Origin of the sequence: Thiomonas sp., from assembly GCF_034007205.1 — a bacterium.
GTDB lineage: Bacteria > Pseudomonadota > Gammaproteobacteria > Burkholderiales > Burkholderiaceae_C > Thiomonas.
In genome coordinates, this window is sequence record NZ_JAVERI010000012.1 from 56405 (window position 1) to 104899 (window position 48495).

The 48495-nt window shown below is 65.6% G+C and carries 45 protein-coding genes, 2 tRNA genes and 1 pseudogene (1 of these 48 running past the window's edge); 20 read left to right on the forward strand and 28 right to left on the reverse strand.

The window, feature by feature from the left end; all coding sequences use genetic code 11:
- The 3 genes in view from RBR52_RS11000 to RBR52_RS11010 are tightly spaced (at most 58 nt apart) and all read left to right on the forward strand, a layout consistent with a single transcriptional unit that may run on beyond the window.
- Positions 1–45, forward strand: the 3' portion of a protein-coding gene (locus RBR52_RS11000; RefSeq protein WP_320377304.1) for an acyl-CoA dehydrogenase. Its footprint begins 1740 nt before the window's first position; only the last 45 of its 1785 coding nucleotides appear in the window; the start codon falls outside the window, past its left edge; its stop codon occupies positions 43–45.
- Position 46: 1 nt separating this feature from the next.
- Positions 47–1009 (forward strand): nitronate monooxygenase family protein, encoded by a 963-nt coding sequence (locus RBR52_RS11005; RefSeq protein WP_320377305.1) that lies wholly within the window; start codon positions 47–49, stop codon positions 1007–1009.
- 58 nt (positions 1010–1067) lie between these two features.
- Positions 1068–1430 (forward strand): DUF962 domain-containing protein, encoded by a 363-nt coding sequence (locus tag RBR52_RS11010; RefSeq protein WP_320377306.1) that lies wholly within the window; start codon positions 1068–1070, stop codon positions 1428–1430.
- Here RBR52_RS11010 and RBR52_RS11015 read toward each other — a convergent pair.
- On the reverse strand, positions 1375–2640 hold the full coding sequence (locus tag RBR52_RS11015; RefSeq protein ID WP_320377308.1) for a YihY family inner membrane protein: 1266 nt from the start codon (positions 2638–2640) through the stop codon (positions 1375–1377). The two genes, RBR52_RS11010 and RBR52_RS11015, sit on opposite strands and share 56 nt — an antisense overlap.
- Before the next feature lie 17 nt (positions 2641–2657).
- On the opposite strand from RBR52_RS11015, the gene wrbA reads away from it, so the two are divergent.
- Genes wrbA through RBR52_RS11030 form a run of 3 tightly spaced genes read left to right on the forward strand, consistent with a single transcriptional unit; the run spans position 2658 to position 5074 of the window.
- Entirely contained in the window at positions 2658–3254 is a 597-nt protein-coding gene (gene wrbA / locus RBR52_RS11020) for an NAD(P)H:quinone oxidoreductase (RefSeq protein ID WP_320377309.1), read from the forward strand.
- 13 nt (positions 3255–3267) lie between these two features.
- Positions 3268–3657: a DUF2069 domain-containing protein gene (locus RBR52_RS11025; protein ID WP_320377310.1), complete on the forward strand. Its 390-nt coding sequence runs from the start codon at positions 3268–3270 to the stop codon at positions 3655–3657.
- Positions 3644–5074: an FAD-binding oxidoreductase gene (locus RBR52_RS11030; RefSeq protein WP_320377311.1), complete on the forward strand. Its 1431-nt coding sequence runs from the start codon at positions 3644–3646 to the stop codon at positions 5072–5074. Before RBR52_RS11025 ends, RBR52_RS11030 begins: the two co-directional genes overlap by 14 nt.
- On the opposite strand, the gene RBR52_RS11035 is transcribed toward RBR52_RS11030, so the two are convergent.
- From RBR52_RS11035 to earP, 13 genes are all read right to left on the reverse strand, one after another.
- On the reverse strand, positions 5016–5954 hold the full coding sequence (locus RBR52_RS11035) for an ion transporter (protein WP_320377312.1): 939 nt from the start codon (positions 5952–5954) through the stop codon (positions 5016–5018). The two genes, RBR52_RS11030 and RBR52_RS11035, sit on opposite strands and share 59 nt — an antisense overlap.
- Before the next feature lie 143 nt (positions 5955–6097).
- Positions 6098–7606 carry a phosphoheptose isomerase gene (locus tag RBR52_RS11040; protein WP_320377313.1) on the reverse strand — a complete coding sequence of 503 codons (1509 nt, stop codon included), beginning with the start codon at positions 7604–7606 and terminating at the stop codon, positions 6098–6100.
- 52 nt (positions 7607–7658) lie between these two features.
- The gene (locus RBR52_RS11045; protein ID WP_320377314.1) at positions 7659–10142 is read right to left on the reverse strand and encodes a glycogen/starch/alpha-glucan phosphorylase; all 2484 of its coding nucleotides are present in this window, start codon (positions 10140–10142) and stop codon (positions 7659–7661) included.
- Positions 10139–11620, reverse strand: coding sequence for a glycogen synthase GlgA (gene glgA, locus RBR52_RS11050; protein WP_320377350.1), 1482 nt, complete (start codon positions 11618–11620; stop codon positions 10139–10141). Before glgA ends, RBR52_RS11045 begins: the two co-directional genes overlap by 4 nt.
- An 85-nt stretch (positions 11621–11705) precedes the next feature.
- Positions 11706–13034 (reverse strand): glucose-1-phosphate adenylyltransferase, encoded by a 1329-nt coding sequence (glgC, locus tag RBR52_RS11055; RefSeq protein ID WP_413818318.1) that lies wholly within the window; start codon positions 13032–13034, stop codon positions 11706–11708.
- 50 nt (positions 13035–13084) lie between these two features.
- Positions 13085–14716, reverse strand: coding sequence for an alpha-D-glucose phosphate-specific phosphoglucomutase (locus RBR52_RS11060; protein WP_320377315.1), 1632 nt, complete (start codon positions 14714–14716; stop codon positions 13085–13087).
- Between the two features lie 8 nt (positions 14717–14724).
- Positions 14725–16881 carry a glycogen debranching protein GlgX gene (glgX, locus tag RBR52_RS11065; RefSeq protein WP_320377316.1) on the reverse strand — a complete coding sequence of 719 codons (2157 nt, stop codon included), beginning with the start codon at positions 16879–16881 and terminating at the stop codon, positions 14725–14727.
- 3 nt (positions 16882–16884) lie between these two features.
- The gene (glgB, locus tag RBR52_RS11070) at positions 16885–19080 is read right to left on the reverse strand and encodes a 1,4-alpha-glucan branching protein GlgB (protein WP_320377317.1); all 2196 of its coding nucleotides are present in this window, start codon (positions 19078–19080) and stop codon (positions 16885–16887) included.
- Between the two features lie 14 nt (positions 19081–19094).
- Positions 19095–20606 carry a 4-alpha-glucanotransferase gene (malQ, locus tag RBR52_RS11075; RefSeq protein WP_320377318.1) on the reverse strand — a complete coding sequence of 504 codons (1512 nt, stop codon included), beginning with the start codon at positions 20604–20606 and terminating at the stop codon, positions 19095–19097.
- A 114-nt stretch (positions 20607–20720) separates the two neighbouring features.
- Positions 20721–21416 (reverse strand): 6-phosphogluconolactonase, encoded by a 696-nt coding sequence (pgl, locus tag RBR52_RS11080; RefSeq protein WP_320377319.1) that lies wholly within the window; start codon positions 21414–21416, stop codon positions 20721–20723.
- Complete coding sequence (gene zwf / locus RBR52_RS11085) at positions 21417–22877, reverse strand: glucose-6-phosphate dehydrogenase (RefSeq protein WP_320377320.1); 1461 nt, start codon at positions 22875–22877, stop codon at positions 21417–21419.
- 221 nt (positions 22878–23098) lie between these two features.
- Positions 23099–23653: an elongation factor P gene (gene efp, locus RBR52_RS11090; RefSeq protein ID WP_320377321.1), complete on the reverse strand. Its 555-nt coding sequence runs from the start codon at positions 23651–23653 to the stop codon at positions 23099–23101.
- A 35-nt stretch (positions 23654–23688) separates the two neighbouring features.
- Entirely contained in the window at positions 23689–24855 is a 1167-nt protein-coding gene (gene earP, locus RBR52_RS11095; RefSeq protein WP_320377322.1) for an elongation factor P maturation arginine rhamnosyltransferase EarP, read from the reverse strand.
- Between earP and RBR52_RS11100 the strand changes: the two genes are divergently transcribed.
- Positions 24854–25546 carry a uracil-DNA glycosylase gene (locus RBR52_RS11100; protein WP_320377323.1) on the forward strand — a complete coding sequence of 231 codons (693 nt, stop codon included), beginning with the start codon at positions 24854–24856 and terminating at the stop codon, positions 25544–25546. The genes earP and RBR52_RS11100 overlap by 2 nt on opposite strands.
- A gap of 6 nt (positions 25547–25552) precedes the next feature.
- Positions 25553–27505 carry an excinuclease ABC subunit UvrC gene (gene uvrC / locus RBR52_RS11105; RefSeq protein ID WP_320377324.1) on the forward strand — a complete coding sequence of 651 codons (1953 nt, stop codon included), beginning with the start codon at positions 25553–25555 and terminating at the stop codon, positions 27503–27505.
- A 56-nt stretch (positions 27506–27561) separates the two neighbouring features.
- Here uvrC and RBR52_RS11110 read toward each other — a convergent pair whose 3' ends face one another.
- Positions 27562–28035 (reverse strand): hypothetical protein, encoded by a 474-nt coding sequence (locus tag RBR52_RS11110; protein WP_320377325.1) that lies wholly within the window; start codon positions 28033–28035, stop codon positions 27562–27564.
- A 493-nt stretch (positions 28036–28528) separates the two neighbouring features.
- On the opposite strand from RBR52_RS11110, the gene RBR52_RS11115 reads away from it, so the two are divergent.
- Genes RBR52_RS11115 through RBR52_RS11125 form a run of 3 tightly spaced genes read left to right on the forward strand, consistent with a single transcriptional unit; the run spans position 28529 to position 31610 of the window.
- Positions 28529–30010 (forward strand): c-type cytochrome, encoded by a 1482-nt coding sequence (locus RBR52_RS11115; protein ID WP_320377326.1) that lies wholly within the window; start codon positions 28529–28531, stop codon positions 30008–30010.
- Positions 30011–30014: 4 nt separating this feature from the next.
- Complete coding sequence (locus tag RBR52_RS11120) at positions 30015–31259, forward strand: hypothetical protein (RefSeq protein WP_320377327.1); 1245 nt, start codon at positions 30015–30017, stop codon at positions 31257–31259.
- 30 nt (positions 31260–31289) lie between these two features.
- Positions 31290–31610: a cytochrome c gene (locus RBR52_RS11125; RefSeq protein WP_320377328.1), complete on the forward strand. Its 321-nt coding sequence runs from the start codon at positions 31290–31292 to the stop codon at positions 31608–31610.
- Here RBR52_RS11125 and RBR52_RS11130 read toward each other — a convergent pair.
- The 9 genes and pseudogenes from RBR52_RS11130 to RBR52_RS11170 all read right to left on the reverse strand — a co-directional run.
- Positions 31591–32094: pseudogene (locus RBR52_RS11130) on the reverse strand (TolC family protein); the annotation flags it as partial. The gene RBR52_RS11125 and the pseudogene RBR52_RS11130 sit on opposite strands and share 20 nt — an antisense overlap.
- Positions 32095–32122: 28 nt before the next feature.
- A complete protein-coding gene (locus tag RBR52_RS11135; protein WP_320377329.1) occupies positions 32123–32446 on the reverse strand; it encodes a DUF1971 domain-containing protein in 324 nt (107 codons plus the stop codon).
- Between the two features lie 23 nt (positions 32447–32469).
- Positions 32470–33177, reverse strand: a complete 708-nt coding sequence (locus RBR52_RS11140) for an ABC transporter ATP-binding protein (protein ID WP_320377330.1) — start codon at positions 33175–33177, stop codon at positions 32470–32472.
- Position 33178: 1 nt separating this feature from the next.
- Positions 33179–34393 (reverse strand): ABC transporter permease, encoded by a 1215-nt coding sequence (locus RBR52_RS11145; RefSeq protein ID WP_320377332.1) that lies wholly within the window; start codon positions 34391–34393, stop codon positions 33179–33181.
- A complete protein-coding gene (locus tag RBR52_RS11150; protein ID WP_320377333.1) occupies positions 34390–35538 on the reverse strand; it encodes an efflux RND transporter periplasmic adaptor subunit in 1149 nt (382 codons plus the stop codon). The genes RBR52_RS11145 and RBR52_RS11150 overlap by 4 nt, the downstream gene beginning before the upstream one ends.
- Entirely contained in the window at positions 35535–36143 is a 609-nt protein-coding gene (locus RBR52_RS11155; RefSeq protein ID WP_320377334.1) for a TetR/AcrR family transcriptional regulator, read from the reverse strand. The genes RBR52_RS11150 and RBR52_RS11155 overlap by 4 nt, the downstream gene beginning before the upstream one ends.
- Positions 36144–36257: 114 nt before the next feature.
- Positions 36258–36950, reverse strand: a complete 693-nt coding sequence (locus RBR52_RS11160) for a DUF2202 domain-containing protein (RefSeq protein WP_320377335.1) — start codon at positions 36948–36950, stop codon at positions 36258–36260.
- Positions 36951–36966: 16 nt separating this feature from the next.
- Entirely contained in the window at positions 36967–37245 is a 279-nt protein-coding gene (locus tag RBR52_RS11165; RefSeq protein ID WP_320377336.1) for a hypothetical protein, read from the reverse strand.
- 30 nt (positions 37246–37275) lie between these two features.
- Positions 37276–37743: a hypothetical protein gene (locus RBR52_RS11170; protein WP_320377337.1), complete on the reverse strand. Its 468-nt coding sequence runs from the start codon at positions 37741–37743 to the stop codon at positions 37276–37278.
- 124 nt (positions 37744–37867) lie between these two features.
- Between RBR52_RS11170 and RBR52_RS11175 the strand changes: the two genes are divergently transcribed.
- Complete coding sequence (locus RBR52_RS11175; RefSeq protein ID WP_320377338.1) at positions 37868–38605, forward strand: response regulator; 738 nt, start codon at positions 37868–37870, stop codon at positions 38603–38605.
- Positions 38606–38631: 26 nt separating this feature from the next.
- Complete coding sequence (locus RBR52_RS11180; protein WP_320377339.1) at positions 38632–40002, forward strand: ATP-binding protein; 1371 nt, start codon at positions 38632–38634, stop codon at positions 40000–40002.
- Here RBR52_RS11180 and RBR52_RS11185 read toward each other — a convergent pair.
- A complete protein-coding gene (locus RBR52_RS11185; protein WP_320377340.1) occupies positions 39994–40128 on the reverse strand; it encodes a hypothetical protein in 135 nt (44 codons plus the stop codon). The two genes, RBR52_RS11180 and RBR52_RS11185, sit on opposite strands and share 9 nt — an antisense overlap.
- 159 nt (positions 40129–40287) lie before the next feature.
- Here RBR52_RS11185 and pgsA point away from each other — a divergent pair, with 159 nt between their 5' ends.
- From pgsA to RBR52_RS11220, 7 genes are all read left to right on the forward strand, one after another.
- Positions 40288–40866, forward strand: coding sequence for a CDP-diacylglycerol--glycerol-3-phosphate 3-phosphatidyltransferase (pgsA, locus tag RBR52_RS11190; RefSeq protein WP_320377341.1), 579 nt, complete (start codon positions 40288–40290; stop codon positions 40864–40866).
- Positions 40863–41765, forward strand: coding sequence for a DMT family transporter (locus RBR52_RS11195; protein WP_320377342.1), 903 nt, complete (start codon positions 40863–40865; stop codon positions 41763–41765). The genes pgsA and RBR52_RS11195 overlap by 4 nt, the downstream gene beginning before the upstream one ends.
- 20 nt (positions 41766–41785) lie before the next feature.
- Complete coding sequence (locus RBR52_RS11200; protein WP_320377343.1) at positions 41786–42889, forward strand: tartrate dehydrogenase; 1104 nt, start codon at positions 41786–41788, stop codon at positions 42887–42889.
- A 184-nt stretch (positions 42890–43073) separates the two neighbouring features.
- Positions 43074–43346, forward strand: a complete 273-nt coding sequence (locus RBR52_RS11205) for an HU family DNA-binding protein (protein WP_320377344.1) — start codon at positions 43074–43076, stop codon at positions 43344–43346.
- A 54-nt stretch (positions 43347–43400) separates the two neighbouring features.
- Positions 43401–43476, forward strand: a tRNA-Val gene (locus tag RBR52_RS11210).
- 159 nt (positions 43477–43635) lie between these two features.
- Complete coding sequence (locus tag RBR52_RS11215; RefSeq protein ID WP_320377345.1) at positions 43636–45555, forward strand: SurA N-terminal domain-containing protein; 1920 nt, start codon at positions 43636–43638, stop codon at positions 45553–45555.
- Between the two features lie 61 nt (positions 45556–45616).
- A tRNA-His gene (locus tag RBR52_RS11220) sits at positions 45617–45692 on the forward strand.
- Between the two features lie 468 nt (positions 45693–46160).
- Here RBR52_RS11220 and RBR52_RS11225 read toward each other — a convergent pair.
- Genes RBR52_RS11225 through RBR52_RS11235 form a run of 3 tightly spaced genes read right to left on the reverse strand, consistent with a single transcriptional unit; the run spans position 46161 to position 48188 of the window.
- A complete protein-coding gene (locus tag RBR52_RS11225; protein WP_320377346.1) occupies positions 46161–46796 on the reverse strand; it encodes a class I SAM-dependent methyltransferase in 636 nt (211 codons plus the stop codon).
- A complete protein-coding gene (locus tag RBR52_RS11230; protein ID WP_413818319.1) occupies positions 46789–47799 on the reverse strand; it encodes a pyridoxal phosphate-dependent aminotransferase in 1011 nt (336 codons plus the stop codon). The genes RBR52_RS11225 and RBR52_RS11230 overlap by 8 nt, the downstream gene beginning before the upstream one ends.
- Positions 47796–48188, reverse strand: a complete 393-nt coding sequence (locus tag RBR52_RS11235) for a NifB/NifX family molybdenum-iron cluster-binding protein (RefSeq protein ID WP_320377348.1) — start codon at positions 48186–48188, stop codon at positions 47796–47798. The genes RBR52_RS11230 and RBR52_RS11235 overlap by 4 nt, the downstream gene beginning before the upstream one ends.
- Positions 48189–48495: the final 307 nt, after the last annotated feature.

Consider the following 48495-nt stretch of genomic DNA (forward strand, 5'->3'; position numbering starts at 1 on the left):
AGCGGTGCGGACAGCGTGATGGCGCTGCCGGTCGAGGCATTCTGAAGTGGAGCCGCTTCCACCGGTGCTTTCCGGGCTGCGGTTGCCCGTCATCGGCGCGCCGCTGTTCATCATCTCCAACCCCAGGCTGGTGATCGCGCAATGCACCGCGGGTATCGTCGGCAGCTTTCCGGCGCTCAATGCCCGACCGGCCTCGCAGCTCGACGAATGGCTGGCCGAAATCACCGAGGCGCTGGCCGCCTGGAACGCCGCGCATCCAGACCAGCCTGCCGCGCCCTTTGCGGTCAACCAGATCGTTCATCGCAGCAACGAGCGGTTGGAACACGACATGCTGCTCTGCGCCAAATACAAGGTGCCCATCGTCATCACTTCATTGGGCGCGCGGCCCGAGGTGAACCAGGGCGTGCATGGCTGGGGCGGCATCGTGCTGCACGACGTCATCAACCAGACCTTTGCGCACAAGGCGGTGGACAAGGGCGCCGACGGCCTGATTCTGGTCGCTGCGGGCGCGGGGGGCCACGCGGGCATGCAATCGCCCTTTGCACTGGTGCAGGAAACCCGGCGCTGGTTCGATGGCCCAGTGGTGCTCTCCGGCGCCATCGCCCGCGGAGACTCGGTGCTGGCGGCGCAGGCGATGGGCGTCGATCTGGCCTATATCGGCAGCGCCTTCATCGCCACCGACGAGGCGCGCGCGGTGGACGCCTACAAGCAGATGATCGTCGACAGCAGCGCGCGGGACATCGTGTATTCCAGCCTGTTCACCGGTGTGCACGGCAACTACCTGCGCGGCTCGATCGCGGCCGTCGGACTCGATCCCGACCATCTGCCCGAAGGCGACCCGAGCAAGATGGATTTCGCCGCCGCCACCGGCGACGCCAAGGCCTGGAAAGACATCTGGGGCTGCGGCCAAGGCATCGGCGCGGTGGACCAGGTGCAGCCCGCGGCAAGCCTGGTAGCGCAATTGCAGCGGGAGTACGAAGCCGCGAAAAGGCGGCTCTGCGGCGCTTGACCACCGGCGGTTTCGCCTATAGTTGGCCATGTCGCTGCGACAAAACGGGAGACTTGCCATGCATGCGCATCATCACGCTCCGCTGTCCCGGCCCGAGGCGCCTTCAGCCCCCGACCCCGAGCAACTGGCCAGGGCGCGGACTTTTGCCGAGTTCTATCCGCTGTATCTGGCCGAGCACCGGCAGCCGCTCACCCGCAAATTGCACTTCACCGGTTCGACGCTGGCGCTGATCTGCCTGTTTTTCCTCGTCTTCACCGCCAACCCCTGGTGGCTGCTGGCTGCCGTCATTTGCGGCTACGGCTTCGCCTGGGTGGCGCATTTTGTTGTCGAGCACAACCGCCCGGCCACGTTCAAACGCCCGCTGTTCAGCCTGATGGGCGACTGGGTGATGTGGTGGCAGATGCTGACGCATCGGCTGTAACGGGCGGCTCGGTCAACAACTGCGCCAGGCTCCAGTCGCGTTCCTCATCGCTGAGCATATGGCCGAGCAGGGCGGAGGTGTGTGCGGCGCGTTTTTTGTCGAGCAGCAGCACATCGATCAACGGACCAATGGGAGTGGTCTGCGGGTCGCAGAGCAGCGCCCAGCGCGACGGGCTGCGCGGTTTGGCCGCGACCTTGCCGATCCAGCCCAGGCGCTCCAGCACCGTGAGCAAGTCCTGCAATTGCAGCGGGTCGATGCGCAGGCGTCTGGAGATCTCTTCGGCGCTCAGGCCGCAATCGGGTGCCTGGCGGGCGTGGTGGAGCAACTTGAGGATTTGTACCGCGTTGAGAAACTCGGCGCCCGCATAGCCGTCGAACCGGATGGCGCGCACGCGCAGCGAGGGCAGATAAGCCGCAATCATGGCGCCGACCAGCACGGTGACCCAACTGAAATAGATCCACAGCAGCAGCAGGGGCAGGGTGGCGAAGGTGCCGTAAACCGCGGTGTAGGTGGTGACCGTGGAGAAATACCAGGCCAGCGCCCGCCCGCCCAGGCTGAAGGCCAACGCGGCGACGAATGCGCCGATGAGCGCATCGCGCCAGCGCACCTCGGTGTTGGGAATGAAGCGGAACAGCGACGCCAGCGCCACGGCCATGACGGCCCACGAAGCAAAGCTCAACAGGGCGCTGGCGCCACCCGGCAGGTGATGCAGCAAGCCGCGATGCGCGCCGGCGACATAGCTCATCAGGCCGAGGCTCGCGCCCAGCACCAGCGGAGCGAGGGTGAAGCCGGCCCAGTAGAGCAGCACGCGCTGCGCCAGCGAACGGGGCCGCGGGGTGCGCCAGATGGCGTTGAGCGCGCGATCGACGGTCAGCATCATCGACGTGGCGGTGACGATGAGAAAAACCACGCTGACCGCGCCGAGACCCTTGGCCTTGGCGGCAAAATCCCTGAGATAGCGATAAACCTTGTCGGAAATGGCGTCGGGCAGCATGGCTTGCGCCAGATGCGCCTGAATCTGCCCCTGCATCTTGTCGAATGCGGGAAAGGCGGTGAACACCGCCAGCACCACGGTGAGCAGGGGCACGAGCGAGATCAGCGTGGTGAAGGTCAGGCTGCCGGCCGTCTGCGCCAGATTGTCCTGCGCAAAGCGCCTGGCCAGGGTGCGCAGGCTGGCAATCAGGGTGTCGGAGGGGCGAAGGCGGGACATGGCAATACGATAGCGGCATGAAAGACATCCTGATTCTCTATTACAGCGTACACGGCGGCACCCGAGCACTGGCCGAAAGCCTGGCGCAGGGCGTGGCGCAGGTGCCGGGCGCCTTGCCACGGGTGCGCACCGTGCCGCGGGTGAGCACGGTGGCGGAGCAGACCGAACCGGCCATCCCCGATGACGGGCCGCCCTATGTGGAACTGAGCGATCTGCAGGAATGCGCCGCGCTGGCGCTGGGCTCGCCCACGCGCTTCGGCAATATGGCCGCGCCGCTCAAATACTTTCTCGATCAGACTTCGACGCTGTGGCTCTCCGGCGCGCTGGCGGGCAAACCTGCGGCGGTGTTCACCTCCACCGGCACGCCGCATGGCGGGCAGGAAAGCACGCTGCTGTCGATGATGCTGCCGCTGCTGCACCACGGCATGCTGATCGTCGGCCTGCCCTACACCGAGACCGGGCTGATGACCACCCGTGGAGGCGGCACGCCTTACGGCGCCAGTCATCATGCCGCCCCCGACGCCAGCCTGCCGGTGAGCGAAGAAGAAAAGCGTCTGGCGTTTGCGCTGGGACAGCGGCTGGCGCGGGCGGCGCTCAAGCTCACGGCGGATTGAACCTGAGCGCACGATGTCGGATTCGTCCCAACCGTTATCGACCGCCTTCTGGCAGCACGTCTGGCACCGGGGGGCGGTGGCCAGCCTGCTGGCGCTCATTCTGCTGTGCGTGGCATGGGAGTCGTGGTTGGCGCCGCTGCATCCCGGAGGGTCGCTGCTGGTGCTCAAGGTGCTGCCGCTCCTGCCCGCCGTGCCCGGCGTGCTGCGCGGCAGGGCGCAGACGTTTCGCTGGCTGAGCCTGCTGCTGTGGTTTTATGCGGCCGAAGGCGTCGCCCGCGCGCTGACCGACCCCGGCGCCGCGTCGCGCGGGCTGGGGTGGATCGAACTGCTGCTGTCGCTGCTGCTGTTCGTCTGCGTGGCGGGATTTTTGCGAACGGGAGCCGCGCGCCATGCTGCCCGCTGAACAGCACCGCTTTCTGGACGCCTTGCGCGCCTTGCTGGGCGCCTCGCATGTGCTGCACCAGCCGCAAGACTGCGCCCCCTATCTGACCGACTGGCGCAAACGCTATCAGGGCCGCGCGCTGGCCGTGGTGCTGCCGGGCGATACAGCACAAGTGGCCGGTGTGGTGCAGCTTTGCGCGCTGCATGGCGTCGGCGTGGTGCCGCAGGGCGGCAATACCGGACTGGTCGGCGGGGCCACGCCAGACGCCAGCGGCGGGCAGATCGTGCTGAGCACCCGGCGGCTCGATCGCATCCGGGCCGTCGATGCGGCAAGCGGCGTGCTGATCGCCGAAGCCGGCTGCGTGCTGGCGAGCGTGCAGCAAGCAGCAAGCGAGCACGGCCTGCTGTTCCCGCTGTCGCTGGCCGCCGAGGGCAGTTGCACCATCGGCGGCAATCTCTCGACCAATGCCGGGGGAACGGCGGTGCTGCGCTACGGCAATGCCCGCGACCTGTGCCTGGGCCTGGAAGTCGTCACCGCGCAGGGCGAGGTGCTCGACGCCCTGAACCTGCTGCGCAAGAACAATACCGGCTACAGCCTGCGCGATCTCTACATCGGCGCCGAGGGCACGCTGGGCATCATCACGGCGGCAGCGCTCAAGCTGTTTCCACGACCGGCGGCGCAGATCACGGCTCTGGTCGCGGTGCGGGATGTCGCTGCCGCGATTGCCTTGCTCAATCTGGCGCAGGCCCGGTTGGGGTGCAGCTTGACCGGATTCGAGTTGATGAGTGCCTACTGCCTGCAACTCGTGCAGCGCCATTTCCCTCGGATCGCCTTGCCTTTCGAATTGCCCAGCGCCTGGTGTGTGTTGCTGGAGTCGAGCGAAACCGAGGGCGAGGCGCAGGGCAGGGTGCGACTGGAAGCCTTGTTGCAAGCCGCACTGGATGCGGGCCAGATCGTCGATGCCGCAGTGGCGCAGAGTCTGGCGCAAAGCCGCTCGCTGTGGCATCTGCGCGAGTCGATTCCGCTGGCGCAGGCGCAGGAAGGGCTGAACATCAAGCACGATATCGGCGTGCCGCTGTCGCACATGGTCGCCTTTGTCGAGTCCACCGCCGAGCTGGTCACGCAGGCGCTGCCCGGCGCGCGTCTGGTGGTCTTCGGTCATTTGGGAGACGGCAATCTGCACTACAACGTGCAGGCGCCGGTGGGGGTGGATGCGGCGCGTTTTCTCGCCGAGCATCAGGGCGCATGCAACCGCATCGTGCATGATGCCGCGGTGTCCTGCGGCGGCACCTTCTCGGCGGAGCATGGCGTCGGCCAGCTCAAGCGCGACGAGCTCGCGCGCTATGGCAACCCCGTGGCGCTCGCCCAGATGCGCGCCCTCAAACAGGCGCTCGATCCGCAGAATCTGATGAATCCGGGGAAGATGTGGCCGCGTTGATGCCCGGCAGCGCCTGCCCGCAGCGGCGGCAATAGCGGGCATCCGCAGTGTGCCCAACCAAGCCGCAGCGTGGGCACTGCGTGGCCTGTTCCTCTTTGGCCTGGCGGTGCTTCTCGATGCGGCGCTGCTCTCGATACGAGTTGACCAATTCCGCCGAATAGATCCCCGTCGGCACGGCGATGATGCCGTAGCCCACGATGATGATGCCCGAGGTGATGATCTGACCCAGCGGCGTCTTGGGCGTGATGTCGCCGAAGCCCACCGTGGCCATGGTGACGATGGCCCAGTAAATGCCGCGCGGAATGCTGGTGAAGCCGTTTTTCGGCCCCTCGACCAGATACATGATCGAGCCGAAAATGGTGGTCAGCGTGAGCACGCTGAGCACGAACACGAAGATCTTGTTCTTGCTGCGCGACAGCGCATCAAGCATCTGATTGGATGCGCTGGTGTATTCCATCAGCTTGAGAATGCGGAAAATCCGCAGCACGCGCAGGGTGCGGATCACCGTGAGGTGGCCCGAACCGAGAAACAGCAGTTCGAGGTAGGCCGGCAGAAAAGAAGACAGATCGATGATGCCGAAGAAACTGCGGGCATAGCTCCAGGGATTACGCACGACCGACAGCCGCAGCAAGTACTCCATCGTGAAGGCGATGGTGAAAAACCATTCCAGAATGTAAAAAACACCATGCGCACGCGCATGCACCGCCTGCACCGAGTCGAGCACGGTGATCAGCACGCTGAGCAGAATGAAGCCGATCAGCACCAGATCGAAGAGCTTCTCGTCGCGCGCATCGTGGTAGTACATCACCCGATACCAGTACGCCCGCCAGCCCTCCTTGGAGCGCGGGGCAAGCTTGGTGCTGGACTGGCGGTTGTGCATGGGCAGAGCGGATGTTGACGAAAAGCCGTTCGGGGTATTCGAGATGGGGAAGTAGAACCCTGATGGGCGTCCCAGGGGGCTGGCATTGTCCGCTACAGGGGAACGCCGTGCGAACCGGTCGCAAGCTGGGTCGACGGCAGGATTCAGCCGCCGCGCGCGTGCAGGTAGGCCAGCGAGGCGGCGGTCTCGGGGCTCAGTCCCTGGGTGTTCTGCGACAGCAGGGCGTTTTCGATGCGGGTCGCCAGGGTCTTGCCGAGTTCCACACCCCATTGGTCGAAAGGATTGATGCCGTAGAGCCAGCCTTCCACCACCGTGCGGTGTTCGTAGAGAGCCAGCAGGGCGCCGAGGTGGTAGGCGCTCAGGCGCTCCATCCAGATGAAAGTGGAGGGACGCCCCCCGGGGCAGGCGCGGTGATGCGCGGCGCGCAGCGCGGCCTGCTCAGACATGCCCTGGGCCATGAGTTCGGTCTGCCAACTGGAGGCGTCCTTGCCGTTCCACAGCGCGTCGGCCTGGCCCAGCGCGTTGGCGAGCAGCGCCAGATGTTCGCGCAGGTGGCGGTGCCAGGGATGGGCCACGGCGACGATTTCGTGGAACACGGGCACTGCGGCCTGGTGCAGCAGTTGAAAGTAGGTGTGCTGCACCGGCGTGCCTACGCCGCTGATGACGGCGGGCCCGCTCACATGCACGGGCTGCATGCCGTCGGCGCTGGTGGACTTGCCCAGCGACTCCATCAGCAGTTGCTGCAGGTACAGGGGCATGTGCGAAAACGCATCGCCATACAGCCCGATGGACAGCAACGGCAGACCGAAGCGCACGCGGTAGGCGTGCGACAGGCCGGCCATCAGCCCGGGGGCGCTGCCCTCCAGCGGGGTGTTCAGGAAGTGCTCGTCCATGTCGTGCGCGCCGGCGTGGAGCTGGGTCACCGTTTCACGGCCGAATGCCAGCAGCAGCACCATGCCGTGGGCGCTCCAGAGCGAAAAGCGACCGCCGATTTCAGGCAGCGAACGGAAGATCTGGTCGGCGGGCAGGCCGAAGCGCTGCTGCGCCAGTTCGGCATTCGCGGTGAGCGCGACCAGACGTTGGCGCGCCGGGTCGGCGCCAATGGCATCGCTCAGCCAGCGCAGGGCGATATCGGCATTGCGCATGACTTCCTGGGTGCGGAAGGACTTGCTGTTGATGAGGATCCAGGTGCGCTCGGGCTTGGCTGCGGCTAGTGCAGCGTCGATCGTGGCGCCGTCGAGGTTGGCGACCCAGTGCACCCGGCAGCGCGCGCTCTGCAGCACCGAGAGCGCGGTGTGCAGCGCGAGCATCGGCGTTTCGGAGCCGCCCGCGCCGAGGTGAATGATGTCCAGCCCTTCCGTCCCGGCGTCGGCCACCTGTTGGTCCACCCAGTCGGCCATGCGGGCGAACTCGGCTTGGAGAAAGTCGGCGGCGGCCTGCGAGGGGGCGTCAAGCCCCTTGGCGCCCAGTCGCGACAGCACATGCCAGGCGGGGCGGTTTTCGCTGCCGTTGAGTACCGTTTGGCTCACCAGGTCTTGCGGCTTGTTGGGCAGGGCGGCGAGGGTCTTGAGCGCAGTGGCGAACGCCTGCTCGCCGTGGCGGGTGAACTCCAGTCGCAGGCCGGCGGTGTCGAGGGTCTTGGGTGCGGGCATGAGCTTGGTCGGGCAAAAAGCGGTCGATGGGCGGGTTGCGGGTAGACGGTATTCAGCTTAGCAAGGGTTTGGCGTGCCAGATCTGTTCGGCGTACTCGGCAATGGTGCGGTCGGAGGAGAACGGGCCCATGCCGGCCACGTTGGCGAGCGCCTTTTTCGCCCATTCTTCGGGCTGGCGGTAAAGCGCATCGACCCTGGCTTGGGCGGCGATATAGCTGGCATAGTCGGCCAGCAGCATGTAATGGTCGCCCCAGTTGACCAGCAGGTCGTAGAGGCTCAGGTAGCGGTGCGGCTCTTGCGGGCTGAAGCGGCCGTCGCGCAGGGTGTCGAGCACGCGCGACAACTCGGGGCTGGCGCTGACGATGGCATGGGGCTGGTAGCCAGTCATGCGCAGGTCGGTCACTTCGCCTGCGGTGAGGCCGAAAATGAACATATTGTCGGCGCCGACGTTTTCCTGAATTTCGACATTGGCGCCGTCGAGCGTGCCGATGGTGAGCGCGCCATTGAGCGCGAGTTTCATATTGCCCGTGCCCGAAGCCTCGGTGCCAGCGGTGGAAATCTGCTCGGACAGATCGGCTGCGGGAATGATGACTTCGGCCGCACTCACGCCGTAGTTGGGCACGAACACCACCTTGAGCAGATCGCCCACGCGGTCATCGTGGTTGACCGTCCTGGCGACGTCGTTGATGAGCTGGATGATGAGCTTGGCGATGTGGTAGGCCGAAGCCGCCTTGCCGGCAAATATCACCACGCGCGGCACCGTGACACTGCCCGGCTGCTCGATGATGCGCAGGTAGCGGGTGATGACGTGCAGCACATTGAGCAACTGCCGCTTGTATTCGTGAATGCGCTTGACCTGCACGTCGTACAGCGCATCGACCGGGATGGTCACGCCGTGATGCGTCTGCAGCCAGGCGGAGAAGCGCACCTTGTTGCTGCGCTTGGCGCTCTGAAATTCGGAGATGAGATCGGAGCTGTCCAGCAGCGGGCGCAGCCTGGACAGCTCGGACAGATCGCGGCGCCAGTGGGCGCCGATGGTCTTGTCGAGCAGCGCGGCCAGCGGCGGATTGGCCAGCGCGAGCCAGCGGCGCTGGGTGATGCCGTTGGTCTTGTTGTTGAAGCGCGTGGGCCAGAGGCGGGCGAAATCGGCGAAGATGGATTGCTGCATCAGTTCGGAATGCAGCGCCGACACGCCGTTGACCGAATGGCTGGCGAGCACGGCGAGGTAGGCCATGCGCACCGAGCGCGTGCCCGATTCGTTGACCAGCGAGACGTGTCGCATGAGATCGACGTCATGCCCATGCTTTTGCGTCAGTTTGTTGAGAAAGTTGGCGTTGATGTCGAGGATGATCTGCAGATGGCGAGGCAGCACGCGGCCCAGCATGTCGATCGGCCAGGTTTCCAGCGCCTCGGACATCAGGGTGTGGTTGGTGTAGGAAAACACGCCCTGGCAGATGCGCCAGGCATCGTTGAAGGGCAGGTGATGCACGTCGAGGAACAGGCGCATCAGCTCGGGGATGGCGAGCACCGGATGGGTGTCGTTGAGGTGGATGGCCACCTTGTCGGCGAACTGGTCGAAGGTGGTGTGCGTCTGCAGGTAGCGGCGCATCAAATCCTGCACGCTGGCGCTGCAGAAAAAGTATTCCTGGTGCAGCCGCAGCTCGCGCCCGGCGTCGGTCGAGTCGTCGGGGTAGAGCACGCGCGAGACGTTCTCGGAGTGGTTTTTCTCCTCCACCGCGCCGAAATAGTCGCCGCGGTTGAAGGCGGAAAGGTCGATCTCCTTGGTGGCCTTGGCCGACCACAGCCGCAGGGTGTTGGTCGTGGTGGTGTCGTAGCCGGGGATGATGGTGTCGTAGGCCATGGCCTCGACATCGTGGGTATCGACCCAGCGGGCGCGGTCGCCCTCCTTGATGACATGGCCGCCGAACTGCACCCGGTACACCACTTCGGGGCGCGCAAACTCCCAGGGGTTGCCTGCGGTGAGCCAGTAATCGGGCACTTCGACCTGTCGCCCATCGACGAGGGTCTGGCGGAACATGCCATATTCGTAGCGGATGCCGTAGCCGTAGCCGGGAATGCCCAGCGTGGCCATGCTGTCGAGAAAGCAGGCCGCCAGCCGGCCCAGGCCGCCGTTGCCCAAAGCGGCATCGGGCTCCAGATCGGCGATGGCGTCCATGTCGACGCCCAGTTCGTGCAGCGCCTGGCGCAGCGGCTCGGTGAGCTCCATGGCGATCAGGGCATTGGTGAAGGTGCGGCCGATGAGAAATTCCATCGACAGGTAATACACCTGCTTGGCGTCCTGCATGTTGCGGGCGTGGGTGGTGTCGAACCAGTGCTCCACCATGAGGTCGCGCACGGCATACGAGGCCGCATGCAGCCAGTCGATGGGCTGGGCCGAGAGCGGGTCTTTGCCGATCTGGAACATCAGCTTGTTGGAGATCGCACGCTTGAGCGACTCCACGTCGCGCGGCGGCGTGTCGTGGACGAAGGGGACCGAGGCGGCTTCGGGCAGAGGCGGTTTGGGTTCGGGGGTCATGGGTGAGCGCGAGCGAAATCTGTCAGGACGGACTGGTAGAGCGCGTGGTATTGCCGGGCAGACCGAGTCCAGCCGAAGTCTTGATGCATGCCGGTTTGCCGTACCCGCGACCAGGTGCGCGGCTGGCGATAGAGAGCCAGCGCTCGGCGCACCGCGTGACGATAATGAGCCTCGGAGAAGTTAGCAAAAACGATGCCAGTTGCCGTGCCGTCTTCGAGCGTGGCGAGGTCGGCATCGACCACGGTGTCGGCCAGGCCGCCCACGGCGCGCACCAGCGGCAGGCTGCCGTAGAGCAGGCCGTACATCTGCGTCAGGCCGCAGGGCTCGAAGCGCGAGGGTACGAGGGTGATGTCGCTGCCGGCAAAAATACGGTGGGCCAAAGGCTCGTCGTAGCCGACGCGCAGGGCGACGCTGCCCGCATGGCGCTGCGCCGCATGGGCGAAGGCGGATTCCAGCTCGTGGTCGCCGCTGCCCAGCACCAGCAACTGCCCGCCGCCTTCGACGACGGTGTCGATGCCGGCGAGCACCAGGTTGAGTCCTTTCTGCTCGGTCAGGCGGCTGACCACGGTGAACAGCGGCGCCTGCTTGCTCACGGCCAGGCCGGCTTCTTGTTGCAGCGCCGCCTTGCAATGCGATTTGCCCGCGAGATGCTCGGCACTGTAATGCCGCGGAATATGCACGTCGGTGGCGGGGTTCCAGATCGCGGTATCGACCGCATTCAGAATGCCGCAGAGATCGCCGCGCCGGGTGCGCAGCAGACCGTCGAGGCCGAAGCCCTGTTCGGGTGTCTGGATTTCGTGCGAATAGGTGACGCTGACCGTGGTGATCCTGTCGGCGTAATACAAACCGGCTTTCATGAACGAAAGCTGTCCGTAGAACTCCAGTCCTTCGACCTGAAACGCAGAAGCAGGCAGGCCGAGTTCGCCGAAGGTCTCGGCCGGGAAAACGCCCTGATAGGCGAGGTTGTGCACCGTATGGATGCAGGGCACGGGTTTGCCGGCGCTGAGCTTGAGGCAGGCGGGGGCCAGACCGGCATGCCAGTCGTGACCGTGCACCAGGTGCGGCGCCCAGGCGGGGTCCAGGCCGTGCGCGAGCCGTTCTGCGGCCCAGCCCAGCGCGGCAAAGCGCCGATGGTTGTCGGCGTAGGGGCGGCGCTGCGCGTCTTCGTAGGGATTGCCCGCGCGGTCGTACAGGCCGGGGGCGTCGAGCACGTAGGCGCGCACCGGCTGATCCGCGGCGCCGCCGACGGCGGGCAGGGTTCCTGCGAGCACGCCCACGGTCTCGCCCCAGGGCAGGGTGAACCGGCCCACGGCCTGCTCGCCCTGCAGACCCGAGCGGATGGCGGGAAAACCCGGCAGCAGCACGCGCACCTCGCAACCGGCGCTGGCCAGCGCCGCGGGCAGCGCGCCGGTGACGTCGGCCAGACCGCCGGTCTTGAGCAGGGGAAAGATTTCGGCGCTGACCTGCAGCACGCGCAAGGCCACCCCGCCGCCGGGCCGCCCCAAGGCGGGGTGCGCCCTCTCGGGGGGCAGCGCAGGCGAAGCCGCAGCTTGGGGGCTAGGTTCAGTCATCGTCTTCCTCGTTCAGTTCGGTCTCGCCGAGTGCGCGCAGCATCTTCTTGGTCACCAGCACGACGCCGCTGGCGGTGCGCTCGAAGCGCTGGGCGTCGAGCTCGGGGTCTTCGCCGATCACCATGCCCTCGGGCAGTACGCAGCCGCGGTCGACGATGACCTTGTTCAAGCGGCACGAGCGGTTGACGAGCACGTCGGGCAGCAGCACGCTTTCGTTGATGGTGCAGAAGGAGTGCACCCGCACATTGGAGAACAGCACCGAGTTGCTCACCGAGGAGCCCGAGAGAATGCATCCGCCCGAGACCATCATATTGATGGTCTTGCCGTGGCTGCCGTTGTGGTCTTGCACGAACTTGGCGGGGGGGAGCTGGCGCTGGCTGGTCCAGATCGGCCATTCGGTGTCGTAGAGGTTGAGTTCGGGGGTGACCGAGGCGAGGTCGAGGTTGGCGGCCCAGAAGGCGTCGAGCGTACCGACGTCGCGCCAGTAGGGCTGGCTTTGCTGCCCGCCCTGCACGCACGACATCGAGAAAGGGTGGGCGTGCGCCATGCCCTGGCGCACCGCTTCGGGGACGATGTCCTTGCCGAAGTCGTGCGAGGATGCCGCGTCGGCCATGTCTTCTTCGAGCATGCGGTAGAGGTAGGCGGCGTTGAAGATGTAGATGCCCATGCTGGCCAGCGACATCTGCTCGTTGCCGGGCATGGCGGGAGGATCGGCGGGCTTTTCGACGAATTCGACGATTCTGCGCTTGTCGTCGATGGCCATGACGCCGAAGGCGCTGGCCTCGGCGCGCGGCACTTCGATGCAGCCGACGGTGACCTGGGCGCCGCTTTGCACGTGGTCTTGCAGCATGATGGAATAGTCCATCTTGTAGACGTGGTCGCCGGCGAGGACGACCACGTATTCAGGCTTGCTCGACTGGATGATGTCGATGTTCTGATAGACCGCGTCTCCCGTGCCGCGATACCAGTGTTCTTCGTCCACGCGCTGTTGCGCGGGCAGCAGATCGACCATTTCGTTGAGTTCGGCGCGCAGAAAGCTCCAGCCGCGCTGCAGGTGGCGCAGCAGCGAGTGCGATTTGTACTGGGTGATGACACCGATGCGGCGGATGCCGGAATTGACGCAGTTGGACAGCGCGAAGTCGATGATGCGGAACTTGCCGCCAAAATACACCGCGGGCTTGGCGCGCTTGTCGGTGAGCTGCTTCAGGCGCGAACCCCGCCCGCCCGCCAGCACGAGGGCGATTGAGCGGCGCACCAGCATGTGCGGCTGCATCTGGCGATCTTGCAGGATCATCGGGCTCAAGGGGCTGTTCTGATTCATGGCAGGTCTCCTGGGTGTTTTGGGGGTGAAGCGCAAACTCGGATGGTGGATCAGGTCATGACGCTGGGGGCGCCCATGCCCGTCCAGTGACGCACCCGGGCCACTTGCTCGGCCAGGGCGATGAGCGGAGCGAGCGCCTGCTGCGCGGGCAGATCGTGGCGCGCCGGATCGGGCTCGTGGCGCTCCAGGTAGATGCGCAGCGTCGCGCCTTCGGTGCCCGTGCCCGAGAGCCGGAACACCACGCGCGAGCCGCCTTGCAGAACGATGCGCACACCCTGCCTGCTGCTCACGCTGCCGTCGACGGGGTCGGTGTAGGCAAAGTCGTCGGCGACGGCCACAGGTTCGCCCGCGAGCCTCTTGCCGGGCAGTTCGGGCAGGGCGGCGCGCAGCTCGCGCATCAGCGCGTCGGCCCGTTCAGTGGGGATGCCCTCGTAGTCGTGACGCGAATACACGCAGCGGCCATGCTCGGCCCAGAGCTCGCGCACCAGTTGCTCCACCGACTTGCCGGTGACGGCGATGAGATTGAGCCAGAACAGCACGGCCCACAGACCGTCTTTTTCGCGGATGTGGTTAGAGCCGGTGCCGTAGCTTTCCTCGCCGCACAGCGTGACCTTGCCCGCGTCGAGCAGGTTGCCGAAGAACTTCCAGCCAGTGGGTGTCTCGTAGCAGGCTATGCCCAGCGAGGCGGCAACACGATCGACGGCGGTGGACGTGGGCATGGAACGCGCCACGCCCGCCAGCCCTGCCGCGTAGCCCGGAATGCGCGTGGCGTGCGCCGCCAGCACGGCCAGGCTGTCGGAGGGCGAGACCACGAAGTTGCGGCCGACGATCATGTTGCGGTCGGCGTCGCCATCGGTGGCGGCGCCCATGTCGGGGGCGTCGGCGGCAGCCATGTGCTCGATCAGTTCGGTGGCGTTGACCGGATTGGGATCGGGGTGCAGGCCGCCGAAGTCTTCGCGCGGCTCGGCGTGGACCACCGTGCCCTTGGGGGCGCCGAGCTCGTCTTCGAGCAGCGCGCGGGCGTAGGGGCCGCCGACCGCCCACAGGGTGTCGAGCCGCAGGCGGAAGCCGCGGGCGAACAGGGCGCGGATGGCGTCGAAATCGAACAGTTCGCGCTGCACCGCGCAGTAGTCGGCCACGGGGTCGATGATGTCGATCTGCGTGCCCAGCAGGGTGTGGACGCCCAGGGCGTCGAGCGGCAGGTCGGGGCTGTCGACGGTGCGGATTTCATGCACTTCGCGCGAGCGCCGGTAGATGGCCTCGGTGACCGATTCGGGCGCCGGGCCGCCGTTGGCGATGTTGTACTTGATGCCGAAGTCGCCTTGCGGCCCGCCGGGATTGTGGCTGGCCGACAGCACAATGCCGCCGCTGGCCCCCCGGCGGCGGATGACCGCGCTCATCGCCGGCGTGGACAGAATGCCGCCTTGCCCCACCAGCACGCGGGCATAGCCGTGCGCCGCGGCCATGCGCAGGATGGTCTGGATGGCCACGCGGTTGTAGAAGCGCCCATCGCCGCCGACCACCAGCGTCTTGCCGCCGGCGTCGCCCAGCACGTCGAACAAGGCCTGCACGAAGTTGTCGAGATAGCCGGGTTGCTGGAACACGCTGACCTTTTTGCGCAGCCCGGAGGTGCCGGGGCGCTGGCCTTCGAACGGGGTGGTCGGTCGGGTGACGAGTTTCATGCTGAAGGTCATGCCAATGGGTCTCCTGTTGTGTGCGGCGCGGCGTCCTCCAGCATGGCGATCCACAGGCTGGTGGGCGGCAGGGTTTGCTGCCCGTGGAGTCGCCGCACCTTGTCACCGCGCGGGGCGACCAAGCCATCGTTGGTGGACAGTCTAAGCAGCCACGCCCCCGGCCTGAGGGTGAAGGGGACTTCCTGCCCCTCGGCATTGATCAGAATCAGAACCTGTTGCGAAGCGGTTTTCAGCAAAACCATGAGTGCGCCGTGGTCGTCGCGCGCCCAGTCGGCCTGCTCCATCGGGCGTCCGTCGGCCCGGTACCACGCTGCGCCGGGTTGGGTCGCGGTGGCGGCCGGGGCCCACCAGGCGTGGCTTTGCAGCAGGGGCAGTTCGCGTCGCAGCGCCAACGCGCCGCGCACGAAATCGCGCAGGCCAAGGTCGGCCTGTGCCCAGTTCATCCAGGAAACCGGGTTGTCCTGGCAGTAGGCGTTGTTGTTGCCCTGCTGGGTGCGACCGAGTTCGTCGCCCGCCAGCAGCATGGGAGTGCCCAGCGAGAACAGGGTGACGGCGAGCAGGGCGCGGCTTTGCCGGGCGCGCGCGGCGAGGATTTCCGGGATTTGCGTCGGCCCTTCGACGCCGTTGTTGGTGCTGAGGTTGTGGCCGTGGCCGTCGCGGTTGTCTTCACCGTTGGCCTGGTTGTGGCGATGCGCGTAGCTCACCAGATCGCGCAGGGTGAAGCCGTCGTGCGCGGTGACGAAGTTCACGCTGCTGTGCGCGCCGCGCAGCGCCGGGCGAAAGACATCGCTCGATCCGGCCAGCCGGGTGGCGAACTCGCTGGGCGCGTTCTGGTGCTGCAGCCAGAAGCTGCGCTGGGTGTCGCGGTAGCGGTCGTTCCACTCCAGCCAGCCAGGCGGAAAACCGCCCAGACGATAGCCGCCCGGCCCCAGATCCCAGGGCTCGGCGATCATCAAACGGTTGCACAGCACCGGGTCTTGCGCGATGGCGCTGAGAAAAGCGCCGTCGGGCTGGAATTCGTTCTGCACTCGCGCCGTGCCGCGCGCCAGAGTGCTGGCCAGATCGAAGCGAAAGCCGTCCACGCCGAATTCATTCACCCAGCGGCGCAGGCTGTCCATGACCACGCGCAGCACCAGCGGCTCGTTCAGATTGACGCTGTTGCCGCAGCCCGTCCAGTCGAGGTTGCGGCCGGGGTTCTGCGCATCGAGGTGGTAGTAGAGCGCGTTGTCGATGCCGCGCAGCGACAGCGTGGGGCCGGTGTGCGGGTCGAGTTCGGCGGTGTGGTTGTAGACCACGTCGAGGATCACCTCCAGCCCGGCGGCATGCAGGGCTTCGACCAGGGCGCGAAACTCGCTGCGCGGCGTAGTGCCTTCGCTGCCGCTCCACAGCCGGGTTTCGGGCGCGGCCCAGGCGATGGGGGAGTAACCCCAGTAATTGCTCAGGCCCATGCGCAGCAGCCGGGCTTCGTCGGCGCGAAAAGCGATGGGCAGCAGGTCGACGGTGGTGACGCCCAGCGCCTTGAGGTGGTCGATGGCGGCCGGATGCGCCAGCCCGGCGTAGCTGCCGCGCAGCTCGGGCGGCACGTCGGGGTGTTGTGCGGTGTAGCCCTTGACGTGCAGTTCGTAGATGACGCGCTGCGCCGGGTCGATCACGGGGCGCGGCTGCACCGGCGGGGGCAGGTCGGCGACGACGCGGGCCTTGAGCGCGGTGGCGGCGTTGTCGCGCGGGTCGGGGCGGTCGGGGTGGGCGGGATCGTGGCCGAGGTGGATATCGCTGCCGTCATAGCGGCCGACGACCTCGCGTGCGCAGGGGTCGAGCAGCAGCTTGGCCGGGTTGAATCGGTGGCCTTCGTCTGGCGACCACGGGCCATGCACCCGCCAGCCGTAGATCAGCCCTTCCACGCCGCCGACCTTGGCGGGCAGGGCGCCTTGCCAGATGCCATCGCGTCGCCCGTGCAGGGGCAGGCGGGCGACTTCGGTCTGCCCATCCGGGGCGAACAGGCAAAGCTCCACGGCCTGCGCATGCGGCGCGGCCAGGGCGAAGTGCACGCCGTCTGGATGCAGTTGCGCCCCCAGGGTGGTGACCCGTGCAGCCTGCAGCCCGATGGGGGCGGGCGCAGCGTGGTGCGGCGTTTTGCGGCCAGGGGTTTTCATGGTTCAGGACACCGGGCGCAGGATGACGCAGGCCAGCGGCGGCAGCGTGAGCTGCAGCGAGAACGCTCGGCCGTGCGCGGGCAGGGACTGGGCTTCGCGCAAGTCCAGCGGCAGCCCGGAACCGTCATACACCGGATCGTCGGTGTTGATCAGCACCTCCCAGCGCCCGCCTTGCGCCACGCCGACGCGGTAGCCCGGGCGCGGCGTGGGGGTGAAGTTGCACAGCACGACGAAACGGCTGCCGTCGCGCGCGGCGCGCTCGAAAGCGAGCACGGACGCTTCAGCGTCATCGAAAGTGATCCAGGAAAAGCCCTCCGGGTGATGGTCGAGCTGGTGCAGCGCCGGGTGGGCGCGGTAGGTGAGGTTGAGGTCGCGCACCAGGCGCTGCACGCCGCGGTGGGGGGCGTGCAGCAGGGCGTCCCAATCGAGGCTGTAGTCGGACTGCCACTCGGGCCATTGGGCGAATTCGTCGCCCATGAACAGCAGCTTCTTGCCGGGGTGGCTGAACAGATAGCCGAAATAGGCGCGCAGATTGGCGAACTGCTGCCAGTGATCGCCGGGCATCTTGGAGATCAGCGAGCCTTTGCCATGCACCACTTCGTCGTGCGAGAGCGGCAGCACGAAGTTTTCGTCATAGGCATACATCATGCTGAAGGTCAGCTCGTTGTGGTGGTACTTGCGGTGCACCGGGTCGCGGCGCATATAGCTCAGCGTGTCGTGCATCCAGCCCATGTTCCACTTGTAATGAAAGCCCAGGCCGCCGCCTTGCAGGTCGTCGCTGGGCGGGCGGCTCACGCCGGGGAAGGCGGTGGATTCCTCCGCGATGGTGATGGCGCCGGGGCGCTGCACGCCCACGGTGTGGTTCATGCGGCGCAGGAAGTCGATGGCTTCGAGGTTCTCGCGCCCGCCGAACTGGTTGGGCAGCCACTGCCCGGCCGGGCGGCTGTAGTCGCGGTAGAGCATGGAGGCCACGGCGTCCACGCGCAGGCCGTCCACATCGAAGCGTTCCAGCCAGTACAGCGCGTTGGCCACCAGATAGTTGCGCACCTCAACGCGACCGAAGTTGTAGATCAGGGTGTTCCAGTCGTGGTGAAAGCCTTCCCGCGGGTCGGCATGTTCGTACAGGTGGGTGCCGTCGAAATTGGCCAGTCCGTGCGGGTCGGATGGAAAGTGCGCGGGCACCCAGTCGAGGATGACGCCCAGCCCGGCTTCGTGCGCGGCATCGACGAAAAATTGAAAGTCTTCGGGCGAGCCGAAGCGCGCCGTCGGCGCGTACAGGCTGATGGGCTGGTAGCCCCAGGAGCCGTCGAACGGGTGTTCGCTGATGGGCAGCAGTTCCAGATGGGTGAAGCCCAGGTCGCGGGCGTAGGGCACCAGGGTATCGGCCAGTTCGCGCCAGTTCAGCCAGCGCCAGCCTTCCGCCTTGCGCCACGAGCCCACGTGCACCTCGTAAATGCTGATGGGGGCCGAAAAATCATTGATCTGCGCCATGTCGTGGCGGATGGGATGCAGCGGCGGCAGGCCCTGCACGATGCTGGCGGTACCCGGCCGCAATTCGGCGCGAAACGCCATCGGATCGGCTTTTTGCAGGATGTCGCCGTGCGGCGTGAGGAGCTCGAACTTGTACAGCGCCCCTTTGCCCACGCCGGGCAGGAAGATTTCCCATACGCCGCATTCGCGCCGCAGCCGCATGGGGTGGCGGCGTCCGTCCCAACCGTTGAAATCGCCGATCACCGAAACGCGCCTTGCATTGGGCGCCCACACGGCAAAGCGCGTGCCGGCCACGCCCAGCATCTCGCCCGGGTGCGCGCCCAGACATTCGTAGGGGCGCAGATGGGTGCCTTCGGCCAGCAGCCAGGCATCGGTCTCGCCCAGCACGAGCGGGAAGCGATAGGGGTCTTCGACATCGACCACCCAGTCAGGGTCTCCCGGTTGCAAGGGCGGCCAGGTCACGCGCAGCAGATAGTCGAACGGCTTGTGGCGGCGACCCATGCGGGCGCTGAAGACGAAGGTGTCTTCCTGCCTTCCCAGCTTGGCGGCCGTCTCGCCGCTGGCGCGATCGATGACTTCCACGCCCAGCGCGCCGGGCAGTACGGCATTCACCCACAGCGTGGCGCCGCGCAGATGCATGCCCAGCACGCTGAAAGGATCGGCGTGGCGTCCGGCGGTGAGATCGGCGATGTCGTGTTCGGTGAGCATGGCGCAGGTTCGTGTCAGGGAAGGCGGTTGTAGAGCTGGCCGAGCCGCAGCAGATCGGCCGCATGGCCCGGTTGTACCTGGTTCCAGGTGAAGCGCCAGGCCCAGTTGCCCTGCGCCGTGCCGGGCGTGTTCATGCGATGCGTGCCGTCCTGCCGCAGCACGTCCTGCATGGCGAACAGGGCGATGTCGGCCACGCTGGCGCTGGCGGTGCGTATCAGCGTCCAGGCGATGTCGCTGCCGTCGCAGGCGAGGTATTCGCGCAGATGGTGGCGCACGGCCTCGGGCGCGGCAGCCCACCAGCCCTCGGTGGTGTCGTTGTCGTGCGTGCCGGGATAGACCACGGTGTCGCGGGTGTAGTTGTGCGGCAGGTAGGCGTTGCGGCTGCCGTCGCTCTGCCCCCAGGCGAAGTGCAGGATGCGCATGCCGGGAAAGCCGAAGCGCTGGCGCAGCGCGCTGACTTCCGGGGTGATGACACCCAGGTCTTCGGCAATGATGGGCAGCGGGCCGAGCGCTTGGGAGACCGCCTCGAACAACGCCGCTCCCGGCGCCCGCACCCAGCGGCCGCCGATGGCCGTGGGCTCGTCCGCGGGAATTTCCCAGCAGCTCTCGAAGCCGCGGAAATGATCGACGCGCACCCAGTCGACCAGCGCGAAGGTGGCGCGCAGCCGCGCGATCCACCAGGCAAAGCCTTCGGCCTCATGCGCCGCCCAGCGGTAATGCGGATTGCCCCAGCGCTGGCCGGTGGCGGAAAAATAGTCCGGCGGCACACCAGTGACCACCGTGGGGTTGCCGCTGGCGTCGAGCTGGAACAGGTCGGCCCGGGCCCAGACGTCGGCGCTGTCCAGAGAAATGAAAATCGGCATGTCGCCCATCAGTCGCACGCCTTTGCCGTGGGCATAGGCGCGCAGCGCGGCCCACTGGCGGAAAAAGCGCCACTGGGCAAAGGTCCAGAAGGCGATGCGCTCGGCGTGCCGCGCGCGCGCCTGCTGCAGCGCCTCGGGCTGGCGCCGCACCAGCGCGGCGTCCCAGGTTTGCCAGGGCTGCCCGCCGTGGTGCTCGGACAGCGCCATGAACAGCGCGTAGTCGTCGAGCCAGGCGGATTGTTCGGCGCGGAAGGCGGACAGATCGGCGCGCTCTTCCGGCGTGGCCGTGGCCTCGAACCGCAGCGCGGCGCGGCGCAGGCGTTCCATGCGAAAGGGGATGACGCGGTCGAACTGCACGCGCTCGTCCGACAACTCCTCCTCCGCGGTCAGATCGTCGGCTTGCAGCCAGCCGCGATGCTGCAGCTCGGCCAGGTCGATCAGCAGCACATTGCCGGCGAAGGCCGAGGTGCTCATGTAAGGCGAGCCGCCCAGACCGATGCCGCCCAGCGGCAGGAATTGCCACACCGACTGCCCGGCAGCGTGCAGCCAGTCGATGAAGTGGTAGGCCGCAGGCCCGAGATCGCCGCTGCCATGCGGGCCGGGAAGACTGGTGAGGTGCAGCAGCACGCCGCTGCAGCGGGAAAATCCTGGGGTGGGCGTCATGGATGGGAGGGAGCAGGCATTCGCCGAGAAGGAGGTCGTCGAGCGGCGCGATTCGGGGGAAAGGCTGACAAGCAAAGAATAAACCGCAGACTGTCGGATGGGAGTCAAACTGGATCAAACAGGAGACCAATAGGCGTCGAACGGCGTTCGGGATTGCTGGATGAGGTAGCTGACGGGCAGTTGCGGGCTGGGCGGCGGCGCGCTGGCACGCGCGTAGACCGCGCGTTTGGCCTCGCCCGAAATCGACAACAGCAGCCGACCGGCGCCGAGCAGCGCCGCCAGGCTCAGGCTGATGCGCGCATGCGCGGCGCTTGGCGGGGTGACGGCCAGGTAGGGCAGGGGGTAGGCGGGATCGAGTCCGCTGGGCAACTCGGCCGCGCCGGGAAACAGCGAGGCGGTGTGGCCGTCATCGCCCATGCCCAGCAGCGCGACGGTGAGCGGTTGCGCGAGCGCGTGCAGCCGTGCATTGGCGCGGGCCACGCAGCCGGGCAGATCGAGGGGATCGTCGACCAGAGGCAGGAAGCGGGCCTGCGCGGCGGCACCGGTCAGCAGGTGGGCGCGCACCAGGGCGGCGTTGCTGTCGGCGTGGTCGGGCGGCACCAGGCGTTCATCGACCAGGGTGAGCGTGACGCGCGGCCAGGCGATCGGCGCGCGCGCCAGCGCCTGAAACAAGGCGATGGGCGAGCGCCCGCCCGAGACGGCCAGCACGGCATGCCCCCGCTGGGCGATGCCCTGCGCGAGCGCATCGGTGATGGCCTGCACCAGCCGGCAGGTCTGCTCCTGCGGGGTGGCGCACAGGTGCAGCGTCACTCACAGCTCCTCATGCCACAGGGCGCCATCGCGCGCGAGCAGGGCGCTCGATGCAGTCGGCCCCCAGGTGCCTGCGGTATAGGTCTTGGGCGCTTCGCCATGGCGCGCCCAGCACTCCAGGATGGGCGCCACCCAGCGCCAGGCGGCGGTGAGTTCGTCGCGGCGCATGAACAGCCCGAGCTGACCGCGGATCACGTCGAGCAGCAGCCGCTCATACGCATCGGCGCGACGTTTTTGTGCGGTGGATTCAAAGTCGAGGTCGAGCTTGGTGGGATGCAGCCGCATGCCGTCGCCCGGCTCCTTGGCGAGAAAGTGCAGGCTGATGCTCTCATCGGGCTGCAGCCGGATGACCAGGCGATTGGCGCCCTGCAGACCGACCGGGCCGCCGAACAACGACAGCGGCACGGCCCGGAAGTTGATGACGATCTCCGCCAGCCGCTCCTGCAGTCGTTTGCCGGTGCGCAGGAAGAAAGGCACTCCGGCCCAGCGCCAGTTGACGACCTCGGCCTTGATCGCCACGAAGGTTTCGGTGCGGCTGGCCGGGTCGATGTCGGCCTCCTGCAGGTAGCCGATCACTGGCTTGCCGTCGATCGCCCCGGCGCGGTATTGCCCGCGCACCGTGCGCGCGGCCACATCGGTCTCGGTGAAGGGCTTGAGCGCCTTGAGCACTTTGAGCTTTTCGTCGCGGATGGCATCGGCCTGCAGGCTCGCCGGCGGCTCCATCGCCACCATGCACAGCAGTTGCAGCAAGTGGTTCTGCACCATGTCGCGCAGCGCGCCGGTCTTGTCGTAGAACTCGCCGCGCCCCTCCACGCCGAGATCTTCGGCGATGGTGATCTGCACGTTGTCCACCCACTCGCGGCGCCACAGCGGTTCGAACAGCACGTTGCCGAAGCGTATGGCCATGAGGTTCTGCACCGACTCCTTGCCCAGATAATGGTCGATGCGATAGATCTGCCCCTCGGCAAACGACTGCGCCACTGCCGCATTGATGGCGTTGGACGATTCCAGGTCGTGGCCCAGGGGTTTTTCCAGCACCACGCGCACGGCGGGATGATTGAGGCCCACGCGGGCGAGTTGGGCGCAGATCCCGGCAAACAGCGAAGGCGCCGTGGCGAGGTAGCAGACGGTGACGCGGGTGGTGTCAGCGCCCAGCAGTGCGGCCAGGGCATCGAAATCCGCCGGGTGGGTGGCGTCGAGCTTGAGGTAGGTCATGCGGGCCGCGAAGGCCGCCCAGTCAGGGGAGCTGAAATCGGCCTTGAGGTGCGGGCCGGATTGGTTGCGCACCTGCGCCAGATAATCGTCGAGCGTCAACGCGCCTCGACCGAGTGCCACGATGCGCCCGTCGGGATGCAATGCCCCCGATTGGTGCGCCTGAAACAGCGCGGGCAGCAGCTTGCGCATGGCCAGATCGCCGGTGCCGCCAAACAGCACCATGTCGAAAGGGGGAGTGGCGCTCATGAGGTGTCCTGTCTGCGTGAACGTGCCTGGGAGCCTGTCGGACTTGAAGACAGGCTCCTGGGATGGTAGGCAATTCGTATGTCAGTCATCTATCGAGACTCGATGCGCACGCAATATCCTTGCCACCAATAGGCCGTATCAACAGGCCGCGCCAGCCAAAAACGACAAAACCGCCCGAAGGCGGCTTTGTCCATGCGCACAGGCGATGTGACCGTATGGCCTCAGACCCGGCTGCGGTATTCGCCGGTGCGGGTGTCGATCTCGATCCTGTCGCCGGTGGCCACGAAAATCGGTACGGGCACCTCGAAGCCGGTGGCCAGCCTGGCGGGCTTGAGCACCTTGCCGGAGGTGTCGCCCTTGATGGCGGGCTCGGTGTAGATGATCTCGCGCACCACGGTGGTGGGCAATTCGACGGAGATGGCCTTGCCGTCGTAGAACACCACTTCAACGGCCATGCCGTCTTCGAGGTAGTTCAGGCTGTCGCCCATATTGTCCTTTTCGACCTCGTACTGGTTGTAGTCGGCATCCATGAAAACATACATGGGGTCGGCGAAGTAGGAATAGGTGCATTCCTTGCGATCGAGCACGACCGGATCGAGCTTGTCGTCGGCCTTGTAGACCACTTCGGTGCCGCCGCTGGTGAGCAGGTTCTTGAGTTTCATTTTCACCGTGGCGGCATTGCGGCCGCCGCGGCTGTATTCGGTCTTTTGCACCACCATCGGGTTGTCGCCAACCATGATGACATTACCGGCGCGAATTTCTTGAGCGATCTTCATTGAACAGTTTGTGGGGTTTCAAATAAACTCCTATTCTAACGGGCGGGGAAAAGGCTGGGTCGATCACTGGCGAGTTGGTGGACTTCATCGACGAGTTGACTGGCCAGGTCGGTCCGGGTTTGCAGCTCACGCGACCACTTGAGCGCATGGCGCTGCAGCTCGGGCAGCTTGCTCACCCATTCGAGCCAGGCGGGCGCCAGGTCGAGGCCACGGTTCCACGCGGTCCAGAAATGCACCACGGTATCGCGCAGTTCGCTGTCGGCGTTTTCGAGGTAGCGATCGAGGAAGGCATCGAGCTTGCGGTCGTGGGCGCTGTCTTCCTGCGGGTAGATGTGCCACACGAAGGGCTTGGCCGCCCATTGCGCCCGGACGAAGGAATCTTCTCCCCGCACGATGCAGACATCGGCCGCCCAGAGCAGCTCGTCGAAGCGCTGCTGCGGGATATAGGGCAGGGCGTAGAGGCTCAGGCTGCCGCGGGTCGTGATCTGGCCGGTTTGCAGCGTCATGTCCAGCCAGCCGTTGAGCGCCGTCATCACCGGGCCGGGGCAGACCCACAGCGCCACCGGCTGCTCGGAAGCGGCCAGGGTGCGCAGCCAGCCGTCGAGCCGCTGACGCGCATAGCTGAACAGCAGCACGGTGAGCGCATGGTCGGGCGGAGGCGGCAGACCGAGGGCGCGCAGGGCGATGCGTTTGGCCGAGGGCTGCATCTGCCAGTTGTCGCGCTGCGCGACCAGGCTGGATTCGCGCAGCAGGCCGCCGGTCTTGTCGGTGAAGCCGGGGTAGTAAAAATATTTCATCACGCCCCCGCTTTGCGGCGAGGGTTTGAGGTGATGAAGGTCGACCCACTTTTCGGCGCTGAGGTGTTCGAGGTTGAGCCAGACGGGCTTGGGCGACGCCTTGCCGATTTGCGCGATGTAGGCGTCGCTCAGATGGCAGCCGAACATCTCGATGACGACATCCCCCGGCGTGGCCTGCGCCTGTCGCGCCCAGGGCACAATCTGCACCCCGGCGATGGTCTGCTCCGCAGCGCGAAGCTGCACCTGCGGTGCGATATGCGCGAAGGCCTTGAAATCGTCCAGGAATAATCGCACCTGCTGCTGATGCTCGGCGGCGAGTTGCCGCGCCAGCCGCCAGGTCACGCCGATGTCGCCGAGGTTGTCGACGACATGGCAAAACAGATCCCATCGATATTGGATTTTCATGAAAATGCAGGGTGGCGACGCACCGCCTTTGAATTCACCGTCTTTTTATGATGCGCATTGTCGTCTGTGCCCACGACTGGCGGCCTTTTTACGCCAGGTCAAACAAGATCATCCCGATTTTGCCTGTCTGCCGGTGCCGCCCTTCGGCCCGCTGGATGCGCCGCTGCTCATCGCGGGTCTGGCGCCGGGACTGAAGGGCGCCAATGCCTCGGGCCGTCCGTTCACGGGAGACGGCGCCGGGCCGCTGCTTTACGGCACGCTCACCGAACTGGGTCTGGCCTCGCGGCCCGCGCCCGTGCGCATCGGCGATTCACCCTCGACCCTGCGGGCCAACGACGGGCTGCAACTGCACGGCTGCCGCATCAGCAACGCGGTGAAATGCCTGCCGCCCGAAAACAAGCCCTTGCCGACGGAGATTCGCACCTGCAATCGGTTCATCGCGGCGGAGATCTCGGCCATGCCGAATCTGCGGGTGATCGTCGCCCTGGGCCGGGTGGCGCACGATGCGGTGCTGATGGCGCTGGGGCGCAAAGCCTCTGCCGCGCGCTTCGCCCATGGCGCCGAGCATGATATCGGGGGTCATGCCTTGATCGACAGCTACCACTGCAGCCGCTACAACCAGAACACTGGCCGCCTGACGGCGCCGATGTTTCGCGCGGTGTTCGAGCGGGCCTTGCAACTGACGAACTAAAAGCTCATGCCGTCCGATCCCTGCGACCCTTGCATTTCGCCGTACAGCGCGGATCTGCTCGCGCAAGTCGCGGCGCTGCCGCATCTGCCCGGGGTCTATCGCTACTTCGCCGCCGACGGCGCGCTGCTCTATGTGGGCAAGGCGCGCGATCTGCGCAAGCGGGTGTCGAGCTACTTCCAGAAAGACCACGGCGGCACGCGCATCGGGCTGATGGTGTCGCGCATCGCACGGCTGGACACCACGGTCACGCGCACCGAGGCCGAGGCGCTGCTGCTCGAAAACAACCTGATCAAGACGCAGCATCCGCGCTACAACATTCTGTTTCGCGACGACAAGTCTTATCCGTATTTGCAGATCACCACGGCGCATCCATTTCCGCGCGTGGCGTATTACCGCGGCGCGACCGACCGCAGGCAGCAGTACTTCGGCCCCTACCCCAACGCCTGGTCGGTGAAGGAAAGCATCGCCGTGCTGCAGAAGGTGTTCCAGTTGCGCACTTGCGAGGACACGGTGTTTTCCAACCGCAGCAGGCCGTGTTTATTGCACCAGATCCACCGCTGCACGGCGCCGTGCGTGGGCAAGATCAGCGCCGAGGATTACGGCCGCGACGTGCAGCACGCGGTGCGCTTTCTGCGCGGCGATCACGCGGTGGTGATGGACGAGCTGCAGCGTCAGATGCAGACACTCTCCGACGCGCTGCGTTTCGAGGAGGCCGCGGTGCTGCGCGACCAGATCGCCGCGCTCTCCAATGTGCTGCAGCAGCAAAGCATGGAGGTGGGCAGCACGGAAGACGTGGACATTCTCGCCGTGGCGCTCAAAGGCGGGCGGGCCTGTGTCAACCTGGCAATGGTGCGGGGTGGTCGGCACCTGGGCGACCGCGCCTATTTTCCCAGCCAGGTGCAGGCGGCATTGGAGCTCGAAGACGCTGCAACGGATGATGCCGCGCCCTCGCCAAACGCAGGCCGTGACGCGGCGCAAAGCGTGCTGCAGGCCTTCGTCGCGCAGCATTACCTGCAGATGGCGCCGCCGCCGGTTCTGGTGTGCGAGCTGCCCATCGACGCGGAATGGCTCGACGCCTTGGGCGAACATGCCGGGCATCGCCTGCAGCAAGTCACGCAGCCGCGCGGCCAGCGGCGTGATTGGCTGGAGATGGCACAAAAGGGAGCGCAGATCGCGTTGAGCCGGCTGCTTGCCGAAGAGGGCTCGCAGCGCGAGCGCAGCTTCGCGCTGGCGCAGGTCTTGGGCTTGGACACCGAACAGGCCAAAGGCCTGCGCGTGGAATGTTTCGACATCAGCCATACCGCGGGCGAGGCCACGCAGGCGTCTTGCGTGGTGTATGCCGAACACGCCATGCAGCCGGCGCAATACCGGCGGTTTCGCATCCACGACATCACGCCGGGCGACGACTATGCGGCGATGCGCCAGGTGCTGGCCCGGCGCTACAAGCGTGTTGCGGAGGCGCAGGGGCAGGGGGCGTCAGCCACTGAGGGCGAGGCTCCCAGCGAAGCGCGTCTGCCCGATCTGGTGCTGGTCGATGGCGGACGCGGGCAGGTGGCGATGGCGCGCGAGGTGTTCACCGAACTGGGGCTGGACCCGAGCGTGATCGTCGGCGTGGAAAAGGGCGAGGGCCGCAAGGTCGGCCTGGAGGAACTGGTGTTTGCCGACGGTCGCCCCAAACTCACCCTGCCAGCGGACAGCGCCGCCCTCATGCTGGTGGCGCAGATCCGCGACGAGGCGCACCGTTTCGCCATCACCGGCATGCGCGCCGCACGCGCCAAGGTGCGCACGGGCGGATCTCGGCTCGAAGACATACCCGGCATCGGTCCCAAACGCCGCGCCAGGCTGCTGGCGCGGTTTGGCGGCATTCGTGGCGTCGAGGCCGCCAGCGAAGACGATCTGATGACGGTGGACGGCATCTCGCGCGAACTCGCCCACCAGCTTTACAAGGCGCTGCACTGAGGCGAGTCGCCGGCTACAGGCGCCCTGCCGTTTTGCTGGGCCTGTTTGAGCCACGTTTACTTGGCCATGTGCTTTTTGTGCAATGAGGCCTTGTACAGCGCGACCGTTTCCTTGAACTGCTCGGCGTTCAGCAGGGCGCGCATGCTGTCCACACAGCCCGCGCGCATGGCGGCCAGCGCGGCTTCCTGTTTGCCGATGTCCTCGATCAGGGCTCGACGCTCGGGAGTGTCGCCCATGCCGTTCATCAGCGCTTCGCGCAGTTGCAGGCGGGTGTTGGCGAGCTTGTCTTCTGCTGCCTCGCGTTTGGCCGGCATCGTCTTGAGCCATTGGGCGAATTGTTCCTGCTGGGCGGCATCGAGCTTGAGGGCCGTTTCATGCTGTTTGATGATGGGAACCAGGGCGATGACCGGTTCGCCCAGGTTGTAAGCGGGGCGCTCGGCAAGGGCTGTGTGCAACGGCGCAGCGAACCCGAGCGCCAGCGTGGCGATCAGGGCGGTGCGTTTGAAGTGGCGTTGGGCGAAAGTCGGCATGGCAATCTCCGGTAAGTGGGTGCGTGCCAGGGCTTGGCACGAAGCATGAATGTAATCAGATGTATCTGATTGTCTATTGATTTGACTCAACGACTTGAGTTGTGCGGGCTTTCATCGCGGCCTGCGCTCAGCCGTTCGGCAAAATGCGGGATGTTTCAGTCATTCACGCTTGGAATTCCCGCGCATCCGAATTTTGAATTGATCTGGATCAAGCGCGTGCTTTGCCGCGACGACACGGTGTGCCGGAACCCTCCTAGGCTACGCCTGCTTGCATCGGGGTGGCGTGAAGCAGCGGCCGAACCCGCCAGGCGCAGGGTGGTCTTGCGCGGGGTGACGGCTGCACCTTGAATGCTCATTCAGGGTTTTCCCAGCGGCGATTTGTCATCTTGTTCTCTGATCCATATCAGCGAATACTGATGCACGGATATAGACCAGACGGATCGCGGCGCCAAGACCGCATTCCACCGTCGATACATTGCTTGAAGGAGTTCGTATGTCTGAGTTGCTCGGCATTTACCCCTCGTGGTATGTGCCTCAAATCGGCACCGCCTGGGTGATGGGGATCATCGGCACGATCCACGTGCTGGCCTCCAACACCTCGGTTGGCGCTGCCATTCTGTTTGCCATGCTGGAGAGCCGGGCGGTGCGCGACAACAAGCCCGAGATCATGCAGTACATCAAGAAGTACGGCATGTTCCTGCTGGTGTTCTCCTACATCTGGGGTTCGGTCACCGGCCCCGGCATCTGGTATTCGGTCACCGTGGCCAGCCCGCGCGGCATTTCGGCGCTGATTCACAACTTCGTCTGGGTGTGGGCGACGGAATGGGTCTTTTTCACCGTGGAGGTGATCGGCGTGTACGCGCTGGTCTACACCATCGGCAAGATCGACCCGAAAACCCACCTGAAGATCACCTGGACTTTCGTGGTGAGTTCTGTGGCCACGCTGGTGCTGATCGTGGGCATTCTGTCGTTCATGATGTGGCCGGGCACTGACCGCTGGTATCTCACCGGCAGCGTGTTCGATGCGTTCTACAACCTGAACTTCGCGGCGCAGTTGGCCGATCGCGGCTTTCTGATGCTGACTTCGGCGGCGGTGGTGGGCACGATCATCGTCGCGGCCATTCCCAAGGGTGATCCGCTGCGGCGCGACGTGGGGCAGACGGTGGCCAGGCTCGGCATCACCGGACTGGTCGGCGGCGCGCTGTCGTTCATGTGGTATGTGGCCACGCTGCCGCCCAATGCCTTGATCATGCTCAAGGATCGCCTGCCGCACTGGTTCGGCTACATCGACTTCCGCGTGACGACCTTCGTTCCCCTGGCCATCACGTCGCTGCTGATCGGCGCCTATCTGCTGTGGGTCTATCTCAAACCACAGGCGGTGCGGGTGCCCTTGGCGGCAGCCATGGTCGTGGTTCTACTGGTGGCTGGCATCTGGCCGGAGGAGCGCACCCGCGAAAGCCTGCGCAAACCCTGGGTGGCGGGGCAATACATGTATTCCAACCAGATCATCGGCCGCGACGTGCCGGGCCTGGGCATTCAGGATGAGGTGCCCGTCATCGCCAAGGAAGGGCTGCTGAAGGCGGCGGCCTTCGTGCCGGCCGACCTGCGGGTGATCACGCCGCAGAATCAGATCGAAGCCGGGCGGCTGCTGGCGGTCATGGCCTGTGCCAACTGCCATTCGATCAACAAGGACGGCCCGCTGCGCCCACTGCCGCAATTGCTGCACGGCACCACCGACGTGGCGATGATCCAGGGCTTCCTCTCCGGCCCGCTGGCGCATGGCACCGTGCCTTACATGCCCAAGATCGACCTGCCCGCCGATGAGCAGAGGGCGCTGGCGACTTTCCTGTCTGCAGTCAACGCCGGCACGGTGAACGCCGAGGGCCATCTCATCGCCCGCGCGCCCGTTGCGACGCCGCTGCATACCGCCGTGGCGCAAGCTGCGGATCGGCAACCCATCAAAGCCAAGGATTGACATCATGGATAACGCTTCCGTTTCCGCCATGCTGCATGCCTTGCAGGACCCTGCGGGCCTGCCTGCGCCTGCCTGGATTTTCCAGTATCTCAACGTGCTGACGTGGTCGTTCCACATCGCCTTCGTCAACCTGGCGCTGGGTTCGGGCCTGCTGGCCATCATCGCCTTCATGCGCCGCCAACAACCTGCGTGGGCGCGGCTGTCGGTGGCGATGACCGGGGTGGCCAAGGTGGCCGTGTCGATGGCCATCGTGCTGGGGGTGGCTCCCTTGCTGTTCACGCAGACGATCTACGACCCGTCCTGGTACACGAGCAATGTGCTGTCGGCGTTCTGGGTGATCTTCTTCATCTTCAGCCTGGGCATCGGCTACACGATGTGGTTCGTGTTCTATTTCAAGAACCACGATGTTTCGCACGCCGCCCAGGCGCCGGACACGACGGTGTGGTGGGCCACCGGCGCCTTGTCGCTGCTCATTTTCGACGGCTTCATCATGCACATGCTGTCGTATCAGGGGCTGTTTCCGCAGAAGTGGATGCAGTGGTACGCGCCGCATGGCGTGCCGGTGATGAACGGCATGGGCATTCACGCCTTCGATCTGTGGCGGTTCGGGTTTTTCATGGTCATGTCGCTGACCATGACCGGGGTGTTTCTGCTGGGTTATGCGCGCTACTTCCGTGCCCGCGACGATTTCCCGGCAGACTATCTCGAACTGGCGCACCGCATCGGCGTGAAGACCGCCTACTGGGGTGTGGCGCTGCAGCTCGTCACCGGCGTGTTCTGGGCCCTGGGCCTGCCGTCTTATATGCAAGTGTTCACCCAGCCGCTGTTCTGGCTGACCCTGGTGCTGATCGTGGGCGTGGCGCTGTATGCCCGTCAGGTGCCGGTGCGCGGCTCGGCGCTGCAGGCGTATTCGGCCATGGCGCTTTATGCCTTGATGGCGCTGATCGTCTCGGTCGATCGCGAGGCGCTGCGGATGGCCTATCTGGCGCCGTTCCATTACGACCTGAATTCCAAGCCGCATTATGAATGGGGCGCGGTGGTCTGGTTCTTCGCCACCCTGGTTCTCGTCGGCGGCGGGCTGGTCACGTTCTATTCCACCATGTTGTGGAAGGCGGGAAAGACCAAAGGACTCTACACGGCCGACGGCACCGTTTCGCGCTTGGGCGATACCGCCGTGTGGATCAACTTCGCCTGGCTTGCCGTGTTCTTCGCCATTGGCGTGTGGGCCTATGTGCGCAACATCGTCTGATGTGCGCCGCTGAATCTGGAACTCTCCATCATGACTCTTTTGAAATCCCTCTCACTGACTGCCGCGGGTGTCCTGTTCACGTTCGGCGTCGCCCAGGCCGCACCGTCGGCCGCGATCAGCGCCAAGTTCGGCGTGTGCTTTGCCTGCCACGGCGCGGACGGTCACGCCATTCTGCCGACCTATCCCAATCTGGCCGGGCAGAACAAGGACTATCTGGTGCTGACCCTCAGACAGTTCCGCGACGGCTCGCGCCCGAACCCCGTGATGGGGCCGATGGCCAAGCCGCTGAGCGATTCCGACATCGACCAGATCGCGATGTATTTCGCCGGCATCAAGCCGGGGGCGAAGTAAATCCCGCTGACGAAGCAGGCGGCGCGGGCCTGTCGCCCTGCGTCTGCTTCTGCAGACCGCCGCCCAGCGCCTGATAGAGCAGCGCGGTATCGCTCAGCCGCGCAGCCTGCGCGGCGATCAGGCCGATCCGCGCCTGCTGCGCCTGCTGCTGCGCGGTGAGCAATTGCAGATAGCCCGCGCTGCCCAGTGCATATTGCCGCTCGACCAGCCGCAGCGAGTCCTGCGCCGCGGCGTCGGCTGCCGCCTGCGCCTGCAGCGTCTGCGCATCGTGTTCGAGCGCGCGCAGCACGTCGGCCACTTGCCGCAAGCCCTGGAGCACGGTCTCGCGGTAGTTGGCGGCGGCGGCATCGAAACCGGCTTCGGCGGCGCGCGCCTAGGCCTTCAACCCGGGTTTGAAGACCGGTTGAACGAGTTGTCCGGCCAGTCCCCAGACCATCGATCCGCTGCCGAACAGGCTGGCCGCGGTGAGCGCCTGGCTGCACACTCCCAGGCTGCAAGACACGCGGCGCGATTCAATCGCCCGCAGGGGCGTCGCCCGTGTCGTCGGCAAGGGCGGCATGGGCATGAAACTCGACGTAAAAACGCACGCGCCCGAGAGGCGCCACTTCGTGAGGCACGGCGGGCTCGACGATGCCGGGCCTGTCGGGCGTGAGCAGGCGCCGCTCGGGTTCGGGCTTGAGGATGTGGTATTCGAGCAAGCCCTGAGTGACGTGGATCACCGCCCACACGCCGGGTTTGGTGGTGTGTTCATTGAGCAGGCCCTTCGGAATCGTCGCCTCGGTGAACTCGGGGGTGCGGCGATAGGCGCGCACGTCGGCAGGCAGGCTTTTCAACATGAGGCTTCTCCTCTCGCTGCGGTTCAGTCGAAGCCGCGGCCATCAAAGGCTTCCTCGTGGGTCACCCCGTCGCGGATGTGGTAGATGCGCTTGAAGGTGGGGATGATCTTTTCGTCGTGGGTGACGACGATGATCGCCGTCTGATAGCGCTTGGCCATGTCGCCCAGGATGCGGATCACCGCCAGCGCGCGCACGCTGTCCAGCGGCGCGGTGGGTTCGTCGGCGAGGATCACCGGCGGACGGTTGACCAGGCCGCGGGCGATGGCCACGCGCTGCTGCTCGCCGCCGGAGAGCTGCGAGGGCATGGCCCGCGCCCGGTGCTGCACGTCGAGCGCGGTGAGCAGTTCCATGGCACGGGCGCGCGCCTCGGCGTTGCTGCGGCCCGCCAGCATGGGCAGCAGCGCCACGTTGTCGGTGACGTCGAGAAAGGGGATGAGATAAGGCGCCTGGAACACGAAGCCGATCTTGTCGCGCCGCAATGCGCGCAGATCGCGGATCTTCCAGCCATCGTCGTAGATGACGTCATCGCCCAGCGTCATGCGGCCCGCGGTGGGCTCGATCACCGCGCCCAGACACTTGAGCAGGGTGCTCTTGCCCGAACCGGAGGGGCCGACCAGGCCGACGACTTCGCCCGGCTCGACCCGCATGTCCACGCCCTTGAGCGCGTCGACCGCGGTGTCGCCGCTGCCGTAGCGCTTTTTCAGGCCTTCGATGCGGATGCCTTCACTCATCTCAGCCTCCGATCGCTTCGGCCGGATCGACCCGCAGCGCCATGCGGATGGCCACCACACTGGCCAGCGCGCAGATCGCCAGCACCAGGAAGAATCCGGCGATGGAGTCTCCCGGCAGCAGCAGCACGAACTTGGGAAACGCCGGCGCGGCGAAGGTGGCGCTGATCTTGCCCACGGCGAAGCCGATCAGACCGAGTGCGAGCGCCTGCTGCATGATCATCGCGGCAATGGTGCGGTTGCGCGTGCCGATGAGCTTGAGCACGGCGATTTCGCGGATCTTGTCCATGGTGAGGGTGTAGATGATGAAGGCGACGATGGCCGCGCTGACGATGGCCAGGATCACCATGAACATGCCGATCTGCCTGGACGCGGTGGCGATGAGCTTGTTGACCAGGATGTCCTGCATCTGCGCGCGGGTGAACACGGTCAGGCGCTTCCAGCGGCGGATCGGTGCGGCCACTTCGTCGGCGGTGTAGCCCGGCTTGATGCGCACCAGCACGGCGTTGACATAGTTGTTGGTGGTTTGCGAGGCGATCACGGCGTCGAGCAGGCCGGGCACGCCGGGGCGGTTGAACGCCGGGTTCTCCGTGGTGCGGCGGCGCTGCTGCAGAATGGCTTCGTTGTCCTTGAGGAACTGCGCCTGCTGCGCGTCCTTGAGCGGAATGAACACCATGGGGTCGCCGCTCGACGACACCATGCGCCGCGTCAGCCCGACCACGGTGTAGCGGTTGCGGCGGATCTGCAGGGTGTCGCCCAGCTTGAAGCCGCTGGCGATGTCGGCCACCGCCTCGTAATGGCTGCGGGTGATCTGCCGACCGGCCACCAGATACGGCGGCCAGCCCGCGCTGCCGGGGCCGTCGGGGGCGATGCCGACCACCATGGCGCGCACGTCGCGCGGCGCGGCATGATTCGTGGCGCGCACCTGCATGGTGAGGTAGGTGACATTGGTGGCGCTGGCCACGCCGGGCATCGCGGCAACTCCGCGCCAGGTGTCGTCGTACAGGCTGGACGATTCGGCGTAAGGGCCTTGGGTGTCTTTCTGTACCACCCACAGGTCGGCGCCGCTGTTGTCGAGCAGCACCATGGCGTCGTCGATCATGCCGCGATACACCCCGGCCATGACCAGGGTGACGCCGATCAACAGCCCCAGGCCGACGCCGGTGAACACGAACTTGCCCCAGGCGTGCAGGATGTCGCGTCCGGCCAGGCTGATCATGGCGACACTCCGGGGATGTGGTCGACGATGCTGATATTGCTGCGCGCACCCAGGGTGCGTTGGCTGTAGACCACCACGCGCTCGCCCGCCTTCAGGCCTTGAACCTGCACATCGCCCTGTAGATCGCTGCCCAGCACCTTGACCGGAACGAACTCCAGCTTGCCCGAGGCCACGCGCCACACGCCGAGCTTGCCGTCCACGCGCTGCAGGCTGGCGTTGGGCACGGTCGGGCGAGCGGGCAGCGCGGGCAGGCTGACAGTGACATCGGCGAGCTCGCCGATCGGCGGCAGGGGCTGCGGCAAGGGGTCGAACACGACCTTGGCCAGCGTCTCCTCGGTCACCGCGTCGGCCACGGGATCGACCCGCAGCACTCGACCGGCCAGGGTCTGGTTCGAGCGCGAACGCAGCACGATGCGCGCCGGCAGGCCGGCGGCCAGGCCGGTGGCGGTGAGCTGGTCGAAGCGGGTGTCGATCCACAGGCTGTCGGGCGCGATCAGTTCGACCACCGCGGCGCCGGCGACGACCGTCGATCCGGGATCGGCGTCGCGCGCGCTGACCAGGCCGGCAGTGGGCGCGACCAGCTTGAGGTTGCTGCGCTGCGCCTGCAGCGCGGCAAGGTCGGCGCGGGCGCGCTCGACCGCATCGTGCGCCGCCTGCAGCGCGGCTTCGGCCGACTGCAGTTCCTGCTCGCGGGTGGCGAGCAGTTCCTCGGTGGTGCCATGCGCGGCGAACAACTGCGCGTAGCGTGTCGCCTGGGTCCGGGCAAAATCGCGCTGGGTCTGCGCCTGGCGCAATTGCGCCTGGGTGCTCAGCACCGTCGCCTGTTGCGAGCGGATGCGCGCGTCCAGATCCACCGGGTCCATTTCTCCGAGCACCTGGCCGGCGCGCACCGAGTCGCCGACATGCACGTCCAGACGCTTGACACGTCCGGCGACGGTCGGGCCGACCAGGGTGGTGTAGCGCGCCTGCACGGTGCCGATGCCGAACAGCGAAGGGGCGATGGCGCGGTCTTGCACCGTGGCGACGGTGACCGGCACCGGAGCGAGCGGCCCGGTGCGCAGCGCCACATACCCGAGCAGAATCAGCAGCGGAACCAGCACCGCCAGCAACAGCAGGGTGCGGCGATTGAGGGCGGAAAAATTCATTTTGTGCTCCTGATGCAGCGGCGAAAAAGCGCGAACGCACCGGGCGCCGCGCGGCGAACGTGCTGAGGGTCGCCGTGCAGCAGGGTCTGCATCACTAGACCCTGTATGGCGCCGATGAACATGGCGGCGGCTGCATCCGTGTCGATGTCCTGCGCCAGTTCGCCGCGCTGCTGCCCGGTGGCGATGAGCTGGCGCACGCGCTTGCCGTAAGCCGCCAGCATCGCACGGGCAGCGCGCTTTGCCGCCGTGTCTTCGGCGCGCTGGAGTTCACCGAACAACATGCGCGGCACGCCAGGATGTTCGGCGACGAAGGCGGTGTGGGTGAGGAACACCGCCTCCAGCGCATCGAGCGCGTTGTCGTGGTCGGCGATGGCGCGTTCGACCCGTCGCATCAGCCGCGTGGCGACCCAGTCCATCACCGCTTCCCAGATGGCGTCCTTGCTGGGGAAGTGGCGGAACAACGCGCCCTGCGTCAGTCCCATGTGCTGGGCGATGGCGGTGGTCGTGATATCGCTCGGATTGCGTCGCGCCGCGAGTTCGATCACGGACTCGACCGTGGCCTCGCGGCGTTCTTCGGCGGGGAGATGGGCGGGACGGATGTTCACGTTGAGGTTAGTGCAAAAGAAAGTAATCGAATACTAACATCGCCCGGCAAAAAACACCCCGGCTATCCGAGCGTTTGCTCCGGGGTGTGTTCTGCGGCAACCGCTTGCCGCTGCTCAAATGCTGCCGGTTTCGGTCGGGCTGCTGACGATGGCGTCAAACTCGGCCTGCGAAATGTATTGCGGCGTGTAGGTGACGCCGGCGGCGGTCAATTGCGAGATGAAGGCGCGCATGTGGTTGCGTGAGCCTTTCATCAACTCGCCGAAAACCAGAGCGATGTCGGCGTTGTCGGTGGCGGCGATGCGTTGCTCCAGGTCCATGATGTCCACGTCTTCGATGGTGGCGCCCACGGTGAGGGCGCCGATCAGCGATGTCTGCCCCTGCGCCATCAAGGTGTTGAACATCTGCTGCAGCGTCGGGTCGGTGAACACCCCGGTGGCCGCATTCGCTGCCGGGTCGGGCAGGTTGTAGCGCGCCAGCAGCAGGGCCACGGCGTCCATGTGCTGCTGCTCGCTGGCCGCAATATTGCTGAACACTCTTTGGCCCCATTGCGTATAGAGGAGCTGGTACACGTCGCGTGCAAGTTTTTCCTCTTCGCGCATGAAGACCAGGGCGGCGGCTTCGCTCTCGGATAGCGTCGCGGGAGGGATGGCGTCGAGCTGGGTGCTGAGCGCGGCGATGGTCGTCGCCGATGTCACGTCGGTGCTCGCCGGGGTTGCGGCGACGGTGGAATCACCACCGCCGCCGCAGCCGGCGAGAGCCAGCGCCGCAGCGCCGAGGGTGGTACTCAGAAAAGTTCGGCGTTGCATGTCCGGTCTCCGAGGGTCAGTTCGTCGTGGCGGCAGGCGCGGTTTGCAGGGACGGGTCCTGGATGCGCTGCTGGTTGCGTTGCTGCAGCTTCTGGCCCTGTCCAGCGCCCTGTGCCGTGCCGCCGTTCTGGTTCATGTTGCGATGCTGGTACTGGTGTTGCTGCATCTGGCCGGTTCCTGCGCCAGCAGCGGCTCCGCCGCCCATGCCGCCGCCCATGCCTGCGGCAAAGACGGAACCGGCGGCACCCATGGCCACTGCAGCTGCCAGAAGACGAAGTGAAGTGCGTTGTTTCATGATGAACTCCTTGAGGTTGAAAAATGTGAATCAGCGTCGACCACGCCCACTGCCTTGTCCGCCCGCATGGGACCCGCCTCCAGGCCCGGCGCCACCCGCGACGGCGCCGGCCGCTGCAGGTCTTGCGGGAGAGCCGACGGCCAATCCGGCCATGGCCGCAGCACGCTCCATGCGCCGCTCGTAGCCCGTGCCAAACGGAGCGTGCTGTCCAGGCGGCCCCTGCAGGGCAGGCAAGCCGGTTTGGGCTCCGACCGCCGGACTGTGGAGCGATTTGCCCACCTGGGCCGCAGCACCTGCTTCGGCTTGCCGGGCCTGGTCGGCTGCGACCTGGCGCGTGGAATCGAACAGGGCTCCCGCATTCAGAGGCGTCTGCTGTGCCGCAGCCGCGCCCACACCGGCGAGGCTCAGGCCGATGCAGGCAAACAGATTGCGGTAGTCTGGGACACAAGCGCGCATGGCGGTGAGGACAAGGCAGGGGTTGTGGTCGATGGATGTCATGTTTCAATGGCGAGATTGCGCGGGGATGTCCTTCAGGCGGCTTCGCGTTCCCCAGCGTATCAATTTGTTTCAGCAGGTATCGACTGGCGCCGTGGGATCGAGCGTTGCCCTAGACTTCCGAGCCATGGATTCACCCTCTTCCAATCAACGCATCCTGGTGGTCGATGACGATCCGGAACTGCGCATCATGCTGCGCGACTACCTTGCGGCCAATGGCTTCAGCGTCGACCTGGCCGCGCACGGTGAGGCCATGCGCGACTGTCTGGAGCGGCAAATGCCGCAGGCCGTGATCCTCGATCTGATGTTGCCCGGAGAAGACGGGCTGGCCTTGGCGCGCGAACTGCGTCGCAGCAGCGAAGTGCCCATCCTCATGCTGTCCGCGCGTGGCGAGGAAATCGATCGGGTGATTGGGCTGGAGGTCGGAGCCGATGACTATCTGCCCAAGCCGTTCAGCCCGCGCGAGCTGCTGGCCCGCTTGCGTGCCCTGCTGCGTCGCGCGCGGCCGGCTCCTGCGGGAAATGCCTCGCCGGCATCCAAAGCGGGGGGCGAGGCGGTGCGTTTCGGCCCGTTCATGCTCGACGCGGCGGCGTTTCGTCTGTTGCGCGACGGTCAGGACGTGGGGCTGAGCGTGGCCGAGTTCACCTTGTTGCAGGCCTTGTGCGCCCATCCCAACCGCGTGCTCAGCCGCGATCAGCTCATCGACTGGCTCAAGGGCTATGAGCGCGATGCCTTCGATCGCAGCATCGACGTTCGCGTCGCCCGCCTGCGCCGCAAGATCGAAGATGACCCGGCCCATCCCGTGTACATTCGCACCATCCGGGGGCAGGGCTATCTGTTCAATCCGGCAGGCGCGCTCACCTGACGCGATTTCTGGCCTTGCGCCGATTCATGCAGCCTTCTTCATCGCCGAGCGCCGCAGGGCAAACCGGGCGCACGCTGCGGCAGCAGACACTGCGGGCCATGCTGGTGCTGGTGTTGATCCTGGAACTGGCTTTTGCCGGAGTCGCGCTGCTGTTCGTGCTCAAACCCATGGCAGAGCGCTCGGCGCACGATCTCGCCGGCCTCATGGTGCTGTCGGCGCAAACCTGGGCGGAGCTGCCGCCGCAGACCCGCCCGGCGTTTGTGCAGGAACTGCACGACCGCTACCGCCTCGGTCTGCTTCCCGGCATGCAGCCTCCTGCCGACGAGGGCCTGACGCATGGGATCTACATCGCCTATGTCGAACAATCCTTGCAGCAGCGCCTCGGGCATCCGGTGTTTTTCCGCAGGCAGACCGACGCGCAAGGCCATGTGTGGCTGTGGACCAGCATTCCCGCAGGCGGGCGCGACATCGGCGTGGGGTTCGACAGCAGTCGCGTCCAGACGCAGCCCATCAGGGCCTTGTTGATCGGGCTGGCGCTGACCCTGCCGCTGTCGTTTCTGCTGGCCTTGTGGTGGGCACGGCGCATCACGCGGCCGTTGGTGTCGATGGAGCGGGCGGCGGCGGGAATCGCACGCGGCAATGCTCCGCAGCGGCTGTCGCAGTCCGGGCCGCGTGAAATCGCCAGCCTGGCGGCGCATTTCAATCAGATGGCGGGGCGCATCGACGCCCTGCTGCAGGCGCGCACCACCTTGCTCGTCGGCATTTCGCACGATCTGCGCTCGCCCCTGGCGCGCATCCGCCTGGCGCTGGAACTGCAACGCATGGCGCCGACGCCCGAGCGCCTGGACCAGATCGAACGCGACGTGCAGGCGATGGACAGGCTCATCGGCGAGGTGCTCGGGCTCGCCCGCGGGCTGCAGGTGCAGGCCGCAGAGGAACTCGCCCTGGCACCCTGGCTGCAAGAGCGGCGACAGACGCATGTCGAATGGGCGGCTTCTCGGGGCGCAACCCTCGACGTGCAATGTCCGGATGGGCTCAGAGCCTGGGTCGATGTCGCCGCATTGCAGCGTGTGGTCGACAATTTTCTGACCAATGCGGTGCATTACGCCGCGGGCCCCATCACCCTGCAGGCCGCGCCGGGCAGTTCAGGCGACACGGTGCGCATGGCGGTGCTCGACCGCGGCCCCGGCATTCCTGCCGATCAACTCGAAGCCGTGTTTGCGCCTTTCACCCGGCTCGATGCCGCCCGCACCCCCGGACAAGGCTCCGGCCTGGGACTGGCGATTGCCCGCCAACTGGCGCAGCAGCACGGTTGGGCCATCGGCTTGCAGCCGCGCGAGGGCGGCGGGCTGATCGCCTGGGTGGACGTGCCGACGTCGTCTATCCGCTCAGTCTGAAGGGGGATGGGCCGAGCGCTTGCGACGCCGCACCCGCCACAGCGTCCAGATGACCAGCGCGATGGCGATACCGCCGTAGATATAGAGCAGCAGATCGATGTGGGCGGCGAACCAGTTGGCGTTCATGGGGAAGGGTTCCTGTGGCGGCAAGGGCAAGCCAAAGTCTTCACCCTATCATGGCGGCTATGGCGACGCCGAATTGACGGCATGAATCGACGGACGGCCGTTTGGTTCTTCCAGTAAGTACGGGAACCGCCATTTTTCCAACTCCGCAATCTCGCTTTCATGTCATCGCGCGCGTTCAACCTGCCGACGCTGCTCACCTGGGCGCGGGTGGCGGCCATTCCGCTGGTCGTCGGGGTGTATTTTCTACCCACGGACTGGATGACCCTGCCCGAGCGCAACCTCGCCGCGACCATTCTGTTCATTCTCAGCGCCATCACCGACTGGCTCGACGGCTATCTGGCGCGCAAATGGAACCAGACTTCGGCTTTCGGCGCCTTTCTCGACCCGGTGGCCGACAAGCTGATGGTCTCTGCGGCCCTGCTCATTCTGCTGCAACTCGGGCGCATCGATGCCCTGGTGACCCTCATCATCATCGGCCGCGAAATCGCCATCTCCGCGCTGCGCGAATGGATGGCGCAGATCGGCCAGTCGCGCCGGGTGGCGGTGAGCTATGTCGGCAAGGTCAAGACGGCGGTGCAGATGGTGGCCATTCCCTTCCTGCTGTATGGCGGCGTCCTGTTCGGCGAGGTGGATACGGTGAGAATCGGTCAGTGGCTGATCTGGGTGGCGGCCGTGCTCACGCTCTATTCCATGCTGTACTACTTCCGCATCGCGCTGGCGGGGATGAAATTGACGTGAACGCAACGTCGGTCGGCACGCCCGCCATACTGCGTCGGGCTATGCCCTGGGTGTTCGTGCTGATCTGGAGCACCGGGTTCATCGTCGCCCGCTATGGCATGCCCTACGCCCCGCCGATGAAATTTCTCAGCCTGCGCTATGCCTTTTCACTTTTGGTGCTGCTGCCGCTGGCCGCTTGGTTGCGCACGGACTGGCCGCGCGGCGGCAGGCAATGGCTGCATCTCGCCGTGGTCGGGGCCTTGTTGCAGGCGGGCTATCTGGGCGGGGTCTGGGCGGCGGTCAAGCAAGGCATACCGGCGGGAACGGTGGCGTTGATCGTGGGTTTGCAGCCCCTGTTGACGGCAGTACTGGTCTCGGCCGGAGGTCAGCGCATTCACGCCCGCCAGTGGCTGGGTCTGCTGCTGGGTTTTGGCGGCTTGGCGCTGGTGGTGCTGCACAAGCTCGATGGCGGAGAACTCAGCGCCCACAACCTGCTGCTGTCGCTGCTGGCCCTGTGCAGCATCACCGCCGGAACGCTGTGGCAAAAGCGTTTTGTCCAGCCGACCTCGGTCTGGGGGGCGTTGACGATCCAACTCCTGGCAGCCCTGGTCATCACTGCACCCTTTGCGCTGTTGGAGATGGAGCCCGTGGTGTGGAACGGGCAGCTCATCGCCGCCTTGGCCTGGTCGGTACTGGCGCTGACGGTGGGGGCGGGGGCCTTGCTCTATCTGCTCATCCAGCGCGGCGCCGCGGTGCAGGTGACGAGTCTGATCTACTGGGTGCCGCCCGTCACCGCCTTGATGGGCTGGGCCTTGTTCCACGAAACGCTCGGCCCGACGACCTGGGCGGGCATGGCGCTGGTCGCAGCCGGCGTCATCGCCGTGACCCGGCAACCGACGACGGTGTTGATTCGGCGTTGAACCCGGATTGGGGAGACATCATGACAACCGTTTCATCGACCTCGCTTCTGCGCATCGCCGTCCTGCCCGGCGACGGCATCGGGCAGGAAGTCGTACCCGAGGGCCTGCGGGTGCTCGACGCGGCGGCCTGCCGTTTTGGCATTGCACTGCAACTCGATCATTTCGATTTCGCCTCGTGCGCCTACTACCAGCGCCACGGCCAGATGCTGCCTGACAACTGGAAGGAGCGGATCGGCGGGCATGATGCGATTTTCTTTGGCGCCGTCGGCTGGCCACAGACCGTGCCCGATCACATCTCGCTGTGGGGCTCGCTGCTGCAATTGCGGCGCGAGTTCGATCAGTACGTCAACCTGCGTCCCGCGCGGCTGATGCCCGGCGTGCGCTCGCCGCTGGTCAAGCGCGACGGCAGCGCCTACGCGCCGGGCGAGATCGACATGCTGATCGTGCGCGAAAACACCGAGGGCGAATATTCCAGCATCGGCGGGCGCATGTATCCCGGCACCGGCCGCGAGATCGTGATCCAGGAAACGGTGATGAGCCGGGTGGGTGTGGATCGCGTGCTGCGCTACGCCTTCGATCTGGCGCGCAGCCGCCGGCGCAAACACCTCACGTCGGCCACGAAATCCAACGGCATCTCCATCACCATGCCGTATTGGGACGAGCGGGTTCAGGTCATGTCCGCCGACTATCCCGATGTGACGCGCGACCAGTTCCACATCGACATTCTCACCGCGCATTTCGTGCAGCGTCCGCAGGCGTTCGACGTGGTGGTGGCGAGCAATCTGTTCGGCGACATACTCTCCGATCTCGGCCCCGCGTGCTGCGGCACCATCGGCATCGCGCCTTCGGCCAATCTCAACCCGGAGCGGCGTTTTCCTTCCTTGTTCGAGCCGGTGCATGGTTCGGCCCCCGACATCGCGGGCAAGGGTATTGCCAATCCCATCGCCCAAATCTGGAGCGCGGCGCTCATGCTCGATTTCCTGGGACATCGCGACGCGCACGACGCCATATTGCGTGCGATTGAAACCGTACTCGCGCCCGAGAGCGGCGCACCGCGCACCCCCGATCTTGGCGGAACCGCAACCACGGTCGATCTGGGCCGGGCGGTGGCCGATTGCATCTGACTCATGGCTAGAATACGCGGTCTTGCGCGCAGGCAGCGCAGCCGCTGACACGCCGCATTGACACGGGCAAATGCTCCCGGCTCTAATCGCCAGACTACCGCTTCGCGCCCGCGCAAATCGCGGTTTTTGAGCAGGGCGGGCGTTGCGCTTTATCCAGACCGATCCAGACTGAAGAGGGACACAAGTGAACAAGGCCGAACTGATCGAACACATCGCCAACAACGCCGATCTCAACAAAGCCCAGGCAGGTCGCGCACTCGACGCACTGGTCGATGCCGTGCGCCGCACCCTGAAAAAGGGCGACAGCGTGTCGCTGATCGGTTTTGGCACCTTTGCCGTGACCAAGCGCGCTGCGCGCACCGGCCGCAACCCCCGTACCGGGGCGGCCATCAAGATCAAGGCCGCCAAGATTCCGAAGTTCCGTCCAGGCAAGGGACTCAAAGACGCCATCAAGTAATTCGCCCAGAGGGTAGGCGCGCACCCAAACGCGGCCGTCCTCAGGCAACAAACCGGGTGCTTAGCTCAGTTGGTAGAGCGGCGCCCTTACAAGGCGTAGGTCGGGGGTTCGAACCCCTCAGCACCCACCATCGGTTGTTGCCCTGCTTGTCGATATCACACTTGTCATTCCTCTCAGAGCCTCTCTGATTGCCTTCATGCCGTCTTCCCGCACTTGCCGGCGGGCCTGAACGACGGCAAACCATGCGGGCAAGCCACCGCATTGCACTCTTCTCCAAAACAGCGCCATCATGCTCGAATCCATACGCAAACACAGCAAGCTGATGCAAATCGTGCTGTTCGTGTTGATCTTTCCGTCTTTCGTGCTGTTTGGCATTCAGGGCTACTCCAGCTTCGAGGGCAGTGCGGATGCGGTGGCCAAGGTGGGTGGCCAGACCATCACCATGCAGCAGCTCGACGCGGCCAACCGCGACGAGATCGCGCGCCTGCAAAGCATGCTCGGCAGCGCCGTGGACATCAAGCAGCTCGACACCCCCGAGCAGAAAATGCGCACCCTCGACGGCATGATTCGCCAGACCCTGCTGCAACTCGAAGCACGGCGCGAACATCTCGAAGTCACCGACGCCCAAGTGCAACAGGCCATTCTGCAGATCCCGCAGATCGCCGCGCTGCGCAAACCAGACGGCAGTTTCGATGTGCAGGCCTATCGCAGCCTGATCGCCGCGCAGGGCATGAATACCGCGCAGTTCGAGGCGCAGGTGCGCGAGCAGCTCATCCTGCAGCAAGTACTCAGTGGCCTGGCCGGATCGGTGATCGACAGCCAAGCCTTGGCCGAAGCTGCTGCCAAGGCGGCGGTCCAACAGCGTGAAATACGCTTGGCCCTGTTCAAGCCCTCTGACTATGCTGCGCAAGTGCAAGTGACGCCGCAGCAAGTCGAGGCCTTCTACAAGAACAACACCTCCCGTTTTCAAAAGCCCGAGTCGGCCGATATTCAATATGTGGTTTTGGATGCCGCGGAAGTCGCTGCAGGCATCAAAGTCAGCACCGAGCAAGCCAAGGCTTATTACGACGCCAACCTCGCCAAGTTCTCCACCCCTGCCGAGCGCCGCGCCAGTCATATCCTGATTGCCGTTCCCGCCGATGCCACTCCGGCGCAGCAGGAAGAGGCCAAGGCCCGCGCCGAGGCCATCGCCAAACAGGTGAAGGCCGATCCCGCCGAATTTGCCGCGCTGGCGCGCAAGGATTCACAAGACCCTGGCTCCGCCGATAAAGGCGGCGATTTGGGCTATTTCACGGCCAGTGCGATGGTCAAGCCCTTTGCCGAAGCCGTGTTCGGCATGCACAAAATCGGCGACATCGTCGGGCCGATCAAAACTCAATTCGGCTATCACATCATCGAACTCACCGGCATCAAGCCCGGCGCCCAGCAACCCTTCGACGCCGTGAAGTCCGATATCGAAAAACAGTTGCAGCAGCAAGCCGCGCAGAAGCAGATGGCCGCCGACGTGGAGACCTTCACCAACGCGGTATTCGAGCACCCCGAGAGCTTTCAGCCCGTCGAAGACAAGCTGCATCTGAAGGTGCAAACGGCCAGCAACGTCACCCGCACGCCTCAGCCTGCCGCTCCAGGGACAGTCAATCCGTTGTCGAGCAAGACCTTCCTCGAAGCCTTGTTTTCCGAAAACAGTCTGCGCCATAAACACAATCTGCAGGCGATCCAGATTGCCCCCAACGTCTGGGCCTCCGCCCGCGTGCTGTCGTATAGCGCGGCGCAGACGCTGCCCTTTGCCCAGGTGCAGGCACAGGCGCGGGAAATTCTGGTCGATCAGGAAGCGGCCAAGCTCGCCCGCAAGGCCGGAGAGCAGGCGCTGAAGTCGCCCGCGACAGCACCCTTTGGCGCGCCGCTGATACTCAGCCAGACCCAGCCAACCCCCGATGTATCGCCGATTGTCGTTTCCCGGGCATTTGGTTTGAACCCCACCAAGTTGCCGGTAACGGCGGGTGTCGATCTTGGCGCACAGGGCTATGCCGTGCTGCAGCTCGACAAGGTGATCGAAGGCCAGCCATCCGCCCAACTCATCGGCGCGGCCGCCAACGCCGAACAACAGGCGCTGACCCAGGGCGTGATGAACGCTTATATCGAAGCCTTGAGGAAGCGTTTCGGCGTGGAAGTTCTCTACAAACCCAAGTCCGAGCCAGCCGCCGCTTGACCGACGCGCCTGCTGGCAATCGAAAGGCACCAGACTTTCGTATAAAATGTTTTTTTCTGCGGTGGCTGTAGCTCAGTTGGTAGAGTCCAGGATTGTGATTCCTGTCGTCGTGGGTTCGAGTCCCATCAGCCACCCCAAAGAAACAGCTTAAAAACGCGCACTTGGATGCGCGTTTGTTTTTTTCGGGGAACTCTTCAGTGCCCCCAGGGTCGGCGAGCCGACCCGCCCCCGTGGGGGTCAAGAAAACTTGGGGCGGTCCGGCGTTTCCTTGAGAGCCTTTCCACCTCTTCGTCGTTGCGTTGGTTGTCGTGACCTGCCAGCGCGCCGTTGACCAGGATCGATATCAGCCCCCAATGTTCAGTGTTCATCGTAGAACTGACTTCGGTTTGAAACCCCGCCCTTCAGGGCGGTGGGAGCCGCAGACCTCGGCCTGAAGGCCGAGGTTTCGGTGACCGTTTTGGCAGGGGATGTAAACCCCTTTCAAAACACATTGGACCGACAGGCCTGAAGGCCTGTCGCTAATTTCTTGCTGCGGCTGCGATGAAACTGCCGAGCAGCCCATAGGCGAAAATCACTGCCAGCACAGGCGGTTGCGTCAGGCACGCTCATTTTTCATTGCTCGCGGCCACGACCACGAAGGCGCATTGCCCGCGCCCCGGCCGCAGGGCCTCGATCTCCCGCGTCTTGGGCAGCGGATGCGCGAGCGTCTGCCCCCAGGCTTGGATCGAAAATCCCGCTTCCAAGAGCAAGCGCTCCAATTCGGTAGCGGAATAGAAGGTCGCCTCGCGGTAGAACACATCCTCGGACTGATGCGCCAGATACTCCTGCCCCAGGGCGCTGTCGCGGTCGATGAAGCCCATTGTGAGGCGCCCGCCCGGCTTGAGCACGCGACGCGCCTCGGCCAGCATTCTTTCGGGGGAATCGACAAAACAGATGGCGGTCACAACCAGCGCATGGTCGAAGGTATCGTGTTCGAAAGGCAGGTTTTCCGCCGTGCCCAGCACGACCTCGATGCCGCGCGCGGTGGCATAGGCCAGCATCTCCGGCGAGGGGTCGATGCCGACCCGAATGCCCAGCGGGGCGGCAAAACGCCCGCTGCCCACCCCGATCTCCAGGCCATATCCTTCCCAAGGCACAAAAGGCCGCAGCGCGAGCAGCTCCGAGATGTAAGCGGCCTCATGCTCGCCGAACCAGGCCTCGTAGCGCAGATGATGTTTCTCGAAGGGGGCGGCCTTAGGCATGGGAAAGCACCTCCCGCAGCGTGTCGACGAAGCGTCGATTGTCCTGCGGCAGCGCGGTGGTGATGCGCATATAGCCGGGACCGAGCGCTGCGTCGTTCAGCGGTTTGATCAGGATGTCGCGGCTGCGCAGTTGCTCGGCGACCGCGGCCGCATCGTGCGGCGCGAAATCGGCCAGGAAGAAATAGGTCTGCGTCGGGAAGGTGCGCACGCCCAGCGCGCGCAGCTCCGCAGCGAGTTCCTCGGTCCAGGCCTGCAACCGGGCGGCGCGGGCGCGAATCTGGTCCTCGTGCTGCAGTGTCGCGATGGCCGCCGCCTGGCTGGGACGGGCGAGCGGATACGCATCATTGTGGCGGTTGAAGTCGTCGGCAACGGCTTCGGGAAAGATGCCGTAGCCGACACGAAAACCAGCCAGGCTGTGGGCCTTGGACAGGGTGCGGGTGACCAGCAGGTTGGGGAATTCGGGGACGAGGTGTGCGACCGACTGTCCGGCCAGGCCGATGAAGGCTTCGTCGACCAGGAAGCGCGTCTGCGGATGGCGGCGCAACAGCTCCGGCAGCGGCGCCATGTCGAAGATGCCGCCGTTGGGGTTGTTGGGATTGACGATCACCACGAGGGTGGTGTCGTTCGGAATCACCAGCTCGCGCAGGTCGAAGGCGAAGTCCTGCTCCGGCAGCAGGCGCTGTTCGGTATGTTGCTGGGCGATTTCGGGAAACAGCACGTAGGTCGGCGTCAGCAGGTGGACCCGCTGCCCGAAGCGGTCGAAGATCTGCCGCAGGATGAGTTCGGAGCCGGCGTTGATGTGGATGAGGCGTTCGGGCACGCCGATCTGCTCGCTGATGAGCCGGCGCAGCGGAGCGGAATATGGTTCGGTATAGTAGTTGCTGCGTGCGACCTCGGTCTGCGCGGCGGTGATGGCCTCGTCGATCGGCGGCAGCGGGTTTTCGCACAGCAGCAGCTTGATGCCGCCGAAAGAGCCTCCGCCTTTCTCGCTCAGGGATGTCAGGGCTGCTCCTTTTCCCGGACCTGCTGTTCGCGCTGCATCTGTCGGGGCACTGTGCCCGCTTCCGGCTCGCCCTGGGGCAAACTGCCGACCAAGTACAGCGCCACGGCCCGGTCGGGATCGGTTTCCGTGGTGATCAGCCCCTCGATGTGCTTGCTCGCAAGGCGCGTCACCATCCCCTGGCCCATGCCGCCGGTGATCAGCACCTGCACCCCATCCAGGGGATGAGGCGCATCGGGCGGGCTTGCGTGGAAGGACTGCTCCAAGGGCAATTCCAGCAAGGTCTTGTCGACGACCCGGCCCTCGATGATCTCGTAGATCCAGAACTTCCGACAACGCCCGGCATTCGCGGTGACCTGCTTGCGATTCTGGCTGGTAATGGCGATTTTCAATGAAGGCCTCCGAGGGATGTCGTGTTCGCAGCGAGGCGCAAACTCAAACGCGCCTGAACGTGAGCCGTGTCCCCATCTGACGATACCCCGTCGGCTTTGGGAAGCAACGATTCAATTTGACGATCGATCTTAACCGAGCGGACGCATCGGATCGAAAGAAGCCATCGACAGGCTTGCTCTTGTCCCGGCCCCGATTTTTCTGGACACGAATTTGGGGTTCAATCGTGTCTGAAGAAGGAGTCGTGAAATGCTGAATGAGTCGAAGGTGGGAGGGGTTGCGCCGGGCTCGCTGGAAGGAGCGCGTAGC

What these genes read in the sequence shown, in the direction of transcription:
- RBR52_RS11010 (WP_320377306.1), top strand. Translation starts at nt 1,068, where the DNA reads ATGCATGCGCATCATCACGCTCCGCTGTCCCGGCCCGAGGCGCCTTCA.
- RBR52_RS11015 (WP_320377308.1), bottom strand. Translation starts at nt 2,640, where the DNA reads ATGTCCCGCCTTCGCCCCTCCGACACCCTGATTGCCAGCCTGCGCACC.
- wrbA (WP_320377309.1), top strand. Translation starts at nt 2,658, where the DNA reads ATGAAAGACATCCTGATTCTCTATTACAGCGTACACGGCGGCACCCGA.
- RBR52_RS11025 (WP_320377310.1), top strand. Translation starts at nt 3,268, where the DNA reads ATGTCGGATTCGTCCCAACCGTTATCGACCGCCTTCTGGCAGCACGTC.
- RBR52_RS11030 (WP_320377311.1), top strand. Translation starts at nt 3,644, where the DNA reads ATGCTGCCCGCTGAACAGCACCGCTTTCTGGACGCCTTGCGCGCCTTG.
- RBR52_RS11035 (WP_320377312.1), bottom strand. Translation starts at nt 5,954, where the DNA reads ATGCACAACCGCCAGTCCAGCACCAAGCTTGCCCCGCGCTCCAAGGAG.
- RBR52_RS11040 (WP_320377313.1), bottom strand. Translation starts at nt 7,606, where the DNA reads ATGCCCGCACCCAAGACCCTCGACACCGCCGGCCTGCGACTGGAGTTC.
- RBR52_RS11045 (WP_320377314.1), bottom strand. Translation starts at nt 10,142, where the DNA reads ATGACCCCCGAACCCAAACCGCCTCTGCCCGAAGCCGCCTCGGTCCCC.
- glgC (WP_413818318.1), bottom strand. Translation starts at nt 13,034, where the DNA reads ATGAATCAGAACAGCCCCTTGAGCCCGATGATCCTGCAAGATCGCCAG.
- RBR52_RS11060 (WP_320377315.1), bottom strand. Translation starts at nt 14,716, where the DNA reads ATGAAACTCGTCACCCGACCGACCACCCCGTTCGAAGGCCAGCGCCCC.
- glgX (WP_320377316.1), bottom strand. Translation starts at nt 16,881, where the DNA reads ATGAAAACCCCTGGCCGCAAAACGCCGCACCACGCTGCGCCCGCCCCC.
- glgB (WP_320377317.1), bottom strand. Translation starts at nt 19,080, where the DNA reads ATGCTCACCGAACACGACATCGCCGATCTCACCGCCGGACGCCACGCC.
- malQ (WP_320377318.1), bottom strand. Translation starts at nt 20,606, where the DNA reads ATGACGCCCACCCCAGGATTTTCCCGCTGCAGCGGCGTGCTGCTGCAC.
- zwf (WP_320377320.1), bottom strand. Translation starts at nt 22,877, where the DNA reads ATGAGCGCCACTCCCCCTTTCGACATGGTGCTGTTTGGCGGCACCGGC.
- efp (WP_320377321.1), bottom strand. Translation starts at nt 23,653, where the DNA reads ATGAAGATCGCTCAAGAAATTCGCGCCGGTAATGTCATCATGGTTGGC.
- RBR52_RS11100 (WP_320377323.1), top strand. Translation starts at nt 24,854, where the DNA reads ATGAAAATGCAGGGTGGCGACGCACCGCCTTTGAATTCACCGTCTTTT.
- earP (WP_320377322.1), bottom strand. Translation starts at nt 24,855, where the DNA reads ATGAAAATCCAATATCGATGGGATCTGTTTTGCCATGTCGTCGACAAC.
- uvrC (WP_320377324.1), top strand. Translation starts at nt 25,553, where the DNA reads ATGCCGTCCGATCCCTGCGACCCTTGCATTTCGCCGTACAGCGCGGAT.
- RBR52_RS11110 (WP_320377325.1), bottom strand. Translation starts at nt 28,035, where the DNA reads ATGCCGACTTTCGCCCAACGCCACTTCAAACGCACCGCCCTGATCGCC.
- RBR52_RS11115 (WP_320377326.1), top strand. Translation starts at nt 28,529, where the DNA reads ATGTCTGAGTTGCTCGGCATTTACCCCTCGTGGTATGTGCCTCAAATC.
- RBR52_RS11120 (WP_320377327.1), top strand. Translation starts at nt 30,015, where the DNA reads ATGGATAACGCTTCCGTTTCCGCCATGCTGCATGCCTTGCAGGACCCT.
- RBR52_RS11125 (WP_320377328.1), top strand. Translation starts at nt 31,290, where the DNA reads ATGACTCTTTTGAAATCCCTCTCACTGACTGCCGCGGGTGTCCTGTTC.
- RBR52_RS11135 (WP_320377329.1), bottom strand. Translation starts at nt 32,446, where the DNA reads ATGTTGAAAAGCCTGCCTGCCGACGTGCGCGCCTATCGCCGCACCCCC.
- RBR52_RS11140 (WP_320377330.1), bottom strand. Translation starts at nt 33,177, where the DNA reads ATGAGTGAAGGCATCCGCATCGAAGGCCTGAAAAAGCGCTACGGCAGC.
- RBR52_RS11145 (WP_320377332.1), bottom strand. Translation starts at nt 34,393, where the DNA reads ATGATCAGCCTGGCCGGACGCGACATCCTGCACGCCTGGGGCAAGTTC.
- RBR52_RS11150 (WP_320377333.1), bottom strand. Translation starts at nt 35,538, where the DNA reads ATGAATTTTTCCGCCCTCAATCGCCGCACCCTGCTGTTGCTGGCGGTG.
- RBR52_RS11160 (WP_320377335.1), bottom strand. Translation starts at nt 36,950, where the DNA reads ATGCAACGCCGAACTTTTCTGAGTACCACCCTCGGCGCTGCGGCGCTG.
- RBR52_RS11165 (WP_320377336.1), bottom strand. Translation starts at nt 37,245, where the DNA reads ATGAAACAACGCACTTCACTTCGTCTTCTGGCAGCTGCAGTGGCCATG.
- RBR52_RS11170 (WP_320377337.1), bottom strand. Translation starts at nt 37,743, where the DNA reads ATGACATCCATCGACCACAACCCCTGCCTTGTCCTCACCGCCATGCGC.
- RBR52_RS11175 (WP_320377338.1), top strand. Translation starts at nt 37,868, where the DNA reads ATGGATTCACCCTCTTCCAATCAACGCATCCTGGTGGTCGATGACGAT.
- RBR52_RS11180 (WP_320377339.1), top strand. Translation starts at nt 38,632, where the DNA reads ATGCAGCCTTCTTCATCGCCGAGCGCCGCAGGGCAAACCGGGCGCACG.
- RBR52_RS11185 (WP_320377340.1), bottom strand. Translation starts at nt 40,128, where the DNA reads ATGAACGCCAACTGGTTCGCCGCCCACATCGATCTGCTGCTCTATATC.
- pgsA (WP_320377341.1), top strand. Translation starts at nt 40,288, where the DNA reads ATGTCATCGCGCGCGTTCAACCTGCCGACGCTGCTCACCTGGGCGCGG.
- RBR52_RS11200 (WP_320377343.1), top strand. Translation starts at nt 41,786, where the DNA reads ATGACAACCGTTTCATCGACCTCGCTTCTGCGCATCGCCGTCCTGCCC.
- RBR52_RS11215 (WP_320377345.1), top strand. Translation starts at nt 43,636, where the DNA reads ATGCTCGAATCCATACGCAAACACAGCAAGCTGATGCAAATCGTGCTG.
- RBR52_RS11225 (WP_320377346.1), bottom strand. Translation starts at nt 46,796, where the DNA reads ATGCCTAAGGCCGCCCCCTTCGAGAAACATCATCTGCGCTACGAGGCC.